The 41372-nt window shown below is 70.5% G+C and carries 49 protein-coding genes; 30 read left to right on the top strand and 19 right to left on the bottom strand.

Going from position 1 to position 41372, the window contains the following annotated elements; genetic code table 11:
• The first annotated feature begins 407 nt into the window (after positions 1 to 407).
• Positions 408 to 977: a DUF6461 domain-containing protein gene (locus tag ACIBF7_RS37480; RefSeq protein ID WP_397199257.1), complete on the top strand. Its 570-nt coding sequence runs from the start codon at positions 408 to 410 to the stop codon at positions 975 to 977.
• 231 nt (positions 978 to 1208) lie between these two features.
• On the top strand, positions 1209 to 1778 hold the full coding sequence (locus ACIBF7_RS37475; RefSeq protein WP_397199256.1) for a hypothetical protein: 570 nt from the start codon (positions 1209 to 1211) through the stop codon (positions 1776 to 1778).
• 31 nt (positions 1779 to 1809) lie between these two features.
• On the opposite strand, the gene ACIBF7_RS37470 is transcribed toward ACIBF7_RS37475, so the two are convergent.
• A complete protein-coding gene (locus tag ACIBF7_RS37470; RefSeq protein ID WP_397199255.1) occupies positions 1810 to 2310 on the bottom strand; it encodes a TetR/AcrR family transcriptional regulator in 501 nt (166 codons plus the stop codon).
• 180 nt (positions 2311 to 2490) lie between these two features.
• Between ACIBF7_RS37470 and ACIBF7_RS37465 the strand changes: the two genes are divergently transcribed.
• Complete coding sequence (locus ACIBF7_RS37465; protein ID WP_397199254.1) at positions 2491 to 3210, top strand: class I SAM-dependent methyltransferase; 720 nt, start codon at positions 2491 to 2493, stop codon at positions 3208 to 3210.
• Complete coding sequence (locus ACIBF7_RS37460) at positions 3207 to 4676, top strand: MFS transporter (RefSeq protein WP_397199253.1); 1470 nt, start codon at positions 3207 to 3209, stop codon at positions 4674 to 4676. The genes ACIBF7_RS37465 and ACIBF7_RS37460 overlap by 4 nt, the downstream gene beginning before the upstream one ends.
• Before the next feature lie 93 nt (positions 4677 to 4769).
• Here the strand turns inward: ACIBF7_RS37460 and ACIBF7_RS37455 are convergent, their stop codons facing one another.
• Positions 4770 to 5156: a helix-turn-helix domain-containing protein gene (locus ACIBF7_RS37455; protein WP_148029042.1), complete on the bottom strand. Its 387-nt coding sequence runs from the start codon at positions 5154 to 5156 to the stop codon at positions 4770 to 4772.
• Between the two features lie 102 nt (positions 5157 to 5258).
• Here ACIBF7_RS37455 and ACIBF7_RS37450 point away from each other — a divergent pair, with 102 nt between their 5' ends.
• On the top strand, positions 5259 to 5882 hold the full coding sequence (locus ACIBF7_RS37450) for an NAD(P)-dependent oxidoreductase (protein ID WP_397199252.1): 624 nt from the start codon (positions 5259 to 5261) through the stop codon (positions 5880 to 5882).
• 103 nt (positions 5883 to 5985) lie between these two features.
• Here the strand turns inward: ACIBF7_RS37450 and ACIBF7_RS37445 are convergent, their stop codons facing one another.
• Positions 5986 to 6393 (bottom strand): MerR family transcriptional regulator, encoded by a 408-nt coding sequence (locus ACIBF7_RS37445; protein WP_219552471.1) that lies wholly within the window; start codon positions 6391 to 6393, stop codon positions 5986 to 5988.
• A gap of 49 nt (positions 6394 to 6442) precedes the next feature.
• Between ACIBF7_RS37445 and ACIBF7_RS37440 the strand changes: the two genes are divergently transcribed.
• Complete coding sequence (locus ACIBF7_RS37440) at positions 6443 to 7327, top strand: NAD(P)-dependent oxidoreductase (protein ID WP_148029045.1); 885 nt, start codon at positions 6443 to 6445, stop codon at positions 7325 to 7327.
• Between the two features lie 39 nt (positions 7328 to 7366).
• Here ACIBF7_RS37440 and ACIBF7_RS37435 read toward each other — a convergent pair whose 3' ends face one another.
• Complete coding sequence (locus tag ACIBF7_RS37435) at positions 7367 to 8032, bottom strand: response regulator (RefSeq protein ID WP_397199250.1); 666 nt, start codon at positions 8030 to 8032, stop codon at positions 7367 to 7369.
• Positions 8029 to 9204: a sensor histidine kinase gene (locus ACIBF7_RS37430; RefSeq protein WP_397199249.1), complete on the bottom strand. Its 1176-nt coding sequence runs from the start codon at positions 9202 to 9204 to the stop codon at positions 8029 to 8031. Before ACIBF7_RS37430 ends, ACIBF7_RS37435 begins: the two co-directional genes overlap by 4 nt.
• Positions 9205 to 9392: 188 nt before the next feature.
• Here ACIBF7_RS37430 and ACIBF7_RS37425 point away from each other — a divergent pair, with 188 nt between their 5' ends.
• Complete coding sequence (locus ACIBF7_RS37425; protein ID WP_397199248.1) at positions 9393 to 10949, top strand: alpha/beta hydrolase; 1557 nt, start codon at positions 9393 to 9395, stop codon at positions 10947 to 10949.
• Positions 10950 to 11034: 85 nt separating this feature from the next.
• On the opposite strand, the gene ACIBF7_RS37420 is transcribed toward ACIBF7_RS37425, so the two are convergent.
• Positions 11035 to 11193 carry a hypothetical protein gene (locus tag ACIBF7_RS37420; RefSeq protein ID WP_397199247.1) on the bottom strand — a complete coding sequence of 53 codons (159 nt, stop codon included), beginning with the start codon at positions 11191 to 11193 and terminating at the stop codon, positions 11035 to 11037.
• A 17-nt stretch (positions 11194 to 11210) separates the two neighbouring features.
• Complete coding sequence (locus tag ACIBF7_RS37415; protein WP_397199246.1) at positions 11211 to 11783, bottom strand: dihydrofolate reductase family protein; 573 nt, start codon at positions 11781 to 11783, stop codon at positions 11211 to 11213.
• A gap of 72 nt (positions 11784 to 11855) precedes the next feature.
• Between ACIBF7_RS37415 and ACIBF7_RS37410 the strand changes: the two genes are divergently transcribed.
• The 3 genes from ACIBF7_RS37410 (at position 11856) to ACIBF7_RS37400 (ending at position 14130) form a co-directional block, all read left to right on the top strand.
• On the top strand, positions 11856 to 12428 hold the full coding sequence (locus tag ACIBF7_RS37410; RefSeq protein WP_148029050.1) for a TetR/AcrR family transcriptional regulator: 573 nt from the start codon (positions 11856 to 11858) through the stop codon (positions 12426 to 12428).
• 80 nt (positions 12429 to 12508) lie between these two features.
• Positions 12509 to 12994 (top strand): SigE family RNA polymerase sigma factor, encoded by a 486-nt coding sequence (locus ACIBF7_RS37405; protein ID WP_271275750.1) that lies wholly within the window; start codon positions 12509 to 12511, stop codon positions 12992 to 12994.
• Entirely contained in the window at positions 12991 to 14130 is a 1140-nt protein-coding gene (locus ACIBF7_RS37400; protein ID WP_364237256.1) for a hypothetical protein, read from the top strand. Before ACIBF7_RS37405 ends, ACIBF7_RS37400 begins: the two co-directional genes overlap by 4 nt.
• A gap of 193 nt (positions 14131 to 14323) precedes the next feature.
• On the opposite strand, the gene ACIBF7_RS37395 is transcribed toward ACIBF7_RS37400, so the two are convergent.
• Entirely contained in the window at positions 14324 to 14974 is a 651-nt protein-coding gene (locus tag ACIBF7_RS37395) for a hypothetical protein (protein WP_364237259.1), read from the bottom strand.
• A 124-nt stretch (positions 14975 to 15098) separates the two neighbouring features.
• On the opposite strand from ACIBF7_RS37395, the gene ACIBF7_RS37390 reads away from it, so the two are divergent.
• Both ACIBF7_RS37390 and ACIBF7_RS37385 read left to right on the top strand, forming a co-directional pair.
• A complete protein-coding gene (locus ACIBF7_RS37390; protein WP_364237261.1) occupies positions 15099 to 15686 on the top strand; it encodes an RNA polymerase sigma factor in 588 nt (195 codons plus the stop codon).
• A 14-nt stretch (positions 15687 to 15700) separates the two neighbouring features.
• Positions 15701 to 16591 carry a CU044_5270 family protein gene (locus ACIBF7_RS37385; RefSeq protein WP_364237264.1) on the top strand — a complete coding sequence of 297 codons (891 nt, stop codon included), beginning with the start codon at positions 15701 to 15703 and terminating at the stop codon, positions 16589 to 16591.
• 7 nt (positions 16592 to 16598) lie between these two features.
• Here ACIBF7_RS37385 and ACIBF7_RS37380 read toward each other — a convergent pair whose 3' ends face one another.
• Both ACIBF7_RS37380 and ACIBF7_RS37375 read right to left on the bottom strand, forming a co-directional pair.
• Positions 16599 to 18023 (bottom strand): hypothetical protein, encoded by a 1425-nt coding sequence (locus ACIBF7_RS37380; RefSeq protein WP_364237266.1) that lies wholly within the window; start codon positions 18021 to 18023, stop codon positions 16599 to 16601.
• Positions 18024 to 18100: 77 nt separating this feature from the next.
• On the bottom strand, positions 18101 to 18706 hold the full coding sequence (locus tag ACIBF7_RS37375) for a CGNR zinc finger domain-containing protein (protein WP_271275743.1): 606 nt from the start codon (positions 18704 to 18706) through the stop codon (positions 18101 to 18103).
• Positions 18707 to 18796: 90 nt separating this feature from the next.
• Between ACIBF7_RS37375 and ACIBF7_RS37370 the strand changes: the two genes are divergently transcribed.
• Positions 18797 to 19546, top strand: a complete 750-nt coding sequence (locus ACIBF7_RS37370; RefSeq protein ID WP_271275742.1) for a phosphodiesterase — start codon at positions 18797 to 18799, stop codon at positions 19544 to 19546.
• On the top strand, positions 19543 to 20160 hold the full coding sequence (locus ACIBF7_RS37365) for a LysE family translocator (RefSeq protein WP_271275741.1): 618 nt from the start codon (positions 19543 to 19545) through the stop codon (positions 20158 to 20160). The genes ACIBF7_RS37370 and ACIBF7_RS37365 overlap by 4 nt, the downstream gene beginning before the upstream one ends.
• A gap of 25 nt (positions 20161 to 20185) precedes the next feature.
• On the opposite strand, the gene ACIBF7_RS37360 is transcribed toward ACIBF7_RS37365, so the two are convergent.
• From ACIBF7_RS37360 to ACIBF7_RS37345, 4 genes are all read right to left on the bottom strand, one after another.
• Positions 20186 to 20428 (bottom strand): helix-turn-helix transcriptional regulator, encoded by a 243-nt coding sequence (locus tag ACIBF7_RS37360; protein ID WP_271275740.1) that lies wholly within the window; start codon positions 20426 to 20428, stop codon positions 20186 to 20188.
• On the bottom strand, positions 20428 to 21129 hold the full coding sequence (locus tag ACIBF7_RS37355) for a DUF2975 domain-containing protein (RefSeq protein ID WP_271275739.1): 702 nt from the start codon (positions 21127 to 21129) through the stop codon (positions 20428 to 20430). Before ACIBF7_RS37355 ends, ACIBF7_RS37360 begins: the two co-directional genes overlap by 1 nt.
• Positions 21130 to 21270: 141 nt before the next feature.
• Positions 21271 to 21708, bottom strand: a complete 438-nt coding sequence (locus ACIBF7_RS37350; RefSeq protein ID WP_271275738.1) for a hypothetical protein — start codon at positions 21706 to 21708, stop codon at positions 21271 to 21273.
• A 175-nt stretch (positions 21709 to 21883) separates the two neighbouring features.
• Positions 21884 to 22558: a hypothetical protein gene (locus tag ACIBF7_RS37345; RefSeq protein ID WP_271275737.1), complete on the bottom strand. Its 675-nt coding sequence runs from the start codon at positions 22556 to 22558 to the stop codon at positions 21884 to 21886.
• An 83-nt stretch (positions 22559 to 22641) separates the two neighbouring features.
• Here ACIBF7_RS37345 and ACIBF7_RS37340 point away from each other — a divergent pair, with 83 nt between their 5' ends.
• From ACIBF7_RS37340 to ACIBF7_RS37330, 3 genes are all read left to right on the top strand, one after another.
• Complete coding sequence (locus ACIBF7_RS37340; RefSeq protein ID WP_397199245.1) at positions 22642 to 23640, top strand: MerR family transcriptional regulator; 999 nt, start codon at positions 22642 to 22644, stop codon at positions 23638 to 23640.
• Between the two features lie 387 nt (positions 23641 to 24027).
• Positions 24028 to 25158, top strand: a complete 1131-nt coding sequence (locus tag ACIBF7_RS37335) for an NAD(P)/FAD-dependent oxidoreductase (protein WP_364237273.1) — start codon at positions 24028 to 24030, stop codon at positions 25156 to 25158.
• A gap of 23 nt (positions 25159 to 25181) precedes the next feature.
• Positions 25182 to 25916 (top strand): phosphotransferase family protein, encoded by a 735-nt coding sequence (locus ACIBF7_RS37330; protein ID WP_397199244.1) that lies wholly within the window; start codon positions 25182 to 25184, stop codon positions 25914 to 25916.
• A gap of 112 nt (positions 25917 to 26028) precedes the next feature.
• Here ACIBF7_RS37330 and ACIBF7_RS37325 read toward each other — a convergent pair whose 3' ends face one another.
• Positions 26029 to 26685, bottom strand: coding sequence for a TetR/AcrR family transcriptional regulator (locus ACIBF7_RS37325; RefSeq protein WP_148029064.1), 657 nt, complete (start codon positions 26683 to 26685; stop codon positions 26029 to 26031).
• Positions 26686 to 26768: 83 nt separating this feature from the next.
• Between ACIBF7_RS37325 and ACIBF7_RS37320 the strand changes: the two genes are divergently transcribed.
• The 4 genes from ACIBF7_RS37320 (at position 26769) to ACIBF7_RS37305 (ending at position 30247) form a co-directional block, all read left to right on the top strand.
• Positions 26769 to 27278: a DinB family protein gene (locus ACIBF7_RS37320; RefSeq protein ID WP_148029065.1), complete on the top strand. Its 510-nt coding sequence runs from the start codon at positions 26769 to 26771 to the stop codon at positions 27276 to 27278.
• Positions 27279 to 27321: 43 nt separating this feature from the next.
• The gene (locus tag ACIBF7_RS37315; protein WP_364237279.1) at positions 27322 to 28311 is read left to right on the top strand and encodes an NAD-dependent epimerase/dehydratase family protein; all 990 of its coding nucleotides are present in this window, start codon (positions 27322 to 27324) and stop codon (positions 28309 to 28311) included.
• Between the two features lie 101 nt (positions 28312 to 28412).
• Positions 28413 to 29792: a glycoside hydrolase family 6 protein gene (locus ACIBF7_RS37310; protein ID WP_397199243.1), complete on the top strand. Its 1380-nt coding sequence runs from the start codon at positions 28413 to 28415 to the stop codon at positions 29790 to 29792.
• Between the two features lie 62 nt (positions 29793 to 29854).
• A complete protein-coding gene (locus ACIBF7_RS37305; protein ID WP_364237283.1) occupies positions 29855 to 30247 on the top strand; it encodes a hypothetical protein in 393 nt (130 codons plus the stop codon).
• On the opposite strand, the gene ACIBF7_RS37300 is transcribed toward ACIBF7_RS37305, so the two are convergent.
• Positions 30174 to 31091: a pentapeptide repeat-containing protein gene (locus tag ACIBF7_RS37300; RefSeq protein ID WP_397199242.1), complete on the bottom strand. Its 918-nt coding sequence runs from the start codon at positions 31089 to 31091 to the stop codon at positions 30174 to 30176. The two genes, ACIBF7_RS37305 and ACIBF7_RS37300, sit on opposite strands and share 74 nt — an antisense overlap.
• Before the next feature lie 76 nt (positions 31092 to 31167).
• On the opposite strand from ACIBF7_RS37300, the gene ACIBF7_RS37295 reads away from it, so the two are divergent.
• From ACIBF7_RS37295 to ACIBF7_RS37275, 5 genes are all read left to right on the top strand, one after another.
• Positions 31168 to 32274, top strand: a complete 1107-nt coding sequence (locus ACIBF7_RS37295) for an SMI1/KNR4 family protein (RefSeq protein ID WP_397199241.1) — start codon at positions 31168 to 31170, stop codon at positions 32272 to 32274.
• 81 nt (positions 32275 to 32355) lie between these two features.
• Positions 32356 to 33804: an argininosuccinate synthase gene (gene argG / locus ACIBF7_RS37290; protein ID WP_148029070.1), complete on the top strand. Its 1449-nt coding sequence runs from the start codon at positions 32356 to 32358 to the stop codon at positions 33802 to 33804.
• Positions 33805 to 33870: 66 nt separating this feature from the next.
• The gene (locus ACIBF7_RS37285) at positions 33871 to 34818 is read left to right on the top strand and encodes a helix-turn-helix domain-containing protein (protein WP_271275725.1); all 948 of its coding nucleotides are present in this window, start codon (positions 33871 to 33873) and stop codon (positions 34816 to 34818) included.
• Positions 34819 to 34871: 53 nt separating this feature from the next.
• Positions 34872 to 35447: a dienelactone hydrolase family protein gene (locus ACIBF7_RS37280; RefSeq protein WP_397199240.1), complete on the top strand. Its 576-nt coding sequence runs from the start codon at positions 34872 to 34874 to the stop codon at positions 35445 to 35447.
• Between the two features lie 267 nt (positions 35448 to 35714).
• Entirely contained in the window at positions 35715 to 36551 is an 837-nt protein-coding gene (locus ACIBF7_RS37275) for a hypothetical protein (protein ID WP_397199239.1), read from the top strand.
• Positions 36552 to 36557: 6 nt separating this feature from the next.
• On the opposite strand, the gene ACIBF7_RS37270 is transcribed toward ACIBF7_RS37275, so the two are convergent.
• Entirely contained in the window at positions 36558 to 37007 is a 450-nt protein-coding gene (locus ACIBF7_RS37270; protein ID WP_397199238.1) for an NUDIX domain-containing protein, read from the bottom strand.
• Positions 37008 to 37086: 79 nt separating this feature from the next.
• On the opposite strand from ACIBF7_RS37270, the gene ACIBF7_RS37265 reads away from it, so the two are divergent.
• From ACIBF7_RS37265 to ACIBF7_RS37255, 3 genes are read left to right on the top strand one after another with little or no spacing between them, the layout of a single operon-like run.
• On the top strand, positions 37087 to 37566 hold the full coding sequence (locus tag ACIBF7_RS37265; protein WP_148029074.1) for a hypothetical protein: 480 nt from the start codon (positions 37087 to 37089) through the stop codon (positions 37564 to 37566).
• 48 nt (positions 37567 to 37614) lie between these two features.
• A complete protein-coding gene (locus ACIBF7_RS37260) occupies positions 37615 to 38628 on the top strand; it encodes a hypothetical protein (RefSeq protein ID WP_397199237.1) in 1014 nt (337 codons plus the stop codon).
• 11 nt (positions 38629 to 38639) lie between these two features.
• Positions 38640 to 39161 carry a hypothetical protein gene (locus ACIBF7_RS37255; RefSeq protein ID WP_397199236.1) on the top strand — a complete coding sequence of 174 codons (522 nt, stop codon included), beginning with the start codon at positions 38640 to 38642 and terminating at the stop codon, positions 39159 to 39161.
• A 68-nt stretch (positions 39162 to 39229) separates the two neighbouring features.
• On the opposite strand, the gene ACIBF7_RS37250 is transcribed toward ACIBF7_RS37255, so the two are convergent.
• Entirely contained in the window at positions 39230 to 39832 is a 603-nt protein-coding gene (locus ACIBF7_RS37250) for a class I SAM-dependent methyltransferase (RefSeq protein WP_271275719.1), read from the bottom strand.
• 46 nt (positions 39833 to 39878) lie between these two features.
• Between ACIBF7_RS37250 and ACIBF7_RS37245 the strand changes: the two genes are divergently transcribed.
• The gene (locus ACIBF7_RS37245) at positions 39879 to 40328 is read left to right on the top strand and encodes a MerR family transcriptional regulator (protein WP_271275718.1); all 450 of its coding nucleotides are present in this window, start codon (positions 39879 to 39881) and stop codon (positions 40326 to 40328) included.
• 28 nt (positions 40329 to 40356) lie between these two features.
• Here ACIBF7_RS37245 and ACIBF7_RS37240 read toward each other — a convergent pair whose 3' ends face one another.
• Positions 40357 to 41163: an NAD(P)H-binding protein gene (locus ACIBF7_RS37240; protein ID WP_271275717.1), complete on the bottom strand. Its 807-nt coding sequence runs from the start codon at positions 41161 to 41163 to the stop codon at positions 40357 to 40359.
• Between the last annotated feature and the right edge of the window lie 209 nt (positions 41164 to 41372).

Below are 41372 nucleotides of genomic sequence, written 5' to 3'. Positions count from 1 at the left end.
GCCTCACTCGACCTGGGAAACGATCACGCGGAACTCGGGAAGCGATCTTTCATGCCTCTGCTGCTTTCCAGGCCAGGCACACTCGTGAACACCCCACCAGACACAGCAAGGCCCGTCCGGGGTGATCGGACGGGCCTTCGTGCTGTTCAGAGGGGCTTGCTGGGCTACCCGGGGGGTTGCTGGTCTCGACGCCCCATCCGGCTGCTGACCGGCGCCACTTCGGGGGTTTGTAGTACGCCGACGACTGGGTTGAACTTCCCCTCACCGGTAGCCCGCTCTCGATCCGTTCCAGCGCATGCCGTTGGAGACGTTCCTGGGTGAGGCCGAGGTGCGTCACGCCGTATCGGGCCCAGCCCATCGTCTTGTGACGTCCGGGGTCTGTCGGTTCCGGCTGGCAGCATGACGACATGACCATGCAGCCCCCCGATATTACTTGGCTCTGCGGCGAATACGCCGAGGAGTTGTACAGCTTCATCTACGTCCGTGCCACGCCCGAACAGGTGATCGCCCGCCTCGGCGGCCGATGGGAGGACTTCACGCCGGGTCCCTTCCCCGACGACCCGGATTACTACTCGCACGCTGGACCTCTCGGCGTCGCCTCCATCGGTGATTGGACGTTCGTTTTCGACCCCGACTGGCTCGGCACCCGCGAAGACGTGATCACCAGACTCTCCGAGGGCACTCGCCTTGTCTCTCAAGCCGCACTCGCCATCAAGTGCCTGGACTACTTCTACTGGTGTGAGGACGGCGAGATCCGATGCGCCTGGGGTGGCGATGAGGGATATCTGACGGAGAGCCCGGCCGAACTGGTCGACACGATGGCGGAGATCGACAGGCTGTACCCATCGGGTCCCCGCCTCTACAAAGGGCCGGCCTTCCTGCTCGTCGAGCACCTGACCGGGATCAGGGTGACGGAGCAGCTGCTCAAGAGCTCCACGTTCATGTGGGGTGTCGTTCCGGAACCGGCCACGTCGTGACGTTGATCAATGGTGAGTCTTTCCTCCTGAAGTCGTATCACCGGCGGGCCGCCGAGTCCAAGCAGCTCCACATCAGGCGGACGCATAGACCAAGGACCTGGACCCGTGAGATGGGCTTCGCCATCCGGTTCGGGACCTTCCCCACGTCATCAAGCCGCTCCGTCCCCGGCCCGCTGCCGCTACGCGGTGAGTGCGACATCCGTTGAAGATCTCCACGGCGACACGAGTTTGATGGAACACTGGCTGCCCTCTGATCATCTTTGTGGGAAGTATGCCATGTCGCGATGGCGCTATCTTCGATGGTGGCTGGCCGCATTTGTGGTCAGTCTGCTGAGCTTTCTGTCCTTATGGCTGCCCGCGCTCTTCGAGGGTGATGGAGCGGTGGGTTGTGCGGGTTATGGCCCTCTTCCATCGGGTCTGACGAGGTTGTGGTCGGTCTTGGAAGTCATGTGGCTCGATGTCAGGCAGGAGATTGCGGGTACGCACGGGCGGTATCTGGTTCTGAACGGTGCGCCTATGGTGAGCGTCCTGCTCTCTGGTTTGGTCGCCGCATGGTCGAAGCGGTGGCTCGGGACGGTAGTGGGGCTGCTGGGAGCCCTGGTCGTGGCGGGGGTCGCGCTTCACTGGGCGTTCATGGCGTTCTCGTATTGGCTGATGCTCAGCTGTGGGGGGTGGGAGGGACGGCTCCCATGGATGATGTGGCGTTTGCTCCTGATGGTCGGTTTCGGCAGTGTGGTCGTGCTGTTGATCGGCGGAGTTCGGGTTCGTGGAGCAGCGTTGGCCACCCACGCGCGATCCTGATGATCCCGATGGCACATCGATGGAGCCCCGCTCACGTCAGGACGCCACAGGTGGCGAGGTGGACGAATCGGCGGTAGACCTCTTCCGGGGCAAGGTCGGGCCGGGTGTCCAGCCACCAGATGAGCAGCCCCATCAATCCGTTGACCAGGAATGCCACGGTCGGTTCGAGCTCGATTGCGTCCGTAGCCGGCTGTGCTCGCCGCAGGTGATCGGTGAAGACCTCGGTCAGCATTCCTTTCGCGATGGAGACGACCTTGGCACTACCGCGGCCTCCGATCAGGGACTGGTAGAGCTGACGGTTGGCCCCGGCCAGCCGGAAGATGAGCAGCGCAGGAAGCAGTGGATCGTCATCGGCGGCCGCAGGATCGCCTGGACCGGCAGAGGCTTTGGCGATCATCGCGCGGAGATGATCGCTGCCGCTCTCGACCAGGAGGTCGTCCTTGCTGTTGTAGTGGCTGTAGAAGGTGGATCGGCCGACATCGGCGTGGTCGAGGATGTCCTGCACGGTGACGCGTGTGTAGCCCTTGGCCATGATGAGCTCGATCAGAGACTGGTGCAGGAGTGCGCGAGTCCGGCGCACTCGCCTGTCGCCGTCTCGCTGCATGGCTTCCTCCGCCCGTTCAAGGCCAGTTCGGGAGATCTGTCCGGTAACGGACGGATCCGGCGAACTGCTTCTTGAGCTCACCTCCGAAGCACATCAATTATGAACAGTATGTTCACTAACCGTACTGATGTCCATGAGGGCGCCCGCCCGTCGTCCTTCGTACCCGCCCTCGGCCACGCGGCGCTCACGCCGCTCTATGCGGCGCTGAGCGGGATGACAAGGCCGACGCTGCGCCGCTTCCTGCGTCGAACCGGCATCGAGCCGGATATGACGGTCCTCGACCTGGGCTGCGGCACCGGGACACTCGCTCTGCTGATCAAACAGGCTTATCCGACGACGAGGGTCATCGGGCTCGACGTGGACCCGGCCGTCCTCGAGGTCGCTCGCGAGGTGCTCGCACGCGCCCATGTCGACGCCGAGCTGCATCAGGGCACAATCGAGACCGCTGAGTTCCCGCCCAGGTCCTTCGACCGGATCCTGACGACCTTCGTGCTGCATCATCTGACCACCGAGGAGAAGCGGTCGATGCTCGCCGCCTGTCAGCGCCTCCTGCGACCGGGCGGACAGCTGCACGTCGCCGACCTCGGACCACCCAGCACAGCGCTGATGAAGCTCGTGTCCCTCCCTCTGCGCGCACTCGGCGGCGAACGCGTCGCGGCCAACGTCTCAGGGGCGATCCCTACGCTGATGCGCGCGGCCGGCTTCACCGAGGTGTCCCAAGTCAGGGCGTCCAGCAGCGTCCTCGGCACCATGACGCACTGGAAGGCCACGCTCCCGGCACAGGCCGACTCCGCGCCTCACGGCGATCACCAAGGGCGCACGCGATGACGACGCAGGAGACCCGGGCCTTCCGCTGGACTCCGGCGCACGCGGTCGGGCTGCTGGTGCTGTGTACGGCCCAGGTCCTCGACGGCGTCGACGTGACGGTCGTGAACGTCGCACTGCCCGCGATCGCGTCAGACCTCGGCTTCTCGGAGGCAGCCCTCCCCTGGGTGATCAATGCCTACACGGTCCCCTTCGGCGGGTTCCTCCTGCTCGGCGGACGACTCGGGGACCTGCGTGGCCGTCGCAAGGTGCTCGTCGGCGGCATCTCGCTGTTCGCTGCGGCCTCGCTCGTCAGCGCTCTCGCGCAGAACCCGGAAACCCTCATCGGCGCGCGAGCGGTGCAAGGACTCGCGGCCGCACTGATCGCGCCGATGACTCTCGCGCTGATCGGAGTCATCTTCCCATCAGGGCCGCCGCGGAACCGCGCCTTCGCCGCCTGGGCGGCCTCCTACGGCGTCAGCAGCGCTCTCGGCCTCCTGCTCGGCGGAGCACTGACCGACGGCCCGGGCTGGCGGTGGATCTTCTTCGTCAACCTCCCGATCGGCGTCGTCCTGCTCCTGCTGACCATGCTCTTCGTGCCCGCCGACCAGCCACGCCGCCGGCACCACCGCTTCGACATCGTCGGCGCTGTGACGTCGACGGCGGGGATCGGGCTGCTCGTGTACGCGGTCCTCGACACCGCCGATCACCCCTGGGGATCGGCCAGGACGATCGGGCTCGTGCTGGTGTCGGCGGCTCTGCTCGGCTGGTTCGTGATGAACGAGCTCCGGGTGGCAGAGCCGTTGGTCTCGTTCAAGCTGTTCCGGCTGCCCGGAGTGGCCGGAGCGACCATCGTCTCGGTCTTTCGCGGCTCAGCGATGTTCGCACTGTTCTACTTCGCCACGCTCTATCAGCAGCAGGTGCTGCACCTGTCCGCATTGCAGACCGGACTCAACTACCTGCCGATGACCGTGATCCTCGTCGCCGCCTCGGCACTCGGGCCGACGCTCGTGCGCTGGATCGGCATCCGCATGGCAGTGGTCCTCGGCTCTCTGCTCGCGGCGGGCGGGCTGGCGCTCTTCGCCACCATCGCGCCGCAGGGATCGGTCTGGAGCAATGTGATCCTGCCGTCCCTGATCGTGTGCACCGGCCTCGCGATCGTCATCGTCCCGTCCACGATCGCCGCCCTGAACGACGTCCCGCAAGCAGACACCGGCGTCGTGTCCGCGCTGCAGAACGTCAGCCTCCAACTCGGCGGGGCCCTCGGCCTCGCCATTCTTTCCAGCGTCGTCACCGCCCGCACCACGGACCTGCTGGCCGCCGGGGAATCACCGGCGCTCGCCCTGACCTCGGGCTTCGGGGCGGGGTTCGCCATGACCGCCGGGCTCATGGTCGCCGCGGCGACCGCGGCGGCGCTCATGCTCCGCGACCACGGGCACGGCGAGCGGGTGGACATGAGCAGGCTCAGCCAGCCCGGTTTCGACGAATGACCCAAACGTGGCTTCCTCCGGGACTCGATCGGCACCAGCGACTCGGCCTTGTCCAACGGCTATGCGATCGGCCAGGCCGTGAAGTCCGCCGCGTCAGCCGGCGCGGTCGAGACGAGAGCTGTTGTCGTACGACTCGCGGGCGTCGAGCAGTTCGTCCCAGTGTTCCTGCGTCCAGGCGCAGGCGATCGCCATCGGCCCGAGCATGCTACGGCCGAGCGGGGTGAGCCCGTACTCGACATGCGGGGCGGCGCCGGTGTAGACGGTGCGTTCGACCAGACCGTCCCGTTCGAGGGAGCGCAGCGACTGGGTGAGGACCTTGGGGGTGACGCGACTCAGCGGCACACGCAGCTCGGAGAACCGGCGCGGCCCGTGCTCGAGGCAACGGATGACGAGCGCCGCCCACTTGTCGCCGAACCGGATCGGATTGAGCGAGGACGGGCACAGCTCGTCGAACATGTCGGCGGGCAGAGGTTCCCTCATGGCCTCACGATAACCGGTATCCCCGTGGTAACCGCAGCCCTCGGTAGCGTCCGGGAAGCGGCCGGGCGAACGGGACCCGGCCCCGGTGAAAGGCGGTTCTCCATGAACATTGTGGTCTTCGGCGCGGGCGGCAGAGCCGGTAGGCAGGCCGTCGCCGAGGCGGGCCGGCGGGGGCACCGGGTCACCGCCGTGGTGCGTGACCCCGCGAGCCACGGCGATCTGACCGACGTACGCGTGGTGGCGGGTGACGTCACGGACGGGACGAGCGTCGCGCATGCGGCCGCGGGCCATGACGCGGCCATCAGCGCCGCCGCTGACCTGTCCGCGCCGCCTCACGAGTTCTTCACCGCGTCGGCCCGCGCCCTGACCGCCGGTCTGGCGAAGGCGGGCGTGCGCCGGCTGGCGGTGGTCGGGCTGGCATCGATCATGCCCGGGGCTTCGGGTGCTCCGCTGATGGACGAGCCCGGTTATCCCAACGAATACCGCGCCTTCTACCTCGGCCACGCGGCGGGTCTCGCCGTGCTTCAGGAGTGCGACCTCGACTGGGCGTACGTCGCTCCGGCAGGCGACTTCGACCATGCCGGAACGCGCACCGGCCGGTACCGGATCGCCGACCATGCGGACCCGGCCAGCAGGATCACGTACGCGGACTTCGCGGTGGCGCTGCTCGACGAGATCGAGGCCCCGCACCAACGCCGTGCCGCCGTCAGCATCGGGGAGGCGTGATGCCCTAGGTACATCCTGGTGGCCTCCGGCCGCGGCGCGGACCGCCATCCGGCGCGAACGGGTCAAGACGGGGACCCCGGTGGCAGGAAACCCAGCAGATCGCTCAGGCGGGTACGGGCTCCTGGTCGGCATCGTGAAAGGGCGGATAGCTCTCGCCGGCCATGCGCTCGGCCGCATCGATGTAGTCGGCAAGAGCGTCGCGGGACTGAGCGAGCCGGTCCATCTGATCGTCCAGTCGCCGCAGCCGTGACCTCATCGCGGCCAGCAGCTCGGGACATCCGAGCAGCTCGGGGGCCTCTCCGACCGCACAGGGCAGCAGGTACGCGATGTCCTCAGAGGACAATCCGGCACCGAGCAGGTGCCGGATCTGCTTCACCCGCAGCACGGCGTCCTCGTCGTACTCGCGGTAACCGTTCGCGCCCCGGTCTGCCGCCAGCAGCCCCTGGGCTTCGTAATAGCGCAGCTGATGGGCATTCACACCCGTCCGGCGACTCAATTCCCCGATCAGCACCGAAACCTCACTTGACCTTCATACCGGTATCAACGTTGACGATGCTGCCATGGACAGCACAACCAATGCACCCGTGACAGTCATCGGACTCGGACTGATGGGCCGCGCGCTCGCCGGCGCCTTCCTGAAAGCCGGGCATCCCACAACCGTGTGGAACCGTACAACCTCCAAGTCCGACCAGCTGGTAGCCGAGGGTGCGCGGCGGGCGCCGACGGTCGGTGACGCGCTCAAGGCAAGCTCCCTGACGATCATCTGCGTCACCGATTACCAGGCCATGCACGAGCTGCTCGGCGCGAGCGACATCGAGCTGGACGGCACGATGGTGATCAACCTGACCTCGGGTGACTCGGCCCAGGCCCGGGCGGCCGCTCGATGGGCCGAGCAGCGCGGCGCCCGTTACCTGGACGGCGCGATCATGGCCATCCCGTCGGCGATCGGGACCGCCGAAGCGGTGATTCTGCACAGCGGGCCGCAGCCGGACTTCGACGCGCACAAGTCGACGCTCGACGCTCTCGGCACCGTCACCTACCTTGGTGCGGACCATGGGCTGGCGTCCCTGTACGACGTGGCCGGCCTCGCCATGATGTGGAGCGTCCTGAACGCCTGGCTCCAGGGCACGGCCATGCTCAGGACGGCCGGTGTCGACGCCGCGACGTATGCGCCGTTCGCGCGGCAGATCGCTGCCGGTGTGGCCGAATGGCTGCCCGGGTATGCCGAGCAGATCGACAGCGGCTCCTTCCCGGCCGAGGTGTCGGCCCTGGAGACCGACGTGCGGGCGATGGCACACCTGATCGAGGAGAGCGAGGCGGTGGGTGTCAACGCCGAGCTGCCGAAGTTGATCAAGGCTATGGCCGACCGCTCGATCGCCGCAGGACACGGCGGGGAACAGTATCCCGTGCTGATCGAAGAATTCAGCAAACCCCGCGACTCGTGAACACCCCATCAGGTCGGAAGGTCCCATTCCGGAATCTTTTCAGCGGTGGGCGAAGCCTGTGCGGTAGGCGAAGACCACGGCTTGGACGCGGTCGCGTAGGTCCAGTTTGGACAGGATTCGGGAGACGTAGGTGCGGACGGTCTCGACGCTGATCACCAGTTCCGCGGCTATCTCGGCGTTGGACAGGCCGCGCGCGATCAGGCGCAGTACCTCGCGTTCGCGGGGGGCCAGCGCGGCCAGCGGATCCTCGGCCGGGGTGGGGTTCGCCGGGTGGACGCGCTCGGCGAAGCGGCCTATGAGGGTGCGGGTCACGGCGGGGGACAGCAGGGACTCGCCGCGGGCGACCGTGCGGACGCCGTTCACCAGCTCCAGCAGGGGGGCGTCCTTGAGCAGGAAGCCGCTGGCTCCGGCACGCAGGGCCTCGTAGACGTACTCGTCCACGTTGAACGTGGTCACCACCAGCACCTTCGGTGGCGCGACGACACCGGGGCCGGCGATGCGCCTCGTCACCTCGATGCCGTCCATCAGCGGCATGTGGATGTCCATGACCACCACGTCCGGTTTCAGGTTCGTGACCACCTCGAGCGCGGCTGGGCCGTCGGCGGCCACGCCGACCACTTCCATGTCCGGCTGTGCGTCGAACGCCGTCATGTAGCCGGTGCGGACGATCTCCTGGTCCTCGCAGATCGCGACGCGAATGATCATTCGGCACCGCCTACGGGGATCGACGCGTGCAGCCGGAAACCGCCGTCCGGTTGCTCGCCCGCGGTCAGCTCGCCGCCCAGCGCGCCCACCCGGTCGCGCAGTCCGGCCAGGCCGCGGCCGCCGGAGAGGTCGCTTCGGGCGCCTACGGAAACCGCGGCGGCGGCGTTCGTCACTTCGACCTCCACCCGGTCGTCCCGGTAGTCGACGCGCACCGTGGTCGGGCGGCCTTCGGCGTACTTGACGGCGTTCGTCAGGCCCTCCTGCACCACCCGGTACATGGCCAGCCCCACGCCGGCCGGAAGTGCGAGCCGGTCGCCGTCCCCCACCAGGTCGACCGGTTGGCCGCCGTTTCGGGTCTGTAGCACCAGATCTCGTACGGTTCCCGCGACGGGCACGGCCGACTCTCCGGTGGCCTCCAGCACCTCCAGCAGGTACCGCAGTTCGGCGAGGGCTCGGCGGCCGGCGTGGCCGATCGTGGACAGTGCGGTGACCACGCGGTCCGGCGACGTGGCCAGGAACTGCGTGGCGTCGGCCTGCACGACGATGCCGGTGACGTGGTGGGTCACCACGTCGTGCAGTTCCCGGGCGATGCGGGCCCGCTCGGCGGCGGCCGCGGCCAGGGCGGAGCGCCTCCGTTGTTCGGCCTCGTCGAGCCGTCGCCTGCGTACGAAGACGCCGAGCACCCAGCAGGCGACGAGAACCAGGTAGAACACCAGGAACTCGCTCAGCGCGTTCGGTGAGCCGAGCAGGTGTACGGCCACGCACAGCACGACGTACGCGGCGGACGCCACGACGGCGATGAGGCGCCGGAACCGTTCCTGGTGCGCGCCCACCGAGTACAGCGCGAGGTAGATGGTCACGGTGCCGAACTCGTGCGGGTAGCCGGCCGCCTCGTGGACCGCGAACGACGCGCCGATGATCGCCAGGCACGCGGCGGGCCACCGGGTACGCACCGCGAGGGGCAATGTCTGTGCCAGGACGAGGACGATCGCGAGCGCGTCAGCCGGGCGTCTTGGCAGGTCACCGAGCTGGGCGCTCATGACCGACAGCGCCGGGACGAACGCCAGCCCGGTGAACGCGACGGCCGGCCACAGGTCCCTCACCGCGGCGTCGTGGACGCGCCACCGGTCCCGCAACCTGCGCGACAGGTCGCCGACCCTGGTCCCCCCCATGGTGCTGAGCCTAGCGATCTCTGGCCTCCGGTTTTACCGAGTTTGTCCCTCAAATGAGCTACACGGAATGTCCGCAGCGCGGTGATTCGGGACAGGGCTCTCAACTCCTACCTTTCTTGTCGGCGGCCGGAACCACGGTCAAACCGCGAACCAGATCGCGGCACAACGGCACTTCGGAGGACATCACCATGGGAAGCACCAACCGCGGACGAATCGTCGTCGCCGGCATCCTGGCCGGGCTCGCGGCGACGGGGGCGACGGTCGGCGGACAGCCAAGGAGCGCCGCGGCCGAGGTGGGCGCCGGCCACGTCCAGACCTCGATCAAATGGGGCGGCTGTCCGGAACTCGCGCCGGGCGTCAAACGGGACCCCAGGCAGACCTGCGGCACGGTCAAGGTGCCCCTGGACTACCGCCATCCCCAGGGAGAGACCATCACCGTCGCGGTCTCCAGGATCGCCACCGCCAAGCCCGGCAAGAAGCGCGGCGCCTTGCTGTTCAACCCGGGCGGCCCGGGACTCGGGGGCCTGGACATGCCCGGCAAGATGGCACCTACGCTGCCGAAGTCGGTGCTGAACTCCTACGACCTGATCGGGTTCGACCCACGCGGCGTCGGCCACAGCACCCCGATGAGTTGCGGCCTGACCGACTCCGGCTTCCTCAACGTGTTCGCCTACCCCGGCGCCGGCGGCTCGATCGAGGGCAACGTCACCAGCGCGCGCGCCGCCGCCGAGCAGTGCGCCGCGGTCGGCGACAAGCTCCGGTTCTTCACCACCGCGAACACCGCCCGCGACATGGACCGGATCCGCCAGGCACTCGGCGCGCGGAAGATCTCCTATTGGGGCCAGTCCTTCGGCACCTACCTCGGCGCGGTCTATACCTCGTTGTTCCCCCACAACACCGACCGGATGGTGCTGGAGAGCAACGTCGACCCGAGCAAGGCGTGGGCGAAGATGCTGGACACGTGGAACCAGGGCATGAACGACCGGTTCCCGGACGCCGCCCGCGTCGCCGCCGCGAACGACACCGAGCTCGGGCTGGGCGGCACCGTCGACGAGGTCACCGACACCTTCCTCACGCTGGCCGACCACCTCGACCGGAAACCGGCCGCGGTGCCGGGCACGCCGGCGGCCGTCAACGGCGCGCTGCTGCGCGCCATCACCTACCAGATGTTGCTGCACAACGAGACGCTCGCCCCGCTCACCCAGTTCTGGAAGGCGGCGGCCGACCTGTCCGCCGGCAAGGCCCCGACAGACGCGGGCGTCGCCGTGCTCAAGCAGGTCTTGGCCGACGCCGCGGCCGAGCCGGGCGTGCCGGCGGACAACCAGGTCACCATGGCTCTGGCCCTGATGTGCGGGGACACCACCTGGTCGCGCGACGTGGACTCCTACGCCGGCGCCACCTCGGCCGCCCGCGCGAAGTACCCGCTGAGCGCCGGCATGCCCAACAACATCCGGTCGTGCGCGTTCTGGTCCACCAAGCCGGTCGAGCCGCTGGTCAAGGTCACCTCGCACGGTCCGCGTAACGTCCTGATCCTGCAGAACCGCCGCGACAACGCCACGCCGTGGGCCGCGGGGCGGGGAATGCGCGAGGCACTGGGGGATCGCGCCGGCTTCGTCGGTGTCGACAACGGCGGTCACTACGTCTACGGCACCGGCTCGACCTGCGCCGACAAGGCCACCGTCGCGTTCCTGACGAAGGGAACCCTGCCGGGCAAGGACCTCGCCTGCGACGGTCCTCGGTCCTGACCGTCAAACCGCGGCCCCGCCCTTCAGCCTCCGGTCACGACCCGGGGGCTGAGCCGTGCCTCAATCTGCGTCCGAGCCGGCCCGCTCAGTAGCCGCTGCGGCGGGGGGCGGCCGTCGGGCGGCGGGAGAGGTTGGTCCGGCCCGTGGGCTTGACGTCGCGCGTCGGCTGGTCGTGCCGGTGGGGCGATCGGGTCTGGTGCTCGGTCTTGGCCTGGGTGATCGTGGCGGGGAGTTTGATATGCATGCTTCCTCCTTGAGGTGCTAAGCCCTGGTGAGCCAGGTGACTTGGGCGCCGTTGTCGAAGGACTCGCGCCGGGTGGGGGTGAACAGGGTCGGGCTGAACTGTCCGGAGAACATGGGGATGCCCGCGCCGGCCACCACGGGGTAGCTCTTGAGGATGATCTCGTCGATCTCCGGGAGCAGGGAGGCGGCGAGCTTGCCGCCGCCGCAGAGGTAGATGTCCATGCCGGTGTCCTCGGCCTTCAACCGCCGGATGAGCTCGATCGGGTCGCCGGTCTCCACCCGCACCGTGGGGTCGTCGATCGTCAGCGTGCTGGAGACGACGTACTGGCGCAGGTGGGCGTACGGGCTGGTGGTGGGGACTTCCAGGGCCGGCTCGTAGGTGCCGCGGCCCATCACCAGGGTGTCGAAGACCTTGTTGGGCGTGCCCTCCAGGCCGACGAGCTTGCGGACATGGGTCGGGAGCGTCTCGGGGTAACGGTCGTTGATCCAGGCGGCCATCTGGTCCGACACGGGGTAGAAGTCGAACTCGGCGTTGGGGCCGGCGATGTAGCCGTCGAGCGAGACGGCGATGTAGTAGACAAGCTTTCGCATATTCAATCACTCTCGATGTAGTACTCTGCTTGGAGTGGTCAGAACGTAGTACTACAGACGGAGTGGTGTCAAGTGCGGAGGAATCCCGAGCGGCGGCTGGCGCTGATCGACGCGGCCATCGAGGTGCTGGCCAAGGAGGGCGCGCGAGGGCTGACCTTCCGGGCCGTGGATGCGGAGGCGGCGGTGCCCCCGGGCACGGCGTCCAACTACTTCGCCAACCGCGACGACCTGTTCACCCAGGTCGGCGGGCGCATCTATGAGCGGCTGCTGCCCGACGAGGCCACGATGGCCCGCGGCATGGAAGGCGTGCAGGACGAGACCCGCTACACCGAGCTCATGCACGAACTCGTGGAGCGGGTCTCCGCCTTCAACTCCGGCTACCTGGCCCTGTTGGAGCTCCGGCTGGAGTCCACCCGGCGCCCTGAGCTGCGCGCTGTGCTGACCAAGCGCATCCGCCAGGACATCGACGACAACATCGGCTACCACGCGGCCTCGGGGCTGCCCGGCGACTCGACCGGGGTGGTGCTCCTCTACCTCACGCTGAACTGGCTCATCGTGGAGCGGCTGACCCTGCCCGACATCTTCACCGAGCAGGAGATGCGGGAGCTGGTGGACGCCGCCGTGCGCAGGTCGATGAAGGCCTGACCTGTTCTCTGCGGCGATTCAACAGTCCGACCCGGCGGAGTGCTCTATCCCAAGACGAAACCGTGGAAAGGCGGAGCTCGTTGGATGAGCGCTTCGAGGAATTCGTGGCGCAGAGGGCGGACGCCCTGCTGCGCTACGGCTACCTGCTCAGCGGCAACCCGCATGACGCGGCCGACCTCACCCAGGAGGCATTGATCCGGCTCCACCGCGCCTGGCCGAGCGTGCGCCAGAAACAGGCGCCGGAGGCGTACACCCGGATGATCATGACTCGGTTGCACATCAGAACGTGGCGCCTACGCAGGCGCGAGCGGCTCGACTGGGCACTTCCCGACACGGCACGGACCGATCGGCTGCCCTCGGACGACGGCCTCTGGCCGGCACTGGCCGGCCTGCCGAAGAAGCAGCGTGCCGTGCTGGTGTTGCGCTACTACGAGGACCTGTCGGACGTGGAGATCGCCGCCGTGCTGGGCGTCTCCCGCGGGACCGTGCGCAGCCACGCGTCGCTCGGCCTGGCCAAGCTCCGCACCACCCTGCCCCACCCCACGACGAACGGGAACTCCGCATGACCGACGAGTTGGAGTCGTATCTGCGCACGAAGCTCGGACGTGCTGCCGAGCGTGCCCCGAAGGCGCCGCCGCGTTTCCCGGCCGAGGTGGTCTCGCGTTCGCACAGGCGCAGGACGGCAAGGAACGCGCTGGTGGCAGGGATCTGTGTCGCGGCGATCGCCCTCCCGGCCGGCCTGATGGCCACGTACGGAACGGAGCGCGGCGACGTCGCCACCATCGTCCCCATCACCCCGACTGTGCCTCCCAAGGACTACACCGGCGACGAGTACCGGATCGGCGAGGTCCTGACGATCGACAATCCCTCCCAGAAGCGCCCCATCTCCCTCTGGTACGCGAGGACCGACAACGGGACGGTCCTGTGCGAGCGGGTGCACAACAGGACCGGTTCCCTCTCGGCCGGGTGCGGCCGGCCTCTCGGCGCCGAGGAGGCGACCGAGCAGGGCTCCACAGAGACTTTCCCCGCCCCGGCCACGGGGCTGGTGATGTACTTCGGCACCGCGGGGGACAGGGTCGCCCGCGTTACCGCTCTCACCGACGCGAGCGAGGTCCACGGGACTGTCCTACAGCCAGAGGACACCCCCCAGGGCATCTGGACGGTGACCGTCCCCTCGGACAGGACGGTGACGGCGTTCGAGTTCGCGGGCCGCGAGGGCGAGACGATCACGCGGATCGAGCGGCAGCAGCGGTTGGTCATTCCGGAAGCCGACGCCAAGCCGCTGGGCCCGACCGTGGAGATGCCGGGCAAGCTGGTCGCGGGCCTGTACGAGACACCCGGCAAGACCCTGATCTGGAAGCTGAACGGTCAGGCCGTCGGCCCCATGCACGTGATAGAGAGAGGCGGACCCGGCAAACCCTTGATCGACATGGACGGCAAGCCGACGAAGGTGGAACTGGGCGACCACGAGGAGCACTGGTTCGGCATCACGAGCACCGAGACCGTCCGCGTCGGACTGGTCTTCAAGGACGGCACGACCGTCAAGGTACGAACCAGGCCGAATCCGTGGAAGATCGATGGCTTCCGCCTGTTCGCGGGGACGCAGCGGCACAGCGAGGACATGTACCGCGACGGCTTCCGGATCATCGGCTACGACAAGGACGGCGCCGAACTCTGGCACGAGGACCACGGCGCATCGTGATCCGAAAAGGACAGTGGCGGCGTCCAGTCGTACCCGGATGGTCGGGTCGGCCATCAGAATCGGCCACCATACCGAGCAGACCCGTGGCGAGCGAGCCGACGATCAGAATCCAGCCGAGGCAGCACGGATCAGCGCGGACCATGGTCGTAGGCCGCTGTCAGGGGACCTGTGCGCGGTCCACCGAGGGGCGGGGTCAGCGGGAGCCGGTCTTCTTGCCGCACACGCCGGGAAGGCCGCATACCTTCTTCGCCATCTTTCCGGCCTGACCGGTGATCTCCTTGTTCGCTCCCCGGCCCCTGGCGTTGGCGGTGTAGAGGAACAGGGCGGCGCCTCGACGGCCGACGACAGCCAGGTCGTCTGACGGAGACAGGCGCCGGCCCTTCGCGTCGTAGTCGTAACCGGCCACCGACAGGGCCTCGTCTCCCACGCGCAACGGCCTGCCCACGTAGCCGAACCGGTCGCGCTTCACCACGGCCGGCTTCGAGCACCTGGCCAGGTCGGCGCGGAGCTTGCGGAAGGCGGCCTGGGCGGCTCTGGCATTCCTGTACAGCACGAGCTGTTCGCCGGCGCTCGATGGTGCGCTGGTGAGGTGGGTGATGGTGCGCATCGCCACCCGGCCGTCGCGGGATTTCCGCTTCGAGCGGCAGGGATTGAATGCGAGCTGCCGGGACAGGCTGTCGCTGATCTTCCACCACTCCTCGTCCTCGACGACCGATCCCTCGGCGGCCGTGCGCTCGGTCAGCAGGAAGTTCTTGGGGATCTTGGTAGCGGTGGCGTGGACAGCGCTCGTTCCCGCCAGGGTCGAGCCGATCACCAACGCCACGGCCATCGTCTTTTTGATCACGAATCATGAGATGTGCGGCCTTCACGGCAAGTTCGCATGATCACCGTACGCGGGAGATTCAGGGGAACCGGTACCCGCGCCCACGGCAATCACTGATGTCAGCTGAGATCCGAAAGGCATGGACATGCGACATCAGAGCGGGCACCCGGCAGGCGTGACGGTGACCGACGACGCCACGGTGATCGCCCGGTCCCGGGACGACCCGGAGCACTTCGCCGTCCTCTTCGAACGGCACGCGCCGGTCCTCAAGCGTTACGTCATCCTGCGACTGGGCGAGGACGTGGCCGACGACATCGTGGCGGAGACCTTCATCGCGGCGTTCCGGCAGCGTGCCACGTACGACCTGACCCGCGAGAACGCGCGGCCGTGGCTGTACGGCATCGCGACCAACTACATCGGACGGCACCGCCGCCGAGAGATCACCCTGTACAAGGCGCTGAGCCGCAAGGGGGTGGACCCGGTGGACGAGCCGTTCACCGACCAGGTCCACGAACGGGTGGCGGCCCACCGGCTGCGAGACAAGCTCTTGCGGGCCCTCGCCGGCCTGCCGGCCGGGCACCGGGACGCGCTGCTCCTGGTGACCTGGGGCGAGCTCAGCTACGAGCATGCCGCCCAATCGCTCGGCGTGCCGGTGGGGACGGTGCGTTCGCGCGTCAACCGGGCTCGCCAGAAGCTGCGCCGCAAGCTCGGCGACATCGATCCGACACTGTGACGAGGAGTTCGGCCATGGACGAGATGACCTTGCTGAACCGGCGGCGCGACGAGGTCCCGCCGCCGACCGACCTGAGCGCGGCACGGAACAGGTTGCTCACCGAGATCCGCCGTACTCCTGATGTCCGGCCCAGGCGGGCCGTCCGCCGGGGTGCACTGGTGAGCGCCGCCTGCCTGGCGGCGTCCCTGGCGGTGGGCGCCACCCAACTCGGGGGCGCCACCGAAGAGGGCGAGCCGCCGATCAGCGCCGCCGCGGTGCTGGAGAACGCCGCGCTGGTGGCCGAGAGGACGAAGGCGACCACGGTCCGGCCGGACCAGTGGTTCTACATGAAGGAGTCGCAGCCGGTCGACTCCCTCCCCGTGTACGAGCACTGGAGCCGGATGGACGGCGCCATGACGGCTCTGCGGGGGAGCGACGGCGAGCTGAAGGTGAGCGAGTCGGAGAAGGGGCCGGCGAACTCCGCGCAGACCCTCCGCGAGATAGAAGCGCTGCCCGGCGACCCGGACGCGATGCTGCGGCACTTCTACCGGCTCAAGCGCGAACGCGCGGCCCTGTCGATCTGCGAGCCCGAATGCCCGCCCGGCAGCGAACAGGACCGCCGCGCCTACGGGGCGATCCAGTGGTACCTGAAGTACGGGCCGATCATTCCGCCGGACACCGCCGCGACGATGTTCAGGGCGATGGCCAAGATCCCCGGCGTCACGGTCGAGGAGGACGTCGCCACCGCCGAAGGCCGCCCGGGTCTGGCGGTCGTCCTGGATTACGGCGAAGCGGGCAAGGGGTACACGATTCTCGATCCCCGGACCTACCGCTACCTCGGCGTCAAGAGCGTGCGCGGCGGTCACAGCATGGCCATGTCCGTCCTGGACTCCGGCATCGTCGACAAGCCGGGCGAGACGCCCTGATCGCCGCTCATTGGACGGCGCCGGCTTGGCTGAGAAGGTTCTGGTACCAGGTGGCGTACGGGTGATTGGTGGCCGGGAAGTTGGCCAGGGGATCGGTCGCCTGGGAGGCCGAGTCCAGGTTCCAGCCGCGGACGAGCCGTCCGGCCTGCCGGGCCGCGGTGATGAACGACGACTGACCGGCGGGGGCGGCGTAGTACAGCGCGCCCTGCTGGAGCTCGGCGCTGTCGCCCTGCTGGAACTCGTCGAAGGCGATCTGCTGGTAGCGGATGCGGTCACCGGTGCGCTGGGCCGTGTCGACGCGCAGGGTCTGGGCCGGGGTCGGGCCGTCGGCGCCGGTCCAGACGCGCACGCTGGACGCGCCGGCGGCCGAGGTGGTCTTGTCGTAGCGGGGGTCGGCGGTCTTGGCGTTGCCCGTCCAGGTGACCGTGCGCGCGGCCGGGTCGAGGGCGCCTGCCCAGGTCCAGTTCTGGCTGTTGCTCTGGCTGCGGTGGATCTCGCGCAGCCGGGTGCCCGTGGCGTCGAACCGGATCGTGGGCAGGACGCCGTTGTCGTACTGGCGGCTCGGTGACCAGGTGATCTCGCCGTCGGCGGCGAGCCGTCCGACGCGGTACCACAGGGTGGTCGCGTTCTGGGAGCGGTGGACCTCGACCAGGTCGCCGTCGTCGTTGAGGGCCACGGCGGGGGTCATGCCGGAGTCGTAGCGGCCGTGCCGCAGCCAGGTCACCGTGCCGTCCGACCCGTACGTGCCGCTCCAGTACCAGAGGTCGCCCGAGCCCGAGTCGTGCACCTCGACGACCTGGCCGCGCCCGTTCATCGCGACGGCGGGACTGGTGCCGGAGTCGCGTTTGTAGAGGGCGCGGGTCCTGGCGTTGCCGGAGAGCAGCGCGAGGACGCGGCCGCGCAGCGCGCCCACGGTCGGCGGGGTGGCCGGGTAGTCGGACGCGCGCAGCAGTTTGGCGCCGAAGACGGAGACGAGCTCCTGGTTGAGCGCGGCGAGGTTGCCCGCGGCGTACGAGGTGTTGTCGGTCAGGTCGTCCTTGATGTCGAGCGCGACGGTGATGGGCGCGGCGGTGGGGTGGTTCGTGGACCAGGTGTCGATCACGGTGAGCCAGTCGCGCAGGAGGTTCGAGGCCGGGTTGCCGGCGCGGTCCACGAGGTCGCCGGGGGCGTCGTGGCCGATCGCGTAGTCGCGGGCGGTGGCGTAGCCGTTGTCGTGGATGTCGAGCTCGATGAAGCGGACGCCCTGGTCGAGCTGGCGGGTGATCGAGCCCCTGGCGCCGTCCAGGTCGCCGGAGTAGCTGTTGTGGGTGGCGCGGAAGATCGCCGAGGGTAAGGGCGGGTCCGCCGCCGCGCCGGCGGGACCGGCGGTCAGCAGGGCGGACATGAGCACAGTGGCGAGCACAGCGGCGAGCGCTGCGAGGGGCTGGGGCATCGGCTGTCCTCAGGTCGGGGGGTGCCTCCAGAAAACACGATCATGGTCTTCCGGCCAACCCCCTCGCCCCGGCACGCTCAGGCCTCGGGGAGAGCGGCGTTGTGGCGCTGGTAGTGGCGGGCCGCGCGGGCTCGGTTGCCGCATGACGGCTTGCACCACTCCTGCCGCCCATGGCTCTGGACGAAGTAGCGCACGCAGCGAGGCGCGTCGCAGGCCCGCAGGCGCTCGCGCTGCGGACCGCTCAGGAAGTCGATGGCGGCCCGTGCCAGGGCCGCGATCAGCCGGACGTCGGCGTCGGGCTCGGCCGACAGCACCCCTGTGCTGGGCTCGGCGTCCGAGGGCCAGTGCAGTTGAGGGACGATCGCCTCGCGGGCGGCCGCCGCGTTGAGGAGAGCCAGCGCCTGCTCGGCGGGCATCAGCCGGTGGGCGTCGGCCCGGCTCGGCGGCGCCGGGCTGACCGCTCGCGCGAACAGCGCCCGCACGGCCCGGCGCAGCTCGACCATCTCGCTTCTCAGCTTCTCGTCCCCGGTGAGCTGCGCGACGTCGACGTGGCCGGCCAGCAGCTCCGCCTGCCGGCCGATCCAGCGGGTCATGCTCTGCGGCGTGGCCAGGTCGTCGGTGACACCACCGTTACCGTCATGGCGGATCGTGCTCGCCAGTTCCAAGGCCGGCCAGCGTTCCACTCCAACCCCTTCCGGTTGCCCGCTCCTCTTCCGTACCCTACGGTCTCTAACGTTAAATTCCATTTAACCATTAGACGAAAGGGTCACACGATGACGCTGTTGCTGGCTCAGATCAGCGACCTGCACCTCGACGGCACCGACCGGGCGACGCGGCGCGCCACCCGCGTCATGGACCACCTGCGGGCGCTCCCTCGCCCGGTCGACGCCGTGCTGGTCACCGGTGACATCGCCGATCACGGTGAGGAGGCCGAGTACGAGCAGGCCGCCCGGATCCTGGCCGCCCCCTTCCCGGTGCTCACCTGTCCCGGCAACCACGACGCCCGCCCGGCCTACCGCAAGGCGCTGCTGCGGCAGCCGCCCGGCCCCGGCCCCGTCAACCAGGTGCACCACATCGCCGGCACCGCCATCCTGATGTGCGACTCCACCATCCCTGGCCACGACGAGGGCCGGCTCGACCCCGAGACCCTGGCCTGGATGCACGCCACCCTCGACGGGCTCGCCCCGGGCACGCCCGCGCTGATCGCCTTCCACCAGCCGCCCGTCGAGCTCCACCACCCGTTGCCCGACTCCTCCCGGCTGGAGAAGCCCGGCGACCTGGCCGCGCTGCTCGACGCCCACCCGCGGGTCGCCGCCGTGCTCACCGGGCACGCTCACACCGCGGCCGCGTCCACCTTCGCGGGCCGCCCGCTGATCGTCGCGCCGGCCGTCACCTGGACCCTGCGCCTGCCGTGGGAGGGTGACCGGCCCGCCGACCGCGAGCAACCGCCCGGCCTCGCCTTCCACGTCCTGGACGACGACGGCCGCCTGACCACCCATTTCCGCGTCGTGCTCCAGGCATGATCCACCCGTACGCGATCGCCGCGTTCCTCCTGGCGATCCTGCCTGTCATCGCCACCCCGGGAGCCAGCCTGACCCTGCTGATCCAGCGCGTCACCGCCGGCGGGCGCCGTCAGGCTCTCCCCGTCATCCTCGGTACGGTCACCGGCCTGTACGGGCACGCCACCCTGGCCGCCGCCGGGCTGTCGGCGCTGGTCATGCACTCCAGCCAGGCCTTCACCGCCGTCAAGCTCCTCGGCGCGGTCTATCTCGTGTGCCTGGGCCTGTGGACGTGGCGTTCGACATCCCTGCCCTCGCCTCCCGCGCTGACGGACCAGCCGGAACGGTCCGGCTCCGGCTATACGCAAGCCCTGCTCGCGAACGTGCTCAACCCCAAGGCGGCCTCGATCTATCTGACCCTGGTCCCGCAGTTCGTCCTGCCCGGCCGTCATCTCGGCGGGCAGATCCTCACGCTGGCCACCGCGCACGCCCTGCTGATGGCGGTGTGGTTGCTGACCTGGACGGTGCTCCTCCACCGAGGGGCGCATCTCGTGCGCGGGGCCGGATTCAGGCGTGCGGTGGGCAGGATGTCGGCGGTCGTCCTCGTCGTCCTCGGCCTCCGGGCCGCCGCGGCGTAGGCGCCAGGGCGGCCGCCTCGCGCGGTCACTCCGTGGTGGAGCGGGGGGTGAAGGACAGGAGGTCGCCGGGCTGGCAGTCGAGGACCTCGCAGAGCTTGCTCAGGGTGGAGAAGCGGATCGCCTTGGCGCGGTTGTTCTTGAGGATGGAGAGGTTCACGTTGGTGATGCCCACCCTGTCGGCCAGCTCGACCACCGTCATGCCGCGCTCCTCGAGCAACCTGTCCAGGTGCACCTCGATGGTGTGCTCGGAGTTCTCGGCGGGCGACATCAGACTGTTCCTTCGAGTTCCTCGCGCATGTGCGCGCCGACGCGTACGACCTTCGACATCACCACGAGCCCGAGCCCGGCGAGCAGGAACGCCCACGGGACGTTCCAGCCGAACAGGGCCATCTCCCACACGTCCCTGATGGAGCCGGCCACCATCGACACGGCCAGGCCGGTCTCGACGAGAGTCGTGTAGAGCGACGCCGCGACTGTGCCGGCCATGAGGAACACGCCGAGGAACCACAGCCTGCGGACGACCACCTTATCGAAACCGTTCTCCCGCCGTACGCCTCTGATCAGCCGGTCGAGAAGGACGATGGAGACGAGCAGGACGAGCTCGGTGGCGAACCGCGACGTCTGGTACAGCAGCTGCGTGCCGAGGCTGGAGTCGTCCTTGCAGATCCGGGGCAGCTCGTAGAAGAACTCGACTCCCTTCTCCACGGGGTAGGGGTCGGCGTCGAGGGCGCCGCTCGCCCGCACGGCCTTCCGGCGTTGGGGGTCCTCGGCGACGTTGCCCTCCACGTCGCCGATGTGCGGTGATGACACGCACACCAGGCTCCGGGTGCCGCGGGAGCCCCACGCGTTCTCTCCGCCGGTCAAGGCCGCGAGCCCGACCTCGTAGGCCATCGTCGCGGCGAACAGCACCAAGAAGACGCGGACGACGATCGCCGTCCACTTCAGAGGGTTGGATCTGTTGAGGGGCACGGTACGGCTCCACATCGTTGCTCGATATTATCGAGATTCGATAGTATTGAAAAACGATACGGAGTCAAGTCTGTCGCCGGAGGCGGAACCGGCGGGCGTACTCCTTGACGGCCAGGGCGGCGGCGGTCCACTGGACCACGGTCACGATGACGGGAAGCGCGCGGGCGGCCAGTGCCCGCACTCGTGCAGGGCCGTCGAGACCAGGGCGAAGGGCGCGAGGAGGAGCGCGCTCAGGCCGATGTCGCCGAGCGGGAACGCGTCCCGTGCCGGCTGGGGGAACAGCGAGGGCGAGAGGACGAAGACGCCGGCGGAGAACAGGGCGCAGGCGGCGTAGACGGTCCAGGCCACCGGGCCGAAGAACGGGCGGGCCGGCCTCTGGCTCACGCCGCCCATCCAGCGGCGGAACTGGATGGGCGCGGTGCGTACGGCTTCGCGCTCCTCGCCGGTGCGGTCGTCGACGAAGCCGAGCTCGGTGAGGACCTCGACGAACGCCGGCACGTCGACCGGCTCACCGGCGAACGCCTCGGCCTCGGCGGCGGCCTCGCCCGTCGTCGCGCCGCGCCGCAGCGCGGAGATCACCACCCCGCACCGCGGGCACGGTCACGAACGTGCCGGTCTCGGGGTCGCCGACCACGACCTCGTCGCCCTCGGGCACCAGGGTCAGCGCGGATGAGCCCAGGGCAGCGGCGGGCCCTGGAGCTCCTGGTCGAGTACGGACGACGGGAGCCGGAGAAATGGGGCCGGTGACCGTCTTTCAGACCTTCTGTGGAAGGTAGGGGCTGAAGTGGTCGGCGACGAGCTCGGCGATCGCGGCGGCGTCGCGGGAGCCGTCGACCTCGATCACACGGATGCCGATCCGCTGGGCGGTGCGGACGGCGTCCTCCGCGACGAGGCGATCACGGGTGAGGCGGTTGGCCTGCGCCCGGGCCGGGTCGCTGACGCGGTGCCCGAGCGAGGCGGCCCGGGGGAGCTCCTGGACCTGGCGCAGGCGGAACTCCGGGGTGGGCACGATGACGACCATCCGGCGCGGTGAGTCGATGACGGGCGCGACGAGTTCGGGGCGGAGCCCCCAGCCTTCGGCGATGATCGGGTGACCCGAGACGAGCGCGCGGAGATCGTCCAGGGCCCACTCGAACCGGTCGGGGAAGCCGGCCAGCGTCTCGGCGGCCATCTTCTCCGGAGTGGTGTGGACCCACATCCGGTCCGGGTCGGGACCGGTGACCGGCTCGCCGCGGCCGACGCGGCGGGCGATCCGGCGGTCGTTGTGGCCGCGGGCGTCGTGGTAGTCGTAGTGGTAGACGGTGACGCCGTACTGGACGGCCAGGAGCCGTGCGACGGTCGACTTGCCGGCCCATTGGCCGCCGCCGATCCACAGTGCGCGGCGCAGCGTGCCGAAGGGGTCCCAGGTCTGGGCGTCGTGGCTGGTCACCAAGTTTCCTCCTGTGGTGGGGGCGCGACGGTGCGGGAGCGGGGCTTGAGTCTCAGGCCGCTTGAGACTCCATAGTGACGGGCATGGACGACAACGAGACGTACCCCATCGGGGACGTGGCGCGCCGGACCGGTCTGAGCGTCAGCGCCATCCGCTACTACTCCGACGCCGGGGTCATCGCGCCCACCCACGTGACCGAGGCGGGTTACCGACTGTACGACGTCCGGGCCATCGCCCGGCTGGAGCTCATCCGTACCCTTCGGGACCTGGACGCGGGGCTGGACGACATCCGCCGGCTGCTCGGCGGCGAGACGTCGCTGCACGATCTCCTCGCGACGCACCTGGAGCTCGTCGAGCGTCAGGAGCGTGACCTCCGGGCCAGGCGGGCCGTGCTGAGGACCCTGGTCAAGCAAGGCGGCACGGCCGCCAAGGTCGCCCTGATGCACAAGCTCGTCTCGATGCCCGACGAGGAACGCGAGCGGCTGGTCGACGACTTCTGGAACGAGGTCGGCGAGAACCTGGACGTGCCTCCCGGCTTCGTCGAGCGGCTGCGCACGATGCGTCCGCGCCTGCCGGAGGACCCCACGGCCGCCCAGCTCGAAGCCTGGATCGAGCTGGCCGACCTGGTGCGGGGCGAGGAGTTCCGCGGGGCGGTCCGCTCCTGGCTCCAGGACACCTACGACACGTTCCCGGGACGGCGGCTGGCCGACGCGCCGGTGTGGGACTTCATCCACCAGGAGGGGATGGAGATCGGCAAGGAGGTCTTGGAGGCGTATCGTTCGGGGCTGCCGGCCGACTCCCCGCGGTCGCGGGAACTGGTCGTCGGCATGGCGGACGCGACCGCCGGGGCCCTCGCCGGCGGGCGCTCCACGGCCGAGTCACGTGAGCGGCTGGCCACGGCCTTCCTCATGGTCGAGCAGATCCAGCGCTCGGATGCGGAAGAGAACGCCCGGTACGACGCCACCCACGGCAGATACCTGTCCCTGGTGGCCGTGATCAACGGGACCCCGCCCGACACCGGCGACGACGGCCCCGCGCTCTTCGCCTGGATCGCGGCGGCCCTCCGTGCCTCGGCCCGGTGAACCTGGCGCAAGCTGATCTGGAGCTGTCACCCTCTTCGCCGTTCCCTGCGATGTGCCGCACTCGGCCGAGTTCGCCACCACGTACGTCCTCCCGGAAGGGCCGTATCCGGGGGCGGAGATGACGCGGCTCATGGAAGACGGATGCCTTCCGAGAATGCGCATCGAAGACTCGAAAAGGGATGAAATGGGCCTATGGGGGCTTTGGCCCGCTCAGGAGGACTGGCCCCGCACCAGGACCGTGTACTGCCTGGCCGCCCCCTTGGACGGGCAGAAGATCACGGGACGCGTGGTCAAGTGACCCGTCCATGTGGCGGCGTTGTGGAGGTATCGGGCGGATAGCGTGCAAACGGCCGGATGGGCGGGGTGTCGCGCCTAACGTCGCAGGATATGCAGACAGTGGACGTACTCGTCGTGGGCGCGGGCCTGGCCGGCCTGCACACGGCTCGCCTGCTCGCGCGGCGGGGCCTGGACGTGATGGTGGCCGACCGCCGCAGGTCGCTGTCGGCCGGGATCCGCACGACGGGGATCTTCGTACGGCGCACCCTCGACGACTTCGACCTGCCGGACCGGCTGCTCGGGCCCGGCATCAGGGACGTGCTGCTGTATCCGCCGTCGCGGCGGTCGCCGGTCCGGCTCACCAGTGACCGGGACGAGTACCGGGTGGCCGACATGGCGGCCGTCTACGAGCACGCGCGGCGCGCGGCGGAGTCGGCGGGGGCCCGGGTGCTGCTGGGCGTACGGTATGACGGCATGTCGGCGGGGCTGGTGCGGTTCGTCGGCGCGGAGCCGCTGACGGCCCGGTTCGTCGTCGGCGCCGACGGGGCCCGGTCGCGGGTGGCCCGTGATCTGGGGCTCGACGTGAACCGCCGCCTGCTCGTCGGCGCCGAGATCGTCTATCCGATCGCGCCGGGCGCGACCGCCCCGGCCTTCCACTGCGTGCTGGATCCGCGGGTCGCCCCCGGATATCTGGGCTGGGTGATCGACGACGGATGGCATGCGCATGTCGGGGTCGCGGGGTATCCGGGCGCGATGCGTACCGGGATCCGGCACCTGCTGGACGCCTTCGCCGAGGACGCGCCCGGCCGCTCGGCGCCGACCGGGCCGGTCGAGCGCCGGGGCGGGCCGATCCCGGTGGGCGGCGTGCTGCGGCGGCTGGCGTGCCCGGCGGGGCTGCTCGTCGGGGACGCCGCGGGCGCGGTGTCGCCGCTGACGGCCGGTGGGCTGGACCCCTGTTTGCGCATGTCCGAGCTGGCCGCGGCGGTCGCCGCCGACTACCTGCGTACGGGGGACGCCCGCGTGCTGAGCCGGTACGACGGAGGCGCGTTGCGTGCCCGGTTCCGGGGCCGGTTGCTGCTGCGCCGGGTGTTCGCCGGCATCCGGTCCCCGGCCGCGGCCGAGGCGGCGGTGACCGCGCTGCGCGGCCGTGCCGGGCGTACGCTGGCGGCGCGGATCTTGTTCGGCGACGGCTCGTTCCCCGATGTCGGTCCACGCCTCGCGGGCCCGGTCCGAAGCGCCTGAAGTCATATACGTCAGGGGGACATGTGCGGGAAGAGCGGTTGCCGGGAGGGTTCGTCAACGAGGTCGTCCGGGTCGGTGACACCGTGCGCCGGGCCCTGACGCCCCGGAGCGACTTCGTGCATGAGCTGCTTGAGCTGTTCGAGCGGCGGGGGTGGGCGGGGGCGCCCCGGTTCCTGGGGACGGACGGGCAGGGCCGGGAGATGCTGGGCTACCTGCCCGGACTCGTCGCCTGGCAGCCGGATCAGCGCCTGCGGGTGGCCTCGGAGGCCGGCCTGGTCTCCGTCGTGGAGCTCGTACGGGAGTTCCACGACCTGACGGCGGGAACCCCGCTCGCCGAGGGCGGGGAAGTGGTCTGTCACAACGACCTGTCGCCGAAGAACACCGTGTACCGGGAGCGCGACGGCGGCCCGCGGGCGGTGGCCTTCATCGACTGGGACATCGCCGCGCCGGGCGCGCGCATCCATGACGTCGCGCACGTGTGCTGGCAGTACGTGAACCTGGGGCCGGAGATCGCGGACGTGGGCGAGGCGGGACGGTCGCTGCGGCTGGTCTGCGACGTCTACGGTCTGGACGGCCGGGAGCGGCTCGTCGAGACGATCCTGTGGTGGCAGGACCGCTGCCGGCGCGGGATCGCCGCCGGTGCGGCCGCCGGTGATCCGGCGATGACGCGCCTGAGGGACGAGGGCGTCGTCCGTACGGTGCGCGACGCCCGGCGATGGGTCACGGAACACCGCCACGCCCTGGAACGGCACCTCTGACAGCCGTCGTTCACGGCCGGGGACCAGCGCCTCGGCGAACCTCACCGGCGTTGGACGCGGCCCTTGTGGCGGAGCCGGGCGGCGTCGAGGTCTTCGAACTCGCCTCTGATCGTCACTCTGGACAGCTTGGCTCCTCTCGTACGGCATAGCGCAGGATCCGGTCGCCGAGCAGGCTCTCGATGACGTCCAGCAGCTCCAGCACGGCGTCGGCGATCACGTCGGGACGCTCGCCCGCCGACGTCCGCCTGCCGATCTCGGTCATGACCAGGGCGTGCAGGGAGCCGATGTGCCAGGCGACCGTGCGGGGGAGTGGGTCGTCCTGGCGGGTCCCGGTCTCCTCGGCCAGCACGATCGCCAGGGCGTCCGTCATCTGGCGGCCGAGGTCCTCCAGGCGGGCGGTCAGCGTGGGCGCGGCACGCATCATCTCCAGCACGCGGCCGAACCCGGCGGTGAGGCCGACCCGGCGTTCCCGGTCGCGCACCTCCTCCCGGAGGCGGGCCAGCACCGCGCCGGCCGCCGACTCGCCCGGCCGGCGCTGCCGGACGATCTCGGCCAGCCGTCGCGGGGAGGCCTCGTCAGGCGGCAGGACGAGGTCCTCCTTGGTGTCGAAGTAGTTGTAGACCGTGTTGACCGACACCTCGGCCGCCGCCGCGACCTCGGAGATCGTCACCTGCTCGAAACCGCGCTCCACGAAGAGCTCGAGGGCCGTGTCGGAGATGCGCTGCCGGGTCTGCCGCTTCTTGCGCTCCCGCAGTCCTTCCGTACCCATGCGTGGAGTCTACGAGGAAATTGGAGTGCGCTCCAAGTTTGGGGAGCGTTATGGTCTTCGCCGACACATGAGGGGAAACGACGATGCGACGTGATCTGCTGCGCTGGCAGTTCGACCTGGTCTGGTCCTTGTTCGACTACCACCTGGAGCGGCTCAAGCCCGAGGACTTCCTGTGGGAGCCCACGTCCAACTGCTGGACGGTGCGCCGGACCGCCGACGGGACATGGGCGCCGGACTGGGAGGACGCCGAGCCCGAGCCGGTGCCCGTTCCCACGATCGCCTGGGTGAGCTGGCACATCGGCTGGTGGTGGAGCGTGACCCTGGATCACGTCCAGGGGCGGGAGCCTCGCGAGCGGGCGGAGATCGCCTGGCCGGGAGACGGCGATGCGGCCGTCGCCTGGCTGCGCGACCTCCGTCAGGAGTGGCTGACCGCCCTGGACCGGCTCACCGACGCCGACCTGGACGCCACCGCTCCCTTCCCGTGGCCCGATGACACCGGCCACACGGTCGCGCACATGATCGGCTGGGTGAACGCCGAGCTGATGAAGAACGTCGCGGAGATCGGGCAACTCCGGCTGCTCCGCTGTGAGTGAATCAGGCTGGATCTCCGGCCGGTCGGGCTGCTTGGGTGTCGGGATGGATGTCTTGGTGCTGGGTGGCACGGCGTGGGTGGGCAGGGAGCTGTCGCGGCTGGCGATGGAGCGCGGTCATCGGGTGACGTGCCTGGCGCGCGGCGAGAGCGGGGAGGTCGCGGCGGGCGCGACGCTGGTGGCCGCCGACCGGCGCGATCCCGCCGCGTACGACGCGTTGCCGGACCGTACGTGGGACGCGGTCTTCGAGGTGTCCTGGCAGCCGGGGTTCGTGTGTGAGGCGCTCGGCGCGCTGGGCGGCCGGGCCCGCCACTGGACCTACGTCTCCTCCGGCAACGTCTACGCCTCCCATGCGACGCCGGGCGCCGACGAGTCCGCGCCGCTCCTGCCGCCGACCGACCGGCGCGAGGTCGGCCGGGAGCTGTACGGGGAGGCGAAGGCGGCCTGCGAGCAGGCGTCCGCGGACGCGGTGGGCGACCGGCTCCTCGTCGCGCGCGCCGGGCTCATCGGCGGGCCGGGTGACCACAGCGGGCGCTCCGGCTACTGGGTGGCCCGGGCCGCCCGTGACCCGCGAGGGCCGGTGCTGGTTCCCGACACGCCGGACATACCCACGCAGGTGGTGGACGTACGGGACCTCGTGGCCTGGTTGCTGGACGCGGCGGAGAAGGGAACCGCCGGCACCTTCAACGCGGTCGGCCCGGTCGTGCCGTTCGGGGAGTGGATCGAGCTCGCCCGCGCCGCCGCCGGGCACACCGGGCCGGTGGTCACCGCCGCCCCGGCATGGCTGCTGGAGAACGGCGTGACCGAGTACATGGGCGACGAGTCGCTGCCGATGTGGCTCGTCGAGCCGGGCTGGGAAGGGTGGTCGGCCCGCGACGGGTCCGCGGCTGTCGCCGCCGGGCTGCGTCATCGGCCCCGGGCCGAACTGCTGGCCGACACCCTGCTGTGGGAGCGCGAGCAGGGGCTGGAGCGGGTCAGGCGGGCCGGCCTGAGCGCCGGGCGCGAGCGCGAGCTGCTCGACGCGCTCGGGCGCTGATCGCCGCACGTAGGTACTTTTCACAAGTTGTCACGAAATTTGCTGATCTCTGTGATTCTGGATCATCGTGTGATCGTGGAATCCCAGAAGGGAAGTACTACGTGCGACTGTTAACCCGTTCGATGGCGGTCGCGGCCTCGGCCGTCATCGCGTTATCAGCGGCGCCCGCCACCGCGGCGCCCCAGCTCGTGGTCAACGGCACGTTCGCCGCCGGCACCGCACCCTGGTGGAACTCGGCGAACACCTCGATGACCGTGGAGTCCGGCCGGCTGCGCGTCAACGTGACCGGCGGCACCGCCAACCCGTGGGACGCGATGGTGGCCCAGAACGCCATCCCCCTGACCCAGGGCAAGTCGTACACTCTCTCGTTCGACGCCTCGGCCTCGGCCCCGGTCAGCGCGGTCACCACCGTGCAGCTCGCGGACGCCCCGTACACCAACACGCTGACCAAGGCGATCTCGCTCACCACCACGAGCAAGCGCTTCAGCTTCCCCTTCACCTCGGGCCTCGGCACGCCGGCCGGGCAGGTGTCGTTCCAGCTCGGCGGCGGCGCCGGTTTCAGCTTCTTCCTGGACAACGTGTCGCTGACCGAGCAGGGCGCCTCGGGCCCGGTCGGCATGACGAACGGCTTCTACGTCGACCCGAACTCCAACCCGGCGACCTGGGTGCGGAACAACCCGGGCGACTCCCGGGCGGCGCGCATCCAGTCGTCCATCGCGTCCAAGCCGATGGCCCGCTGGGTCGGCGGCTGGAGCGGTGACGTCGGCGCCTCCGTCTCGGCGTACGTGTCCGCCGCCGACTCGGCCGACAAGCTCCCCGTCCTGGTCGCGTACAACATCCCGGGCCGCGACGCGTGCGGCGGGCACTCCGGCGGCGGGGCCGGCAGCGAGGCCGAGTACCGGGCGTGGATCTCCGCGTTCGCGTCCGGCATCGGCGACCGGCCGGCGGTCGTCGTCATCGAGCCCGACTCCCTCGGCGACTTCGCCTGCATGGACGCCGCCGCGATCCAGGCGCGCAACCGCATGCTGACGTACGCGACCGAGCAGTTCCGCGACCGGGCCCCCAACACCTGGGCCTACCTCGACGCCGGCAACGCCGGTTGGGTGCCGGCCGCGACGATGGCGGCGCGGCTGGGGGACGCGGGCGTCGGCAACATCCGAGGCTTCGCCGTGAACGTCTCCAACTACTACCCGACCGGCCAGTCGGCCACCTACGCGTCCGCGGTCAACACCGCTCTCGGCGGCGGCGCGAAGTGGGTGATCGACACCAGCCGCAACGGCAAGGGCTCCAACGGCGAGTGGTGCAACCCCGCCGGCCGCCAGCTCGGCACCCCCGCCCAGCTCGGCGGTGACGGCGGGACGGAGATGCTGCTGTGGGTGAAGATCCCCGGTGACTCCGACGGCAACTGCGGCATCGCCCCGGGCACCCCGGCCGGGCAGTTCAGCCCGGACATCGCGATCCGCCTCATCGACGGCACCTGACCCCGCGAGGCCCGTCCGGCTGCCCGGACGGGCCTCTGTCCGGGTGCAGTAGATTCGCCCGCATGGGTGTGCTCGTCGACTACTTCACCGCGGCTTCCGACCAGTCCGCCCGGCTGGCCCTCGACGGCGGGCCGGCGGGCGCGAAGCTGCCGTACGTCGACTGCAAGGGATGGCTCGACGAGCTCGACACGCTCGCCGCCGAACTGAGCGGACGCGACCTCAGCGAGTTCGGCGACAGCGAGGTCCTGGCGGACGACGGCGAGTCGGCCGGCCTGGAGCGGATGACGGCCGAGACCGTCGCCGCCCTCGCCGCGGTGGACGACGCGCGGCTGCGCGAGTACGCCGAGGAGGAGCTCCTCGACGAGTACGAGCGCGAGCGCGTCACGGCCCTGCGGGACCTGGCCCGCGAGGCGGCCCGGCTCGACCAGGGGATGTATCGCTGGACGTGCGCCTGAGCGCCTCGAACAACTCCTCGCGGAGGGCGGGCGGCAGTCTCCTGCCCATGTCGAGAGCGCTCACCAGCGCCTGGTCGTCGTTGCGCTCCAGGGCATGGTCGGCGAGGAACTCCAGGCTGAAGTCGGCCTCCTCGCGGTGGCGCTCCTCCGGCAGGCGCTCCACCAGGGGCAGCACCGCCTCCACCCGCTCGCTGACCCGGTCGAGGAGGGCGTAGCGGGGCGGCCCAGGCAGGAGCTGGGCCCGGAGGTCGATGTGGTGGAAGGCGACGCCGTCGAGCTCGGCCCCGGTGAAGTCGTTGCCGGTGAAGTCGTTGCGGTCACGGCCCAGCGCGGCCCGGTCGTCGTCGTGCGGGCGGCCCCAGAAGTTGACCTCCCGTACGCGGCCGAGGAAGACGCAGTCGACGAACTCGGCCTCGAACGTGGATGTCTGGTCTCGCAGCCGGGACCGGTCGAACAGGCACTTCTCGAACCGGACGTTGCCGAAGAAGGTGTGCGGCGCGAAGCGGGTGCGGCGGAACACGCAGCCGCGGAAGACCGACCGCGGCCAGCGGGCGCCGTCCCACGGTCCCCGCAGGCACGTGTCGCCCAGGGACAGCTGGTCGAAGGCCGCGCCGGTGAAGTCGCAGCCTTCGAACTCGCTCCCGTGGACGCGGAACTCCGAGAACCGCGTGCCGGAGAAGTCGACGTTCGTCAGCCGCGCCCGGTCGAAGGTCACCTCGGTGACCCCGGCGGGTGGCTCGAACCGCTGGTCGCGGAGCTCGCCGCGGGCGATCCAGGAGGTCTGCCACGGCTCCGGGCCGGGCTGGAGGCTGAACGGGGTGTCCGCGCAGGGAGGTTCGCGCATGCGCGAAGTATCGCAGTCGGCCCCGACAGAACGCTTTCGATCACGATCAGGGCTGTTTCCGGATACCCTGCCGGACGTGCGGCGATTGATCACATCTCGTGGGGTATGGCTTGCGCTGTCCGCTGCCGTCGCGGCGGTGGTGATCGTGGCGGTCGTCCGTTCCCGCCGCCCGAAGGCAGTCGTCCCGGACCCGCCCCCGGCTCCGCCGCCCGTGGCGCAGTGGCCGCCCGTGCCGATCCTCGGCACGCCCACCGCCGAGGATCTCCGGCGTTACGTCCACAGGCCCTCCTTCTTCGACCGCCCCGCGGTCGCCAAGTTCCTGGAGCCGCGCGAGCCCGGACCGCCGCTCGACGCGCCCACCCGGCGGAACCTGACCCGGTGGGGCGTCGCCGGGCTCGCGCTCGCCGTGCTGGCCGCCGGCACTTACCTGATGGAGTCCGCGGTCTTCTCCAAGGAGGACACGGGCGTGGTCGCGGAGACCGTCGTGATGTCCCCGTACGCCCAGGTGCCGGAGGACGCCGCGCGGTACACGGAGGTCCGCGAGGCGTACGTGGAGGAGCCGGCCGACGCGGACTGCGGGCCCGGGAGCGCCACCCCGCGCGTGCGGAGGCCCGACCCGAAGGTGACCCGGGCCGTGAACCGGCAGTGGCGGCGGATCGAGACCTGGCTGAAGGCCAACGCCCCCAGGAGCTACCGCACGCTGGGCAAGCCCGCGAAGGCCAGGACCATCGCGGTGGCGGAGGCGCAGATGGGCCTGCGGTTCCCCGACGACCTGAAGGCCTCGCTGCTGCGCCACAACGGGGTCGTGCCGGTCCGGGACACCTGGGGGTTCGGCTTCCTGGGCAACGGGAACATGGGCGTCCGTGAGATCCGCGACACCTGGCGGATGCTCTGCGAGATCGACAGCGTGGACCGGGCCGGGCCGCGCGACGACTGGTGGGACGGGCGGATGATCCCCGTCGGCGCCAACGGCTCGGGCGACCACCTGGTGGTCGACTCGGCGCGGCGTGACATCGGCTACACCGACCACGAGGGCACCATGAGCTTCGAGCCGGGCGGGACCCGGATCCGCTCGTACCACGCCCTGCTGAGAACCACCGCCGACGCCCTGGAGAGCGGCGGTTCCATCGGCTGGTGGAAGCCCGAGGTGGTCGACGGCGAACTCGAATGGAAGGTCCTGTAAGCCGCTGCCCGAGGCGGATGAAAGGGCTCTTCAGGAGGGGGGCTTTGCATAACCATACGCCACAATGCATACTCTTCTCTTATGTCCAAGGTTCTCACCTCTCTGCCCATCGGCGAGCGTGTCGGCATCGCCTTCTCGGGTGGTCTCGACACCTCCGTCGCCGTCGCGTGGATGCGCGACAAGGGCGCTGTCCCCTGCGCCTACACGGCCGACATCGGCCAGTACGACGAGCCCGACATCGCCTCGGTGCCCGGCCGTGCGGTGGCGTACGGCGCCGAGGTCGCCCGGCTGGTCGACTGCCGCGCGGTGCTGGTGGAAGAGGGGCTGGCCGCGCTCGCCTGCGGCGCGTTCCACATCCGCTCCGGCGGGCGGGCCTACTTCAACACCACGCCGCTCGGCCGCGCCGTCACGGGGACCCTCCTGGTGCGGGCGATGCTCGAGGACGACGTGCAGATCTGGGGCGACGGATCGACGTTCAAGGGCAACGACATCGAGCGGTTCTACCGCTACGGTCTCCTCGCCAACCCGCACCTGCGGGTCTACAAGCCCTGGCTCGACGCCGACTTCGTGACCGAGCTCGGCGGCCGCAAGGAGATGTCGGAGTGGCTGCTCGCCCACGACCTGCCCTACCGTGACAGCACCGAGAAGGCGTACTCCACGGACGCCAACATCTGGGGTGCCACCCACGAGGCCAAGACGCTGGAGCACCTCGACGCCGGCATCGAGACCGTTGAGCCGATCATGGGCGTGCGGTTCTGGGACCTCGGGGTGGAGATCCCGGCCGAGGACGTGACCATCGCCTTCGAGCAGGGCCGCCCGGTGTCGATCAACGGCAAGGAGTTCGCCACCCCGGTCGACCTGGTGATGGAGGCCAACGCCATCGGCGGCCGGCACGGCCTGGGCATGTCCGACCAGATCGAGAACCGGATCATCGAGGCCAAGAGCCGTGGCATCTACGAAGCGCCCGGCATGGCGTTGCTCCACGCCGCGTACGAGCGGCTGGTCAACGCGATTCACAACGAGGACACGCTGGCGTACTACCACAACGAGGGACGGCGGCTCGGCCGGCTGATGTACGAGGGCCGCTGGCTCGACCCGCAGGCGCTGATGCTCCGCGAGTCGCTGCAGCGCTGGGTCGGCACGGCGATCACCGGCGAGGTCACGCTGCGGCTGCGGCGCGGCGAGGACTACTCGATCCTCGACACCTCGGGCCCGGCCTTCAGCTATCACCCGGACAAGCTGTCGATGGAGCGTACGGAGGACTCGGCGTTCGGCCCGGTCGACCGGATCGGCCAGCTCACCATGCGCAACCTGGACATCGCCGACTCGCGCACCAAGCTGGAGCAGTACGCCAGCATGGGCATGGTCGGCACCAGCCACTCCGCGCTCATCGAGGCCCCGCCGGCGGCCCCGACCGAGCTCATCGGCGACATGCCGGAGGGCGGCGCCGAGGCCATCGCCTCACGCGGCGACGTCGCGGACGACGACGAGCTGCTCGACCGCGCCGCGATGGAGTTCGGCACCGACTGACCGCGAACCGGGCCGTGCCCCGCGGGCCGGCCCGGCCGTAATGGCGGTATGCGTACAATTCCGGACATGCACTCCGTGGCGCTCGCCCTGTACGACGGCGCCATGCTGTTCGAGGCCGCCGCGGCCGTCGAGGTGTTCGGGATCGACCGGTCCGACCTGGCCGACCCGTGGTACGACTTCCGCGTGTGCGGCCCGAGCCGGGGCCGGGTGGGCGACTGGCTGCGGGTGGACACCCCGCACAGCCTGGACGCGGTGGTGGACGCCGACACGGTGGTGGTGTCCTCCTGCGACGTGGAGATCGGGCCGCCGCCGGGTGACGCGGTGGACGCCGTCCGGGCCGCCCACGAGCGCGGGGCCCGGATCGTGTCGCTGTGCACCGGGGCGTTCGTGCTCGCCGAGGCCGGGATCCTGGACGGGCGGCGGGCGACCACCCATTGGATGCACGCCGCGCTGCTCGCCACCCGTTATCCCCGCGTACGGGTCGATCCCGACGTCCTCTACATCGACGAAGGGACCGTCCTGACCTCGGCGGGCAAGGGGGCGGGGCTCGACCTGTGCCTGCACGTCGTCAGGAAGGACCACGGCGCGGCGGTGGCGAACGCGCTGGCCCGCCGCCTGGTCGTGCCGCCGCACCGGGCCGGCGGGCAGGCGCAGTACGTGACCGCGCCGGTGCCGGACCAGGCCGGCCAGTACGGGCTCGCCGACGTCCTCCAGTGGGCGCAGGCCCACTTGCACGAACCGCTGACCGTACGCGACCTGGCCCGCCGCGCCGGGATGAGCACCCGCAACCTCGCCCGCCACTTCCACCGCGCCCTCGGCGTCACCCCGCTGCACTGGCTGCACGCCCAGCGGGTGCACCGGGCACAGGAGCTGCTGGAGACCACCGACGCCGGCGTGGAGCAGATCGCGGCCCGCACCGGGATGGGCACGGCGGCGACCCTGCGCAGGCACTTCACCCGCGCCGTCGGCGTCTCGCCCGACACCTACCGGCGGACCTTCCGCGCGCCCGGCTGACTACGGAAACTGTCGGCGGCGTGGGGCATGCTGAGCGCGGCGAAGGGAGAGACATGGCCGAGGTGCTGTTGTTCCATCACGCCCAGGGGCTGACGTCCGGGGTGCGGGAGTTCGCGGAGGAGCTCAGGCGGGCGGGCCACACGGTGCACGTGCCCGACCTGTACGAGGGGCGCGTCTTCGAGTCGCTCGACGAGGGCGGCGGTTACGCGCAGGAGACCGGGTTCGAGACGATCATCGAGCGCGGGGGGTCCTTCGCCGCATGGCTGCCGGGCGAGCTGGTCTACGCCGGGTTCTCCCTCGGGGTGCTGCCGGCGCAGCAGCTGGCCCAGACGCGGGCGGGGGCGAAGGGCGCGCTGCTGTTCCACTCGTGCGTGCCGGTCACGGAGTTCGGCGAGTCCTGGCCGGAGGGCGTGCCGGTGCAGGTCCACGGCATGGAGGGCGACCCGTTCTTCGCCGGCGAGGGCGATGTGGAGGCGGCTCGCGCCCTCGTGGAGTCGACTCCGGGCGCGGAGCTGTTCCTCTACGAAGGCAAGGACCACCTGTTCGCCGACGGCAGCCTGCCTTCCTACGACGAGCCGGCGGCCAGGCTGATGATGGAGCGGGTGCTGGCCTTCCTCAACCGGATCTAGTCGTAGCAACCGCCGCCGTTGTTCACCGACGGCGGGCGGGCGTCGAGGATGGGGTGCCGGGCCAGGCCCTCGCCACCATGTCCTCTTCGCTGCCGCAGCCGTCCGAGAATGGGCACGATCAGCGGGGCCGGTCGAAAACGTCTGGCGATCGGCGGAGGGCAGGCGTAGGTTCCTGAGCTGTGGCCTCTTGAGATCGCCTGCGACGAGTCCGGCTCGGAAGGGGAGAAGCTCGTCGGCGGCAACACCGCCGTCTTCGCGCACGCCGCCGTGCTTCTGGGCGCCGAGGCCGCCGCGGAGTGCGTCCGCGAGACCCGCGCCCGCATCCGTTCCCCCGCCACCGAGTACAAGGCCAACCACCTGCTCCGCGGCAAGCACCGGGCGGTGCTGGTCTGGCTGCTCGCCCCCTCGGGGCCCATCTACGGCCGGGCGCGGGTGTTCCTGGCCGACAAGGCCTACTTCGCGGTACGGAAGATCGCCGACCTCATCGCCGGGGACGTGGCGTACACAGGCGCAGGCGGGGACCGGGCGCTCGCCGCGGACCTCTACCGTGAGGGGCCGGTCAGCCTCGGCCCGGAGCGGTTCACCGCGTTCCTGGAGTCGTTCAACGACGTGATGCGCCGGCGGGCCCCCGCCGAGCGGTTCTTCCTCACCGTCGAGGAGCTCGCCGGGGTCGGCGGGCGGGTGGGGGAGATCATGCGCCTGCTCGACCGTTCCAGGCAGCCGCTGGAGGACTTCCTGGAACGGCCGGGCGAGATGCCGGCGCTGGACCCGCTCATCCCGGCCATCATGCGGGCGGTCGTGCACTGGGGACGCGACCGGCGGCCGGTGTCGATCCTGCACGACGAGCACAACGGCCTGACCGAGGAGCGCGTCGCGCACCTGAAGCGGGTGGTGGATCTGGCCGGGCTGCGGCTGGCCGACTCCTTCCACGAGCCCCGGGTGCAGGTCGCCGACTTCCTGGCCGGGGTGGCCAGGCGGATCGCGGAGGACGAGCTGGGCGGGCGCGGCGACCCCGAGCTTGTCGCGCTGCTGCGCCCGTACGTGGATCCGGCCTCGGTCTGGGGCGACGAGCGGAGCTGGGCGCTGCTCCGCCCGGCCGGCTGAGGGGCGTCAGGCCGCCGCGGCGTCGCGCAGGCTGCTCAGCACCCAGGGCGGGCAGGCGGGGTCGGCCTCCGCCTCCGCCGTCGTCAGCCAGACGAACCCGGCCACCTCGGCGGGCGCGGCCGCGACCGGTTCGGCGCGCGGCGGCATCGGGGCCGCGAACACCACGTTGACCACCGGGTCGCCGTCGTCGGTGACGAAGAACCCGCTGGAGGCGTAGGTGAGGGGAACGCCGGTCAGGTCGACGCCGATCTCCTCGGCGACCTCGCGGCGGGCGGTCTCCTCCAGCACCCGCTGACCGGCGCCGTCCGGCTCGGCCTTGCCGCCCACGCCGGCGAGCGTGCCGGGGGCGTGCGACTCGCCGTCGCCGCGCCTGATGAGCAGCCAGCGGCCGTCGCGGCGCAGGAACACCTCGACGTTGACGACGAAGGCCGGGCGGCCGTTGGCGGTCATGGTCATGGGACGGCATCTTGACGGCTCGTACTGGATAGTGTCACTATCTAACAACTGGATAGTGCTGCTATCGAAAGGATTCGAGATGTCACTCGTTCTGGTGATCGCCACCCTGGTGTTCCGGCTGCTGGGCGCGTTCGGGGTGCGGCGGTTCGCGACCTGGCGGGTCAGCGCGGCGCACGGGCTCGCGCTGTTCCTCGTCATCACAGGCAGCGCCCACTTCGCCCCCGAGGGCAGCGGCTTCACCACGACCCACGCCGACCTCGTGGCGATGGTGCCGCCGTTCGTGCCGTTCCCCGCCTTCATGGTGTACGCGACCGGCGTGCTGGAGATCCTCGGCGCGGCCGGGCTGGTGCTGAGCCGCACCCGGCGGGCCGCCGGGCTGTGGCTGGCGGTGATGTTCGTGCTGCTCCTGCCCGCCAACGTGTACGCGGCGCTGGCCGGGCAGGACGTCACGCCGCTGTGGCTGCGGGTGCCCGAGCAGGCCCTGTACATCGCGGTCGCGCTGTGGGCCGCTCTCGGGACGCGTACGGTGGAGCGTGCTGGAGATCATGTGCGCGTGTGAGCCCCGCGAGGCGGGCGTTCACCGATTCGAGCCGGAGGCGTTGGGACTGTGACCGCGGGAGCACGGACGACGGGCGCGAACACCGCGCTGGCCTGGGGCGTCGTCGCCAGCGCCGCGCTCACCGGGCTCGTCTGGCTGGCCGGGCAGCGGCTGGCCGGCATCGCGTTACTCCCCGACCAGGGGGCGTCCTGGTACTACTGGAAGCTGCCCGAGCCCACTGTCTGGACACGGCTGTCGGCCTGGCTCGGCTACGCCGCCCACCAGGTCGCGTTCTGGGGCCTGATCTACTACGCGCAGACCCGGGTCCGCCGCTACACCGGCGGCCTGCACCGGGTGAACGTCGTGGCCCTGGCGGTCAACTTCGGGTTCATCCTGCTGCACCAGGCGCAGACCCAGGTGTTCTACGACGGGCTGGCGCAGGACGTGTCCATCTTCAGCTCGCAGGCCTCGGTGGTGCTCCTGCTGATCGTGGTGCTGCTCATGGAGAACCGCCGCCGCGGCCTGTTCGCCGGCCGCCCGGCGCCCATCTCGGCGGAGGTCACGTCCTTCGCCCGCCGGTACCACGGCTATCTGTTCAGCTGGGCCGCCGTCTACACGTTCTGGTATCACCCGATGGAGACGACGAGCGGCCACCTTATCGGGTTCTTCTACATGTTCCTTATCCTCTTGCAGGGCAGCCTCTTCCTCACCCGCGCGCACACCAACCGCTGGTGGACCCTCACCCTGGAGCTCCTGGTCGCCGCGCACGGCACGCTGGTGGCCTTCATGAACACCGGCCCCGACGGGGCGTGGCCGATGTTCCTCTTCGGCTTCCTGGGCGTGTTCGTCCTCACCCAGATGCACGGCCTCGGCCTCGGCGCCACGACCCGCTGGATCCTGGCCGCCTGTTACGCCGGGGCGGTGGTGGCGGTGTACGCGGTGCGCGGCATCGGCGAGGCGACCGAGGTGGTCCGCATCCCCGCCATCGAGTACCTGCTGGTGGGCGTTCTGGCGGTGCTGCTGTGGGCGGTCCTGCGCCTGGCGCGGCTGAGAAGCCCGGCGGGGACGGTCCCGCGCCGGTAGGTTCTGGGGGCATGCCGAGAAGATCGCGATTATGGTGGTTCGCCGCGCTCGTGGTGTCGGGTGCGGGAGCCTTCTACCTGTTCACGCTGCCGGAGAGCCTCGTCTTCGCTTCCTGGAGCTTCGGCTCGTGTTTCGGATGGGAGACGCGCCAGGAGCTCTCCATCCTCCTGGCGCCGGTCATCCAGTGGGTCCCGCTGTTCTGGCTAGGCGGGCTCCCGGCGGTCGCGCTGGCCTTCTGGGCGCACTGGCTGGCCGCGCGGCGGGGCCGGCCGCTGATCGGGCGGGTCGTCGCGCGGGTCGTGGCGGGCGCGCTCCTGGTCCTGTACGGAACCGGCCTGGTGACCTTCGGCGTGGACATGGCGCTGGACCGTGAGGGGTGCTTCCCCCAGTGGGCAGGCGTGGAGGGTCTGCGGTTCCTCGCAGGCGTCGACGCCTGGCCGGTCTTGGCCGCGTGCTGCGTGCTGGCGGCGGCGCGGGCGCGGTCCGGGCGGCCGGCGCGAAGCTCTGCGGGCAGCCTCGGCATCGCCCGCTGACCAGGCCGGTCCTGGTCGCCCACGACCCGCGTCACGGCCTTGTGCCGGCGCGGCCCGCCGCTGAAGGGTTACGCGGGAGCCCGCCTGGCGACGAAAGCCGTCAGGCTGGGCAGTTCGTGCCGTGTGACGTCGTCGAAGCGCTCGCGCAGGGCCGACTCCAGCGTGGCCAGCACCTTGTCCGGCAGGCGCAACCCCCGGGCGAGCCGCGACGGGGCGTCGCCGCCGTGCCAGGCGATCACCAGGCGGCCGCCCGGCTTCGTCACCCGGTGCAGCTCGCGCAGTCCCGGCTCCAGTTCCGGCCAGATGGCCACGTTGTTGACCGAGACGACGCAGTCGAACGCGGCGTCCTGCTGGTGGGTGCGGTCGGCGGTGCCCAGCCCCGGCTCGGTCCCGGGCGCCTTGCGGACGGCGAGCGCGCGCATCTCGGGTGACGGATCGACGCCCGCCACCCGTCCGGCTCCCGTACGGCTCAGCAGCCGCAGCAGCGCGCCGGGGCCGTAGCCGACCTCCAGCACATGCTCGCCCGGCCGGATGTCGAGCAGCGGCAGCAGGTCCCGCTGGCGGTTGGTCCAGAGCATGACGCGGCCGGCCAGGCGGCCCATGAGGCCGGAGGGGGCGGCGAAGGACGAGTCGTGTTCGCGGCCGGTGACCCAGGATGTCGTGGTTCCCATGCACCCCAGCAAAGCGGTTCAAGCTGACTTGAAGTCAAATGGGAACATGGACGAATTCATCCCGATCGGTGAGGCGGCCCGGATGCTCGGCATGAACGCCTCCGCGCTGCGCTACTACGAGGAACGCGGACTGGTGCCGCCGGCGGGACGCCGGCAGGGGCGGCGCGTGTACGGCAGGGACGAGCTGCGCCGGCTGGTGTTCCTGCAGAGCGCGCAGCGGCTGGGCATCCCGCTGGACACCGCCGGCGCGGTGCTGGAGGCGCCGGGGGAGCAGTGGCGGGCCACCGTCGGCGAGCGGATCGAGGCGCTGGAGGAGCTGATCGAGCGGGCCAGGACGGCGCAGGAGTTTCTGCGCCACGCGATCGACTGCCCCGCCGAGCATCCGGTACGGGAGTGTGACTTCCTGCGGGGGATCCTGGACCGGATGCTGGAAGGGCTCACGCTGGAGCAGGTCGCCGCGGAGCACGCCCTCACGGACGCACGGCCCACCGCTTAGGCGGGGGGACGGCGCTGTGATGCTCGGATCACCAGGTGGATTCGACGTACTCGGTGAAGTCGCGTGGCTCGCGGCCGAGGACCTGCCGCACGCCGTCGGAGAGGTGGGCGTTGGTGCCCGCGTCGATCGACGCGAACAGCCGGTTCACGAGCGCGATGTGGTCGGCGTCGAAGCCGCGGGCGGCGAGCCGGGCCGCGTGCTCCTCCGGTGAGACCGGCACGTACGTGATCGACCGCCCGGTCGCGGCGGCGATCTCGCCGATCGCGTCGCCGAACGACAGCAGCCGGGGCCCTGACAGCTCGTAGGTCCGCCCGGCATGGCCGTCGCGCAGCAGCACCTCGGCCGCCACGTCGGCGATGTCGTCGGCGTGCACGAACGGCTCCAGCCCATGGCCGGCGGACAGCTCGACCAGCCCGGCGTCGACCGGGTCGCGCAGCATCGGGTCCTCGCTGAAGTTCTGCGCGAACCAAGTCGGCCGCAGGATCGTCCACGCGCCGCCGGACGCCTTGACCGCCCGCTCGGAGGCCAGCAGGCGGTCGTCACCGAGCTTGGGCCAGTCACGGGACGACAGCAGCACCAGCCGCCGCACCCCCCGCGCGACCGCCGCCCCGGCGAACGCGGCCAGCAGCCCCGCCGCGTCAGGCCCCTGCGAGTCGACCAGGTAGGCGGCCGAGACGCCTGACAGGGCCGGTTCCCACGTGTCGTGGTCGTACCAGTCGAAGCGGGTCTCACCGCGACGCGAGGCCGCGCGGACCTCCGCACCGCGCGCCCGGAGCCGAGCGGCGACGCGCCGGCCCGTCTTGCCGGTGCCGCCCAGCACCAGGATCGTCGACATGCCCCCAGTCAACACGCCCACCCGCCGCCACGCGACCGCCAAAGACAGGAGACACCCTTCCGAAGTCCGCGAAGCGCGCCGTCGGTACACATGCCGCGGAGCGGGCCTCCAGGCAGGCGCGGACGGTGGGCTTCGGCGGCGCGACTCGCGGAGCGGGCCTCCAAGCAGGTGCCGTCGGTGGGTTTCGGCGGCGCGACTTGTGGAGCGCG

The organism is Nonomuraea sp. NPDC050478, assembly GCF_044458265.1.
Classification (GTDB): Bacteria; Actinomycetota; Actinomycetes; order Streptosporangiales; family Streptosporangiaceae; genus Nonomuraea; species Nonomuraea ferruginea.
The sequence above is the reverse complement of the archived record's forward strand: the minus strand, read 5'-3'. Positions and strand labels throughout refer to the sequence as shown.

Coding starts and splice junctions, on each gene's coding strand:
- ACIBF7_RS37430 (WP_397199249.1), bottom strand. CDS start 9,204: ATGGGGGGGACCAGGGTCGGCGACCTGTCGCGCAGGTTGCGGGACCGG.
- ACIBF7_RS37435 (WP_397199250.1), bottom strand. CDS start 8,032: ATGATCATTCGCGTCGCGATCTGCGAGGACCAGGAGATCGTCCGCACC.
- ACIBF7_RS37470 (WP_397199255.1), bottom strand. CDS start 2,310: ATGGCCAAGGGCTACACACGCGTCACCGTGCAGGACATCCTCGACCAC.
- ACIBF7_RS37340 (WP_397199245.1), top strand. CDS start 22,642: ATGGACGACAACGAGACGTACCCCATCGGGGACGTGGCGCGCCGGACC.
- ACIBF7_RS37455 (WP_148029042.1), bottom strand. CDS start 5,156: ATGAGGGAACCTCTGCCCGCCGACATGTTCGACGAGCTGTGCCCGTCC.
- ACIBF7_RS37305 (WP_364237283.1), top strand. CDS start 29,855: ATGGGTGTGCTCGTCGACTACTTCACCGCGGCTTCCGACCAGTCCGCC.
- ACIBF7_RS37385 (WP_364237264.1), top strand. CDS start 15,701: ATGGACGAGATGACCTTGCTGAACCGGCGGCGCGACGAGGTCCCGCCG.
- ACIBF7_RS37475 (WP_397199256.1), top strand. CDS start 1,209: ATGGAACACTGGCTGCCCTCTGATCATCTTTGTGGGAAGTATGCCATG.
- ACIBF7_RS37415 (WP_397199246.1), bottom strand. CDS start 11,783: ATGCGAAAGCTTGTCTACTACATCGCCGTCTCGCTCGACGGCTACATC.
- argG (WP_148029070.1), top strand. CDS start 32,356: ATGTCCAAGGTTCTCACCTCTCTGCCCATCGGCGAGCGTGTCGGCATC.
- ACIBF7_RS37440 (WP_148029045.1), top strand. CDS start 6,443: ATGGACAGCACAACCAATGCACCCGTGACAGTCATCGGACTCGGACTG.
- ACIBF7_RS37280 (WP_397199240.1), top strand. CDS start 34,872: ATGGCCGAGGTGCTGTTGTTCCATCACGCCCAGGGGCTGACGTCCGGG.
- ACIBF7_RS37250 (WP_271275719.1), bottom strand. CDS start 39,832: ATGGGAACCACGACATCCTGGGTCACCGGCCGCGAACACGACTCGTCC.
- ACIBF7_RS37370 (WP_271275742.1), top strand. CDS start 18,797: ATGACGCTGTTGCTGGCTCAGATCAGCGACCTGCACCTCGACGGCACC.
- ACIBF7_RS37320 (WP_148029065.1), top strand. CDS start 26,769: ATGCGACGTGATCTGCTGCGCTGGCAGTTCGACCTGGTCTGGTCCTTG.
- ACIBF7_RS37365 (WP_271275741.1), top strand. CDS start 19,543: ATGATCCACCCGTACGCGATCGCCGCGTTCCTCCTGGCGATCCTGCCT.
- ACIBF7_RS37380 (WP_364237266.1), bottom strand. CDS start 18,023: ATGCCCCAGCCCCTCGCAGCGCTCGCCGCTGTGCTCGCCACTGTGCTC.
- ACIBF7_RS37245 (WP_271275718.1), top strand. CDS start 39,879: ATGGACGAATTCATCCCGATCGGTGAGGCGGCCCGGATGCTCGGCATG.
- ACIBF7_RS37425 (WP_397199248.1), top strand. CDS start 9,393: ATGGGAAGCACCAACCGCGGACGAATCGTCGTCGCCGGCATCCTGGCC.
- ACIBF7_RS37400 (WP_364237256.1), top strand. CDS start 12,991: ATGACCGACGAGTTGGAGTCGTATCTGCGCACGAAGCTCGGACGTGCT.
- ACIBF7_RS37270 (WP_397199238.1), bottom strand. CDS start 37,007: ATGACCATGACCGCCAACGGCCGCCCGGCCTTCGTCGTCAACGTCGAG.
- ACIBF7_RS37480 (WP_397199257.1), top strand. CDS start 408: ATGACCATGCAGCCCCCCGATATTACTTGGCTCTGCGGCGAATACGCC.
- ACIBF7_RS37300 (WP_397199242.1), bottom strand. CDS start 31,091: ATGCGCGAACCTCCCTGCGCGGACACCCCGTTCAGCCTCCAGCCCGGC.
- ACIBF7_RS37325 (WP_148029064.1), bottom strand. CDS start 26,685: ATGGGTACGGAAGGACTGCGGGAGCGCAAGAAGCGGCAGACCCGGCAG.
- ACIBF7_RS37420 (WP_397199247.1), bottom strand. CDS start 11,193: ATGCATATCAAACTCCCCGCCACGATCACCCAGGCCAAGACCGAGCAC.
- ACIBF7_RS37315 (WP_364237279.1), top strand. CDS start 27,322: ATGGATGTCTTGGTGCTGGGTGGCACGGCGTGGGTGGGCAGGGAGCTG.
- ACIBF7_RS37285 (WP_271275725.1), top strand. CDS start 33,871: ATGCACTCCGTGGCGCTCGCCCTGTACGACGGCGCCATGCTGTTCGAG.
- ACIBF7_RS37240 (WP_271275717.1), bottom strand. CDS start 41,163: ATGTCGACGATCCTGGTGCTGGGCGGCACCGGCAAGACGGGCCGGCGC.
- ACIBF7_RS37460 (WP_397199253.1), top strand. CDS start 3,207: ATGACGACGCAGGAGACCCGGGCCTTCCGCTGGACTCCGGCGCACGCG.
- ACIBF7_RS37265 (WP_148029074.1), top strand. CDS start 37,087: ATGTCACTCGTTCTGGTGATCGCCACCCTGGTGTTCCGGCTGCTGGGC.
- ACIBF7_RS37450 (WP_397199252.1), top strand. CDS start 5,259: ATGAACATTGTGGTCTTCGGCGCGGGCGGCAGAGCCGGTAGGCAGGCC.
- ACIBF7_RS37465 (WP_397199254.1), top strand. CDS start 2,491: ATGTTCACTAACCGTACTGATGTCCATGAGGGCGCCCGCCCGTCGTCC.
- ACIBF7_RS37335 (WP_364237273.1), top strand. CDS start 24,028: ATGCAGACAGTGGACGTACTCGTCGTGGGCGCGGGCCTGGCCGGCCTG.
- ACIBF7_RS37390 (WP_364237261.1), top strand. CDS start 15,099: ATGCGACATCAGAGCGGGCACCCGGCAGGCGTGACGGTGACCGACGAC.
- ACIBF7_RS37360 (WP_271275740.1), bottom strand. CDS start 20,428: ATGTCGCCCGCCGAGAACTCCGAGCACACCATCGAGGTGCACCTGGAC.
- ACIBF7_RS37255 (WP_397199236.1), top strand. CDS start 38,640: ATGCCGAGAAGATCGCGATTATGGTGGTTCGCCGCGCTCGTGGTGTCG.